At 73.9% G+C, this 56,357-nt stretch carries 54 protein-coding genes (2 of these 54 only partly in view); 32 read left to right on the top strand and 22 right to left on the bottom strand.

Going from position 1 to position 56,357, the window contains the following annotated elements; genetic code table 11:
* Positions 1 to 640, bottom strand: the 5' portion of a protein-coding gene (locus tag ACGFIR_RS22750; RefSeq protein WP_393146973.1) for a M48 family metallopeptidase. Its footprint begins 620 nt before the window's first position; the window shows 640 of its 1,260 coding nt (coding positions 1–640); its start codon is at positions 638 to 640; its stop codon lies off the left edge, out of view.
* 213 nt (positions 641 to 853) lie between these two features.
* On the opposite strand from ACGFIR_RS22750, the gene ACGFIR_RS22745 reads away from it, so the two are divergent.
* From ACGFIR_RS22745 to ACGFIR_RS22730, 4 genes are all read left to right on the top strand, one after another.
* The gene (locus ACGFIR_RS22745) at positions 854 to 1,369 is read left to right on the top strand and encodes a hypothetical protein (protein WP_393002078.1); all 516 of its coding nucleotides are present in this window, start codon (positions 854 to 856) and stop codon (positions 1,367 to 1,369) included.
* A gap of 70 nt (positions 1,370 to 1,439) precedes the next feature.
* Entirely contained in the window at positions 1,440 to 2,285 is an 846-nt protein-coding gene (locus ACGFIR_RS22740) for a DUF4097 domain-containing protein (RefSeq protein WP_393146971.1), read from the top strand.
* A 72-nt stretch (positions 2,286 to 2,357) separates the two neighbouring features.
* Positions 2,358 to 3,317 carry an ATP-binding cassette domain-containing protein gene (locus tag ACGFIR_RS22735; protein ID WP_393146969.1) on the top strand — a complete coding sequence of 320 codons (960 nt, stop codon included), beginning with the start codon at positions 2,358 to 2,360 and terminating at the stop codon, positions 3,315 to 3,317.
* Positions 3,314 to 4,093, top strand: a complete 780-nt coding sequence (locus tag ACGFIR_RS22730; protein WP_393146967.1) for an ABC transporter permease — start codon at positions 3,314 to 3,316, stop codon at positions 4,091 to 4,093. The genes ACGFIR_RS22735 and ACGFIR_RS22730 overlap by 4 nt, the downstream gene beginning before the upstream one ends.
* Positions 4,094 to 4,131: 38 nt before the next feature.
* Here the strand turns inward: ACGFIR_RS22730 and ACGFIR_RS22725 are convergent, their stop codons facing one another.
* Together ACGFIR_RS22725 and ACGFIR_RS22720 are read right to left on the bottom strand one after the other, a co-directional pair.
* Positions 4,132 to 4,344: a hypothetical protein gene (locus tag ACGFIR_RS22725; protein ID WP_393146965.1), complete on the bottom strand. Its 213-nt coding sequence runs from the start codon at positions 4,342 to 4,344 to the stop codon at positions 4,132 to 4,134.
* Positions 4,345 to 4,486: 142 nt separating this feature from the next.
* On the bottom strand, positions 4,487 to 5,896 hold the full coding sequence (locus tag ACGFIR_RS22720) for an NYN domain-containing protein (RefSeq protein WP_393002069.1): 1,410 nt from the start codon (positions 5,894 to 5,896) through the stop codon (positions 4,487 to 4,489).
* Positions 5,897 to 6,023: 127 nt separating this feature from the next.
* Between ACGFIR_RS22720 and ACGFIR_RS22715 the strand changes: the two genes are divergently transcribed.
* The 5 genes from ACGFIR_RS22715 (at position 6,024) to ACGFIR_RS22695 (ending at position 11,522) form a co-directional block, all read left to right on the top strand.
* Positions 6,024 to 7,778, top strand: a complete 1,755-nt coding sequence (locus ACGFIR_RS22715) for a DEDD exonuclease domain-containing protein (protein ID WP_393146963.1) — start codon at positions 6,024 to 6,026, stop codon at positions 7,776 to 7,778.
* Between the two features lie 129 nt (positions 7,779 to 7,907).
* Positions 7,908 to 9,701 carry a RelA/SpoT family protein gene (locus ACGFIR_RS22710; RefSeq protein ID WP_393002899.1) on the top strand — a complete coding sequence of 598 codons (1,794 nt, stop codon included), beginning with the start codon at positions 7,908 to 7,910 and terminating at the stop codon, positions 9,699 to 9,701.
* A 52-nt stretch (positions 9,702 to 9,753) separates the two neighbouring features.
* Positions 9,754 to 10,296 (top strand): NUDIX domain-containing protein, encoded by a 543-nt coding sequence (locus ACGFIR_RS22705; RefSeq protein WP_393002065.1) that lies wholly within the window; start codon positions 9,754 to 9,756, stop codon positions 10,294 to 10,296.
* A complete protein-coding gene (locus tag ACGFIR_RS22700) occupies positions 10,293 to 11,198 on the top strand; it encodes an NDP-sugar synthase (protein WP_393146961.1) in 906 nt (301 codons plus the stop codon). The genes ACGFIR_RS22705 and ACGFIR_RS22700 overlap by 4 nt, the downstream gene beginning before the upstream one ends.
* A gap of 36 nt (positions 11,199 to 11,234) precedes the next feature.
* A complete protein-coding gene (locus ACGFIR_RS22695) occupies positions 11,235 to 11,522 on the top strand; it encodes an Lrp/AsnC family transcriptional regulator (protein ID WP_088999172.1) in 288 nt (95 codons plus the stop codon).
* A gap of 85 nt (positions 11,523 to 11,607) precedes the next feature.
* On the opposite strand, the gene ACGFIR_RS22690 is transcribed toward ACGFIR_RS22695, so the two are convergent.
* The 5 genes from ACGFIR_RS22690 to ACGFIR_RS22670 form a co-directional block, all read right to left on the bottom strand.
* Positions 11,608 to 12,285, bottom strand: coding sequence for a DUF4142 domain-containing protein (locus ACGFIR_RS22690; RefSeq protein WP_393002061.1), 678 nt, complete (start codon positions 12,283 to 12,285; stop codon positions 11,608 to 11,610).
* Positions 12,286 to 12,464: 179 nt separating this feature from the next.
* The gene (locus ACGFIR_RS22685) at positions 12,465 to 14,087 is read right to left on the bottom strand and encodes a cytochrome bc complex cytochrome b subunit (protein WP_393002059.1); all 1,623 of its coding nucleotides are present in this window, start codon (positions 14,085 to 14,087) and stop codon (positions 12,465 to 12,467) included.
* The gene (locus ACGFIR_RS22680; RefSeq protein ID WP_393146959.1) at positions 14,084 to 15,172 is read right to left on the bottom strand and encodes a ubiquinol-cytochrome c reductase iron-sulfur subunit; all 1,089 of its coding nucleotides are present in this window, start codon (positions 15,170 to 15,172) and stop codon (positions 14,084 to 14,086) included. Before ACGFIR_RS22680 ends, ACGFIR_RS22685 begins: the two co-directional genes overlap by 4 nt.
* A 67-nt stretch (positions 15,173 to 15,239) precedes the next feature.
* A complete protein-coding gene (locus tag ACGFIR_RS22675; protein ID WP_393002055.1) occupies positions 15,240 to 16,073 on the bottom strand; it encodes a cytochrome c in 834 nt (277 codons plus the stop codon).
* Between the two features lie 72 nt (positions 16,074 to 16,145).
* Entirely contained in the window at positions 16,146 to 16,745 is a 600-nt protein-coding gene (locus tag ACGFIR_RS22670) for a heme-copper oxidase subunit III (protein WP_393002053.1), read from the bottom strand.
* 108 nt (positions 16,746 to 16,853) lie between these two features.
* Between ACGFIR_RS22670 and ACGFIR_RS22665 the strand changes: the two genes are divergently transcribed.
* The 4 genes from ACGFIR_RS22665 (at position 16,854) to ACGFIR_RS22650 (ending at position 19,855) form a co-directional block, all read left to right on the top strand.
* Entirely contained in the window at positions 16,854 to 17,798 is a 945-nt protein-coding gene (locus tag ACGFIR_RS22665; RefSeq protein ID WP_393002051.1) for a cytochrome c oxidase assembly protein, read from the top strand.
* A gap of 186 nt (positions 17,799 to 17,984) precedes the next feature.
* A complete protein-coding gene (locus ACGFIR_RS22660) occupies positions 17,985 to 18,380 on the top strand; it encodes a hypothetical protein (RefSeq protein ID WP_393002049.1) in 396 nt (131 codons plus the stop codon).
* Between the two features lie 85 nt (positions 18,381 to 18,465).
* Positions 18,466 to 19,512: an anthranilate phosphoribosyltransferase gene (gene trpD, locus ACGFIR_RS22655; RefSeq protein WP_393146957.1), complete on the top strand. Its 1,047-nt coding sequence runs from the start codon at positions 18,466 to 18,468 to the stop codon at positions 19,510 to 19,512.
* A gap of 139 nt (positions 19,513 to 19,651) precedes the next feature.
* Complete coding sequence (locus ACGFIR_RS22650) at positions 19,652 to 19,855, top strand: hypothetical protein (RefSeq protein WP_393002045.1); 204 nt, start codon at positions 19,652 to 19,654, stop codon at positions 19,853 to 19,855.
* A 215-nt stretch (positions 19,856 to 20,070) separates the two neighbouring features.
* Here the strand turns inward: ACGFIR_RS22650 and ACGFIR_RS22645 are convergent, their stop codons facing one another.
* On the bottom strand, positions 20,071 to 20,499 hold the full coding sequence (locus ACGFIR_RS22645) for a cytochrome c oxidase subunit 4 (protein ID WP_393002043.1): 429 nt from the start codon (positions 20,497 to 20,499) through the stop codon (positions 20,071 to 20,073).
* 10 nt (positions 20,500 to 20,509) lie between these two features.
* On the bottom strand, positions 20,510 to 21,481 hold the full coding sequence (gene coxB / locus ACGFIR_RS22640; RefSeq protein ID WP_393002041.1) for a cytochrome c oxidase subunit II: 972 nt from the start codon (positions 21,479 to 21,481) through the stop codon (positions 20,510 to 20,512).
* Between the two features lie 189 nt (positions 21,482 to 21,670).
* Between coxB and ACGFIR_RS22635 the strand changes: the two genes are divergently transcribed.
* A complete protein-coding gene (locus tag ACGFIR_RS22635; RefSeq protein ID WP_393146955.1) occupies positions 21,671 to 22,822 on the top strand; it encodes a cysteine desulfurase family protein in 1,152 nt (383 codons plus the stop codon).
* Entirely contained in the window at positions 22,819 to 23,052 is a 234-nt protein-coding gene (locus ACGFIR_RS22630; protein ID WP_393002037.1) for a sulfurtransferase TusA family protein, read from the top strand. The genes ACGFIR_RS22635 and ACGFIR_RS22630 overlap by 4 nt, the downstream gene beginning before the upstream one ends.
* Positions 23,053 to 23,229: 177 nt before the next feature.
* Here ACGFIR_RS22630 and ACGFIR_RS22625 read toward each other — a convergent pair whose 3' ends face one another.
* From ACGFIR_RS22625 to ACGFIR_RS22615, 3 genes are all read right to left on the bottom strand, one after another.
* Entirely contained in the window at positions 23,230 to 24,207 is a 978-nt protein-coding gene (locus ACGFIR_RS22625; protein WP_393002035.1) for a carbohydrate kinase family protein, read from the bottom strand.
* 170 nt (positions 24,208 to 24,377) lie between these two features.
* Positions 24,378 to 24,746: an iron-sulfur cluster insertion protein ErpA gene (erpA, locus tag ACGFIR_RS22620; RefSeq protein WP_393002033.1), complete on the bottom strand. Its 369-nt coding sequence runs from the start codon at positions 24,744 to 24,746 to the stop codon at positions 24,378 to 24,380.
* 200 nt (positions 24,747 to 24,946) lie between these two features.
* Complete coding sequence (locus tag ACGFIR_RS22615; protein ID WP_393147285.1) at positions 24,947 to 26,086, bottom strand: glycerate kinase; 1,140 nt, start codon at positions 26,084 to 26,086, stop codon at positions 24,947 to 24,949.
* Positions 26,087 to 26,154: 68 nt separating this feature from the next.
* Between ACGFIR_RS22615 and nadA the strand changes: the two genes are divergently transcribed.
* From nadA to ACGFIR_RS22595, 4 genes are all read left to right on the top strand, one after another.
* Positions 26,155 to 27,354, top strand: coding sequence for a quinolinate synthase NadA (nadA, locus tag ACGFIR_RS22610; RefSeq protein WP_393002031.1), 1,200 nt, complete (start codon positions 26,155 to 26,157; stop codon positions 27,352 to 27,354).
* Between the two features lie 78 nt (positions 27,355 to 27,432).
* Positions 27,433 to 27,570 (top strand): hypothetical protein, encoded by a 138-nt coding sequence (locus ACGFIR_RS22605; protein ID WP_393002029.1) that lies wholly within the window; start codon positions 27,433 to 27,435, stop codon positions 27,568 to 27,570.
* The gene (gene murA / locus ACGFIR_RS22600; protein ID WP_393002027.1) at positions 27,567 to 28,922 is read left to right on the top strand and encodes a UDP-N-acetylglucosamine 1-carboxyvinyltransferase; all 1,356 of its coding nucleotides are present in this window, start codon (positions 27,567 to 27,569) and stop codon (positions 28,920 to 28,922) included. Before ACGFIR_RS22605 ends, murA begins: the two co-directional genes overlap by 4 nt.
* Positions 28,923 to 28,995: 73 nt before the next feature.
* Positions 28,996 to 29,604: a DUF3043 domain-containing protein gene (locus tag ACGFIR_RS22595; protein ID WP_393002025.1), complete on the top strand. Its 609-nt coding sequence runs from the start codon at positions 28,996 to 28,998 to the stop codon at positions 29,602 to 29,604.
* Between the two features lie 79 nt (positions 29,605 to 29,683).
* On the opposite strand, the gene ACGFIR_RS22590 is transcribed toward ACGFIR_RS22595, so the two are convergent.
* The 5 genes from ACGFIR_RS22590 to ACGFIR_RS22570 all read right to left on the bottom strand — a co-directional run bounded on the left by ACGFIR_RS22590 (position 29,684) and on the right by ACGFIR_RS22570 (position 36,176).
* Positions 29,684 to 30,646 (bottom strand): ATP-binding cassette domain-containing protein, encoded by a 963-nt coding sequence (locus ACGFIR_RS22590; protein ID WP_393002023.1) that lies wholly within the window; start codon positions 30,644 to 30,646, stop codon positions 29,684 to 29,686.
* Positions 30,643 to 31,458 (bottom strand): ABC transporter permease, encoded by an 816-nt coding sequence (locus ACGFIR_RS22585; RefSeq protein ID WP_393002021.1) that lies wholly within the window; start codon positions 31,456 to 31,458, stop codon positions 30,643 to 30,645. Before ACGFIR_RS22585 ends, ACGFIR_RS22590 begins: the two co-directional genes overlap by 4 nt.
* Positions 31,451 to 32,302 (bottom strand): ABC transporter permease, encoded by an 852-nt coding sequence (locus tag ACGFIR_RS22580; protein ID WP_393146953.1) that lies wholly within the window; start codon positions 32,300 to 32,302, stop codon positions 31,451 to 31,453. Before ACGFIR_RS22580 ends, ACGFIR_RS22585 begins: the two co-directional genes overlap by 8 nt.
* Before the next feature lie 2,953 nt (positions 32,303 to 35,255).
* Positions 35,256 to 35,516: a hypothetical protein gene (locus ACGFIR_RS22575; RefSeq protein WP_393146951.1), complete on the bottom strand. Its 261-nt coding sequence runs from the start codon at positions 35,514 to 35,516 to the stop codon at positions 35,256 to 35,258.
* Between the two features lie 192 nt (positions 35,517 to 35,708).
* Positions 35,709 to 36,176, bottom strand: coding sequence for a hypothetical protein (locus ACGFIR_RS22570; protein ID WP_393146949.1), 468 nt, complete (start codon positions 36,174 to 36,176; stop codon positions 35,709 to 35,711).
* A 763-nt stretch (positions 36,177 to 36,939) separates the two neighbouring features.
* On the opposite strand from ACGFIR_RS22570, the gene ACGFIR_RS22565 reads away from it, so the two are divergent.
* Both ACGFIR_RS22565 and ACGFIR_RS22560 read left to right on the top strand, forming a co-directional pair.
* Positions 36,940 to 38,451, top strand: coding sequence for a WG repeat-containing protein (locus tag ACGFIR_RS22565; RefSeq protein WP_393146947.1), 1,512 nt, complete (start codon positions 36,940 to 36,942; stop codon positions 38,449 to 38,451).
* Positions 38,452 to 38,509: 58 nt separating this feature from the next.
* Positions 38,510 to 39,508 carry an aldo/keto reductase family protein gene (locus ACGFIR_RS22560; protein ID WP_393002013.1) on the top strand — a complete coding sequence of 333 codons (999 nt, stop codon included), beginning with the start codon at positions 38,510 to 38,512 and terminating at the stop codon, positions 39,506 to 39,508.
* Positions 39,509 to 39,668: 160 nt separating this feature from the next.
* On the opposite strand, the gene ACGFIR_RS22555 is transcribed toward ACGFIR_RS22560, so the two are convergent.
* Positions 39,669 to 40,466, bottom strand: coding sequence for a site-2 protease family protein (locus ACGFIR_RS22555; RefSeq protein ID WP_393002011.1), 798 nt, complete (start codon positions 40,464 to 40,466; stop codon positions 39,669 to 39,671).
* Complete coding sequence (locus ACGFIR_RS22550; protein ID WP_393002009.1) at positions 40,466 to 40,666, bottom strand: hypothetical protein; 201 nt, start codon at positions 40,664 to 40,666, stop codon at positions 40,466 to 40,468. Before ACGFIR_RS22550 ends, ACGFIR_RS22555 begins: the two co-directional genes overlap by 1 nt.
* Before the next feature lie 202 nt (positions 40,667 to 40,868).
* Here ACGFIR_RS22550 and ACGFIR_RS22545 point away from each other — a divergent pair, with 202 nt between their 5' ends.
* The 5 genes from ACGFIR_RS22545 (at position 40,869) to ACGFIR_RS22525 (ending at position 47,166) form a co-directional block, all read left to right on the top strand.
* On the top strand, positions 40,869 to 41,069 hold the full coding sequence (locus ACGFIR_RS22545) for a hypothetical protein (protein ID WP_393002007.1): 201 nt from the start codon (positions 40,869 to 40,871) through the stop codon (positions 41,067 to 41,069).
* Between the two features lie 47 nt (positions 41,070 to 41,116).
* A complete protein-coding gene (locus ACGFIR_RS22540) occupies positions 41,117 to 42,937 on the top strand; it encodes a protein kinase (protein WP_393146945.1) in 1,821 nt (606 codons plus the stop codon).
* Positions 42,938 to 43,060: 123 nt separating this feature from the next.
* Complete coding sequence (locus tag ACGFIR_RS22535; RefSeq protein WP_393146943.1) at positions 43,061 to 45,046, top strand: bifunctional adenosylcobinamide kinase/adenosylcobinamide-phosphate guanylyltransferase; 1,986 nt, start codon at positions 43,061 to 43,063, stop codon at positions 45,044 to 45,046.
* Positions 45,036 to 45,809 carry an adenosylcobinamide-GDP ribazoletransferase gene (gene cobS / locus ACGFIR_RS22530; RefSeq protein WP_393146941.1) on the top strand — a complete coding sequence of 258 codons (774 nt, stop codon included), beginning with the start codon at positions 45,036 to 45,038 and terminating at the stop codon, positions 45,807 to 45,809. The genes ACGFIR_RS22535 and cobS overlap by 11 nt, the downstream gene beginning before the upstream one ends.
* A 61-nt stretch (positions 45,810 to 45,870) precedes the next feature.
* Positions 45,871 to 47,166: a DUF2314 domain-containing protein gene (locus ACGFIR_RS22525; protein WP_393001999.1), complete on the top strand. Its 1,296-nt coding sequence runs from the start codon at positions 45,871 to 45,873 to the stop codon at positions 47,164 to 47,166.
* Positions 47,167 to 47,333: 167 nt separating this feature from the next.
* On the opposite strand, the gene gcvT is transcribed toward ACGFIR_RS22525, so the two are convergent.
* Positions 47,334 to 48,458, bottom strand: a complete 1,125-nt coding sequence (gene gcvT, locus ACGFIR_RS22520) for a glycine cleavage system aminomethyltransferase GcvT (RefSeq protein WP_393001997.1) — start codon at positions 48,456 to 48,458, stop codon at positions 47,334 to 47,336.
* A gap of 161 nt (positions 48,459 to 48,619) precedes the next feature.
* Here gcvT and ACGFIR_RS22515 point away from each other — a divergent pair, with 161 nt between their 5' ends.
* On the top strand, positions 48,620 to 50,191 hold the full coding sequence (locus ACGFIR_RS22515; RefSeq protein ID WP_393001995.1) for a leucyl aminopeptidase: 1,572 nt from the start codon (positions 48,620 to 48,622) through the stop codon (positions 50,189 to 50,191).
* A gap of 75 nt (positions 50,192 to 50,266) precedes the next feature.
* Here the strand turns inward: ACGFIR_RS22515 and ACGFIR_RS22510 are convergent, their stop codons facing one another.
* Positions 50,267 to 50,596, bottom strand: a complete 330-nt coding sequence (locus ACGFIR_RS22510) for a hypothetical protein (protein ID WP_393001993.1) — start codon at positions 50,594 to 50,596, stop codon at positions 50,267 to 50,269.
* A 141-nt stretch (positions 50,597 to 50,737) separates the two neighbouring features.
* Between ACGFIR_RS22510 and lpdA the strand changes: the two genes are divergently transcribed.
* From lpdA to ACGFIR_RS22485, 5 genes are all read left to right on the top strand, one after another.
* Entirely contained in the window at positions 50,738 to 52,168 is a 1,431-nt protein-coding gene (gene lpdA / locus ACGFIR_RS22505; RefSeq protein ID WP_393001991.1) for a dihydrolipoyl dehydrogenase, read from the top strand.
* Between the two features lie 66 nt (positions 52,169 to 52,234).
* Positions 52,235 to 54,061 carry a 2-oxoglutarate dehydrogenase, E2 component, dihydrolipoamide succinyltransferase gene (gene sucB, locus ACGFIR_RS22500; RefSeq protein ID WP_393146939.1) on the top strand — a complete coding sequence of 609 codons (1,827 nt, stop codon included), beginning with the start codon at positions 52,235 to 52,237 and terminating at the stop codon, positions 54,059 to 54,061.
* Between the two features lie 241 nt (positions 54,062 to 54,302).
* A complete protein-coding gene (locus tag ACGFIR_RS22495; protein WP_393146937.1) occupies positions 54,303 to 55,634 on the top strand; it encodes a low temperature requirement protein A in 1,332 nt (443 codons plus the stop codon).
* Between the two features lie 73 nt (positions 55,635 to 55,707).
* The gene (locus ACGFIR_RS22490) at positions 55,708 to 55,977 is read left to right on the top strand and encodes a type II toxin-antitoxin system prevent-host-death family antitoxin (RefSeq protein WP_132236089.1); all 270 of its coding nucleotides are present in this window, start codon (positions 55,708 to 55,710) and stop codon (positions 55,975 to 55,977) included.
* Positions 55,967 to 56,357 carry the 5' portion of a type II toxin-antitoxin system VapC family toxin gene (locus tag ACGFIR_RS22485; protein ID WP_393001985.1) on the top strand. It continues 26 nt past the right edge of the window, so only the first 391 of its 417 coding nucleotides appear in the window; its start codon is at positions 55,967 to 55,969; its stop codon lies off the right edge, out of view. Before ACGFIR_RS22490 ends, ACGFIR_RS22485 begins: the two co-directional genes overlap by 11 nt.

Raw genomic sequence — 56,357 nt, 5'->3', positions numbered from 1 at the left:
GCAGCGGGCCCTGCTCCATCGGGGTGAACCTGTTGAACACCGGCTCCACGAGCACCGGCAGCACGAAGGAGAGCAGCACCACCAGGGTCGCCGCGCCGGCCGCGCCGAACGCCCACCACCAGCGCGGCGCGAGCCGGATGACGGTGTAGAAGCCGAGCAGCGCCACCGCGCCGATGACCGCGCTGACCGCGTACGACTTGAGCAGGTCGGCCGTCCAGCCGCCCCAGCCGTTGGTGCTCAGCCCGTAGCGGGTGAGTACGGCCTGCCGCCAGGCGGCGAACGGGAGGGTAACCAGGTCGGCGACGAGCACCACGGCGAGCCCGCCGAGGACCGCCTGGGCGACCCAGTGGCCGCCGAACGGGCGACCGGCCAGCTCGACGAGCCGGCTGCCCAGCGGGGTCAGGCCGAGCAGCAGGGCCACCAGCAGGCCGATCGCGATCGCGGCCCAGCCGGCGGGGCGCAACGCGGAACGGAACTCCCGGCCGCGGGCCACCTGCTCGGCGGGGAGGTCGCCCAGCGCGGCGAGCTGGTCGGCCCGGGGCGCCGGCGGCCGGTGCCACGGGATCAGCACCGCGGCGGCCACCACCAGGGCCGCGGTCAGGCCGAGCAGGGTCAGCACCGCCCAGCCGCGCGGACTCACCGGGGCCCTCCCGGCACCGCGGCGCGGCTCGCGCCGTCGCGTCGTACCCGCGTCATGCCGCTCCCTCCGCCGTGACCGCCCATCCTATTGCCCGCCGCGCACCGGCCCGCCCAGGCCGGCACACGCCATCCCGACGCCACCTGTCGCCAGGATGGCGTCACGACGAAGCCGAATGCAGTTGTGATGGCGTCATGATGGTGCCATAGTGGCGTCATGGACCTGACGTCGTATGTCGAGAACCTCCGGCAGGAGTTGGCCGGCGTCGCCGAACTCGGCGGCGAGGAGTCCCGGGCGCTGGCCGAGCGGCTGGCCGGGCCGCTCGAGTCGGCGCTCCGGCTGGCGCTGCTGGACGCGCTGGCCACGGCGGCGGCGGAGATCACCCGCGAGCTGGCACCCGGCTCGGTCGAGCTGCGCCTGCGCGGACGCGAGCCGAGCTTCGTCGTGACGCCACCGCCGGCCGGCCCCGGCTTCCCGGGCGAGCCGGACGGCACCGCGCCGGCCGTCCCGCCCCCGGCCGACGCCGAGGAGGGCGCCACCTCCCGGATCAGTTTCCGCCTCTCCGAGCACCTCAAGGGCCGCATCGAGGACGCCGCCGCCCGCGACGGCCTCTCGGTCAACGCCTGGCTGGTCCGGGCGGCCAGCGCCGCCGTCGCGACCACCGGCACGGCCAACCAACCGCAGCGGCGCGCCCCCCGGGGCGGGGAGCGCTACACCGGCTGGGCCCGCTGACCGGCCCCCGCCGCACCGCCGCCGACCCGTTCCCGCCCGGGGACGCCCACTCGTCAGAAAGGACCACGTCGTGCCCACCTTCGACACCCCCGCCGCGATCTCGGCCACCGTCGACCTGGTCGTCGGTGACGTCCGCGTCACCGCGACCGACCGCACCGACACCGTCGTCGAGATCCGCCCCAGCAACGCCGCCAGCGAAGCCGACGTACGCGCCGCGGAGCAGACCCGCGTCGAGTACGCCGACGGCCGGCTGACGGTCAGAGCACCGCGCCAGCGCGGCTTCGGCCTGTTCGGCAAGCCCGGCTCGGTCGACGTGACGGTCGACCTGCCGACGGGCTCGCACCTGCACGGCGACGCCTCCGTGGCGACGTTCCACAGCGACGGCCGCCTCGGCAGCTGCCGCCTGCGGACCGCCGCCGGCGACATCGAGCTGGACGGTGCCGCCGACGTCGACCTCGACACCTCCGCCGGCGCCGTCCGGGTGGAGCACGTCGCCGGCAAGGCCCGGATCAGCACCGGCACCGGCCGGATCCAGGTGCAGGAGGTCCAGGGCGACGCGGTGGTCAAGAACAGCAACGGCGACAGCTGGTTGGGCACCGTCACCGGCGAGGCCCGCGTGAAGGCGGCCAACGGCGACATCGCCGTCGACCACGCGCACGCCTCCGTCACCGCCACCACCGCCAACGGCGACGTCCGCATCGGCGAGGTCTCGGCGGGCACGGTGACGGTCCAGACCCAGAGCGGGCGGCTCGAGGTCGGTGTGCGCTCCGGCACCGCCGCCCTGCTCGACCTGCACACCCAGTTCGGCCGGGTGGAGAACCACCTCGAGGCGTACGACCCGCCCGGCGAGCCCGAGGGCGCCGTGCGCGTGAGCGCCCGCACCTCCTTCGGCGACATCGTCATCCGCCGCGGCTGACCCGACGCCACCGCGCCCCGCACCGACAGCGACGCCGGCGGGGGTCGACCTCACGGCACACAAGGAGTAGGCATGCCACCCACCGAGGCCCCACCGGCCATCACGACCACCGCCCTGCGCAAGTCCTTCGGCAACCACGTCGTACTCGACGGGATCGACCTCACCGTGGCCGAGGGCACCGTCTTCGCGCTGCTCGGCCCGAACGGCGCCGGCAAGACCACCACGGTGCGGATCCTGTCCACGCTGATCGGCGCCGACTCCGGCGAGGTGCGGGTCGCCGGGCACGATCCCGCCAGGGAGCCCGACGCCGTACGCGCCGCGATCGGCGTGACCGGCCAGTTCTCCGCTGTCGACGGCCTGCTCACCGGCGAGGAGAACATGCTCCTCATGGCCGACCTGCACCACCTGCCCAGGCGGGAGGGGCGCGACCGGGCGCGACAGCTGCTCGGCACGTTCGACCTGCTGGACGCCGCCGGCAAGCCGGCCGCCAGCTACTCCGGCGGCATGCGTCGGCGGCTGGACCTGGCGATGTGCCTCGTCGGGCGGCCCCGCGTGGTGTTCCTCGACGAGCCCACCACCGGGCTGGACCCGCGCAGCCGGCACGCCATGTGGCAGATCGTGCGGGACCTGGTGGCGGACGGCGTGACCATCTTCCTGACCACCCAGTACCTCGAGGAGGCGGACCAGCTCGCCGACCGGATCGCCGTCCTCGACCACGGCCGGCTGGTCGCGCACGGCACCGCGGCCCAACTCAAGCGACTCGTTCCCGGCGGCCACGTCAGCCTGCACTTCGCCGACTCCGCCGCCTACGACCTGGCGCTGCGCACCCTGGCCGGGTCCACCCGCGAGCCCGACGAATTCACCCTGCACGTGCCGAGCGACGGCAGCGTCGCCTCGCTACGCGCCCTGCTCGACCAGCTCGACCAGCAGTCGATCACCGTCGAGTCGCTGTCGGTGCACTCCCCCGACCTCGACGACGTCTTCCTGGCCCTCACCGGTCAGCCCAAGGAAGCGAGGACCTTCCCGCGATGAGCACGCTCTCCTATGCCGTACGCGACTCGAGCACCATGCTGCGGCGCATGGTGCGCTACCCGTCCCTGACGGTGCTGCTCGCCGGCATGCCCGCGCTGTTCCTGCTGCTGTTCGTCTACGTCTTCGGCGGCACGCTCGGCGCCGGCCTCAACGGCGGCACCGGGGGTCGCGGCGAGTACCTCGACTACGTCACCCCGGGGATCCTGCTGATGGCCGCCGGTCTGGCCGCCACCGGCACGGCGGTGTCGGTGACCATGGACATGACCGAGGGCGTGATCGACCGGTTCCGCACCATGGCGATCGCCCGGGTGTCCGTGCTCACCGGCCACGTGCTCGGAAGCATGATCCAGACCATGCTCAGCCTCGCGGTGGTCATGGGGATCGCGCTGCTCATCGGTTTCCGGCCCACGGCGGACCTGACGGGCTGGCTCGGGGCGGTGGGCGTGCTGGCGATGACCGCCTTCGCTCTCACCTGGCTCTCGGTCGCGCTGGGGCTGGTCACCCGGAGCGTGGAGACGGCGAGCAACCTGCCCACGCCGCTGACCTTCCTGCCCTTCGTCGGCAGCGGTTTCGTGCCGACGGACTCGATGCCGGCCGGGCTGCGGCAGTTCGCCGAGCACCAGCCCTTCACCCCGATCATCGAGACCCTGCGCGCCCTGCTCACCGGAGGCCCGGTCGGCACCAACGCGGCGGTCGCGACAGCCTGGTGCGCGGGTGTCGCGCTGGTCGGCTACCTGTGGGCGAAGAGGCTCTACAACCGCGACAGGTCCCGCTGACCCCGTCGTCGGACGGCCCCGGTGACGCCGCGCGGTCGTCAGGCGGCCCGGTGACGCCGCGCGGGGCGCCGGGCCCGCCCGGGCTCGGGCAGCACCTCCACCTCGAAGCCCGCCCGGGCGAACACCTCGATCGCCCGGACCTCGGCGCCGTCGAGCCCGGCCGCCGGCGACCCCGTGTCGAACAGGGCCGTCACCAGGCAGTCGGCACAGCCGTCGCCCCGGAAACCGCACCCGTCGCAGTCGATCAGCATTTCGCCTCCTGATGGGCTGCGGCAGCGGGCGGGACACCTGCGTCGCCGCCCGACCACCGTCGGTCACCACGACGCTAGGCGCGGGGTACGACAAAAAAGGACAACGGGCAGCGGACGGCTCGAAAGCGATCAAGCGCCCCGATCAGGACCGGGCGAGCCGGCGCAGCAGCGAGTCGGCGCCGAGCGGGTACGCGCCGTGCCGGCGTACGCCGTCGGCGACCTCCCGGTCGGAGGAGACCACCACCACCGGGCGGCCCGACGGCTCGGCGCGGACCAGGCGGCGGATCAGCTCGTCGGCGGTCTCGCCCTTGCGGGAGAAGAGCACCCGCACCCCGCGCGGCGTGGGCGGCAGGCCGTGCATCCGTTCCGCGCCGTCGAAGACCACCGTGACCTCGTCGCCGGTCTGCGCGGCGATCCCGCCCAGGCCGGTGATGAGCCGCTTGCGCTGCTGTTCCAGGGACATCTCCCCGAAGCCGCGCTTGGTCACGTTGTAGCCGTCGACGACCAGGTGCGCCCGGGGCAGGGCGAGCAGTTGGTCGAGGCGGGCCGGGTCGTCGGTGTCCCGGGCCCGGGCGGCGGTGCCGGCCGCGGTGGTGCCGGACTGGTCGGCGAAGGCGTCGGCGACGAAGTCGGCGGGCAGCCTGTCGACCGGGTCGAGCGCCAGCTCGCGGCGCAGCCCCACGGCGGCCTGCCCGATGGTCTCCAGCAGCAGCCAGAGCCGGGCGTCGTCGACCGAGCGGGCCTCCTTGGCGCTGGCCCGCGCGACCCCCGCCGCCGCCTCCGCCTCGGCCAGCCGGGCCCGTACGCGGCGCAGCTCGGCGTCGGCGTCCGCCGCCGCCCGGGACGCCCGGCCCCGCTCGGTGGCGAGCAGCTCGGTGGCCTTGCGCTCGCGGGCCTGGGTCTCGCGCAGCGACCGGTTCAACTGCCGGCTCTCCTCGCGCAACTGGCCGAGCTCCTCGCGGACCCGGGCCAGCTCGTCGCGGAGCTTGTCCGCCTCGACCCGGGCCACCGCCCGGTCGTGCTCGGCGCGGGTGGCGCGCTGCTCGGCCTCCCGGACCAGTTCGGCGACGACCGCGCTGTCGGCCTCGGCGCGGACCGCCGCGCCGCTGGCCTCGATCAGCTCCCGCCAACCCCGGGGCCGGGCCAGATAGGCCAGCGCGGCCACCTCGACCGGGTCGGCGGCGGCCGGCGCGGTGCCCTCCAGCACCGCGGCGCCGAGGTCGCCGGTGTCGGCGAGGACCCGGGCGGTGACCCGCTGCCGGAACAACGGATCCGCCGTGAGCTGGGCGGCGATCGCCGGAGCGCCGAGCCGGGCCCGGCGGTTGGGGGCGAACTTGGCGACCCGGCGCAGCGCCACCGGCACCTCGTCGGCGGGCAGCCCGGGCAGCACCGCCGCGGTGAGCGCCACGATGCGCTGCCGGACCGGCTCGGGCAGGACGGGCTCCGGCTCGGGCGGGACAGTCTCGTCGGGGGCGCCCGCACCGGGGTCACGCACAGCGTCGACCGGATCCTCCTGCCGGAGGTGGTCGTCGTGCGGCTCGGTGAGGGGCATGTGGCAAGTCTCCCACCGCGACCGGGCCCACCGCCCGGTGAGTGAGCCGATCTCTCATCCTAGACCGGTGGTGACGCCTGATGCGGATGGGACGCGAGTGTCGGACCGGACCGCTACGGTGCCGCCGATGGCACAGACCGAGTACGTCCAGGAGCCGCTGGCCGGTTTCGACCCGGGCGCGGGCGGGATCGACCCGGCGTTGCCGCTGTACGCGACGACGTTCGTGGTGGTCGACCTGGAGACCACCGGCGGCGCGCCGGACGGCGGCGGGATCACCGAGATCGGCGCCGTCAAGGTGCGCGGCGGCGAGGAGCTGGGCGTGCTGGCCACCCTGGTCAACCCCGGCGTGCCCATCCCGCCGTTCATCACGGTGCTCACCGGCATCACCCAGGCCATGCTGCTGCCGGCCCCACCGATCGAGCAGGTGCTGCCGAGCTTCCTGGAGTTCGTCGCCGACGCCGTGCTGGTCGCCCACAACGCCCCCTACGACGTGGGCTTCCTCAAGGCCGCCTGCGCGAAGCACGGCTACCGCTGGCCCAACCCGCGGGTGCTCGACACCGCCGCGCTGGCCCGCCGGGTGCTCACCCGCGACGAGGTGCCCAACCGCAAGCTGGGCACCCTCGCGGCCTACTTCCGCACCGCCACCCGGCCGACCCACCGGGCGCTCGACGACGCCAAGGCCACCGTCGACGTGCTGCACGGGCTGATCGCCCGCCTGGCCGGGCACCGGGTCGACACCGTCGGCGACGCCATCGAGTTCGCCCGGGCGGTCACCCCGACCCAGCGCCGCAAGCGGCACCTGGCCGAGGGGCTGCCCAAGGCGCCGGGGGTCTACATCTTCCGGGCCGCCGACGACCGACCGCTCTACGTCGGCACCTCCGGCGACATCGCCACCCGGGTGCGCAGCTACTTCACGGCGGCGGAGAAGCGGGCCCGGATCTCCGAGATGCTCGCCGCGGCGGAGCGGGTGGAGGCGGTCCAGTGCGCCCACTCGCTGGAGGCGGAGGTGCGCGAGCTGCGGCTGATCGCGGCGCACGCCCCGCCGTACAACCGGCGCTCGAAGTTTCCGGAGCGGATGCTCTGGCTGAAGCTGACCGACGGGCCGTACCCGCGGCTGTCGGTGGTGCGGGGCATCTCCCCCGGCGACGCCGCCTACCTCGGGCCGTTCAGCTCCCGCCGGGCGGCGGAGCTGGCCGCCGCCGGCTTCCACGACGCCGTGCCGCTGCGCCAGTGCACCCACCGGCTCTCGCTGCGCACGGTCACGCCGGCCTGCGCGCTGGCCGAGCTGGGTCGCTGCCCGGCGCCCTGCGAGCACCGGATCTCCCCCGAGGAGTACGACGCCCGCGCGGTCGCGCCGTTCCGTACCGCCACCGCCAGCGACCCCCGAGTGGTGGTCGACGCCCTGCTCGCCCGAATCGACGCGCTCTCGAAGGCCCAGCGCTACGAGGAGGCGGCGGTGGCCCGGTCCCGGCTGGCGGCGGTGCTGCGGGCGACCGTACGGATGCAGCGGCTGACGGCGCTGACCGGCATCGCCGAGCTGGCGGCGGCCCGCCCGGCGGCCCGCGGCGGCTGGGAGCTGGCGCTCGTGCGGCACGGCCGGCTGGCCGGGGCCGGTGTCTCGCCCCCCGGTGTCCACCCCCGACCGACGATCGCCGCGATCCGGGCGACCGCCGAGACCGTCCTACCCGGTCACGGCCCGGTCCCGCGCGCCTCCGCCGAGGAGACCGAACGCATCCTGTCCTGGTTGGAACGTCCGGAGACCCGGTTGGTGGAGATGTCCTCCGGCTGGGCGTCCCCGGTTGCCGGCGCGGCCCGCTTCCGTGACCTGCTGGCCAAGGCCGAGAACGCCGCTTCCCACCAAAGCTCGACCGAACGCCCATGACCAAGTGACCGATCGGACTACCTCGACTCCCTTAGTCTGTTAGAGAAGTGCAGTCCTGCCCGTTTCGTGGGCCTGCTCCCCGCTTGCCGGGTGTCGGCGGCGTGGGGCCGGGGTGAGGAGGTGTCCCACGTGGACGTCGACGCCGGACGCGGCGCCGCCCTGGGGGGCGCCCTCCCGACCCAACCGGGCGAGCTGCCGCTGGCCCGCCGGCTGCGCTCGCTGCTGAGCTGGCCCACCGCCGACACCGATCCGGTCGGGCAGCTCGTCCGGACCCACCGGACGATCCACCCCGGCACCGAGCCCTCCGTGCTGCGCCGGGCCTACACCATCGCGGAGAACATGCACCGCGGGCAGTTCCGCAAGAGCGGCGAGCCCTACATCACCCATCCGCTGGCGGTGGCCCAGATCTGCGCCGAGATCGGCATGGACGCCACCACCCTGGTCGCCGCGCTGCTGCACGACACCGTGGAGGACACCCGCTACACCCTCCAGGCGCTCGCCGAGGACTTCGGGCGGGAGGTGGCGCACCTGGTCGACGGGGTGACCAAGTTCGACAAGGCGTTCTACGGCAAGGCCGCCGAGGCCGAGACGATCCGCAAGATGATCATCGCGGCCGGCAAGGACGTCCGGGTCCTGATCATCAAGTTGGCCGACCGGCTGCACAACATGCGTACCCTGGGCGTCCGGTCCGCCGCGTCGCGGGAGCGGATCGCCCGCAAGACGCAGGAGGTCCTGGTCCCGCTCTGCGACCGGCTCGGCATCCAGATGCTCAAGCGCGAGCTCGACGACGTGGTGCTGCTGCACCTGGAGCCCGACGAGCACGCCCGGATCGCCCGGCACGTGCACGACCGGCCGGGCTGGGACGCGTACCTCGACGAGGTGGTCACCCGGGCCAGGTCGGCCCTGCGCCGCAGCCGGGTCGACGCGGTGGTGACCCCCCGCTCCCGGCACCTCTACTCGATCTGGAAGGACACGGTGGCCGGTGGCCACAGCGTCCCCTTCGACCTGCCCCGCATCGCGATCGTGGTGGACGGCCCGCCCACCGACTGCTACGCGGCGCTCGGCGCGATCCACGGCACGTGGCGGCCGGTCCCCGGCCGGTTCAAGGACTTCATCGCCTCCCCCAAGAACAACCTCTACCGCTCGCTGCACACCAGCGTCTGCGGGCCCAAGGACCGCACCGTGGAGGTGCTGATCCGCACCGAGGAGATGCACCGCTCGGCGGAGTACGGCGTCGCCGCCGACTTCCGCTTCCCGCGTTCCGGCGCCGGCACGGCAGCGGCCCGCGCCGAGCAGCTCGACTGGCTGCGCCGGGTGCTCGACTGGGAGCAGGAGACGGCCGATCCGGCCCAGTTCCTCGAATCGCTGCGGTGCGACCTCGCCGAGGCGCAGATCCAGGTCTTCGCCGACGGGCGGCAGGTCGTGCTGCCCGCCGGGGCGACCCCGGTCGACCTCGCGTACGAACTGGGCACCGAGCGGGGCGACCACTGTCTCGCGGTGCGGATCAACGGCCGGCTGGCCCCGCTCTCCTCCGAACTGGACGAGGGCGACGTGGTGGAGATCTTCACCGAGACCGACGCGGCGAACGGCTTCGACGCCGCCGTCGCCCCGCGCGGCCCCCGGCGGGAGTGGCTCGGCTTCGTCAAGTCACCGCAGGCGCAGATGCAGATCAGCCGGTGGTTCGCCGACCACACCGAGCCCGGCATCTCCATCACCGACAAGGTCCGGCTCGGCCGCGCCACCATCGGGCTGGCCCTGCGCAAGCACAACCGGGGCCTCGCCAGCGACCTGCCGCTGCTGCGGCTGTCGGAGGAGTTGGGCTATCCCGACCTGGAGACCCTGCTGGTCGCGGTGTTCGACCGGGTGATCGAACCGGACGCCGTCGTACGCCAGCTCATCGACCTGGTGGACCACCGGCAGTGACGGCTACGGCCCAGGTGCTCCGAACGTTCCTCGCGGCCACTAGCCTGGACGGATGATCTCCCGCTCCCGCGCCACCGGTCGGGCCGTCGCCTACCAGGTCTTCTACCGGCTGCCGTTGCCGGTACGCCGCCGCCTGGTCCGGCTGGCCGTGCCGAAGTACATCGTCGGCGCGGTCACCCTCGTCCGGGACAGCGAGGCCGAGGGGGCGGGTCGGCTGCTGCTGCTGCGCCAGCCACCCGGCAGGGGCTGGGGGCTGCCCGCCGGCCTGTTGCAGAAGGGCGAGGCACCGGTGGTGGGCGCCGCCCGCGAGCTGTACGAGGAGTCGGGCGTCCGGCTCTCGCCCCGGCAGCTGAGCCCCGCCGTGCCGAACGCCGTGGTGCACGCCAAGGGCTGGGTCGACGTCGTGTTCACCGCCGAGGTGCCGGCGTCGAGCACCGAGCTGAAGGTCGACGGCGCGGAGGTCTTCGAGGCCGCCTGGCACCCGCTGGACGACCTGCCCAAGCTGACCTGGCCGACGGCCCGGCTGCTCGCCTACTACGACATCGGGCCGTTGGCCGGGCAGTTCCCGCCACCGGTGCCCGACACGAAGCCGTGACCGCCGGCCCGGCCGATCGGGACCTGCCCGTCGCGGCCCGGGCGGTCTGCGCGGTCGTGCTCGCCGCCGGGGAGGGCACCCGGCTGCGGCCGTTGACCGAGCGGCTGCCCAAGGCGCTCTGCCCGGTGGGCAACGCGCCGCTGCTCGACCGGGCGCTCGACCGGCTGGCCGGGCTCGGCCTGGTCGGGCCCGCCCGGGTCGCCGTCAACGCCTGCTACCTCGGCCAGCAGGTCGTCGACCACGTCGGGGGCCGCGGCCACCTCTCCGTGGAGCCGGGCGACCCTCTCGGCACCGCGGGCGGGGTGGCGAACCTACGGGAGTGGATCGCCGGGCGCGGGGTGCTGGTCGGCAACGCCGACGCCTACCTCGCCGACCCGGCGCGCCCCCCGGGCCCCGACATCGCCGCGCTGCTGGACGGCTGGGACGGCGACTCCGTACGCCTGCTCGGCCAGCCCGCCGCCGACCCGACGGCGCCGGGCACCTTCGACGGGCACGTGTTCACCGGTTTCTCCCTGCTGCCGTGGCGGCTGGTGCGGGAGTTGCCGGTCGAGTTCGGCGACCTCGTCCGGGCCGTCTGGCGGCCGGCGGAGGCAGCCGGCGCGCTGACCGTCGTGCCGTACGCCGGCACCTTCCTCGACACCGGCACCCCGGCCGACTACCTGGCGGCCAACCTGCACGCGGCCGGCGGTGGCAACCTGGTGGACCCGACGGCCACGGTGACGGGCCGCTGCCGCTCGGCGGTGATCGGCGCGGGCGCGGTCGTCCACGGCGACGTGGAGCGCGTGGTCGTCTGGCCCGGTGCCACCGTGGGCCCCGGCGAGCGCCTGCGCGACGCGGTCCGCGCCGGTACCGACCTCACCGTCCCCGGCACACCGCCGTCCCGGCGGCGGGGGAACATCTAGCATGGGCGACGACGCCGACGAACGGAGAAGTGCCCCGTGATCACCGCGATCGTGCTGATCGACTGCGCCACCGACTCGATCCCCGAGGTGGCCGAGAACCTGGCCAACCTGCCCGGCGTCAGCGAGGTCTACTCGGTGGCGGGCCACGTCGACCTGATCGCGATGGTCCGGGTCCGGGAGTTCGAGCAGATCGCCCAGGTGATCGCCGGCAGCATCTCGAAGGTGCCGGGGGTGCTGAACACCGAGTCGCACATCGCCTTCCGGGCGTACTCCCAGCACGATCTGGAGGAGGCGTTCGCGATCGGCCTCGCGAACGCCGACTGACGCGGACCCCCGCCCGAGGCCGCCGGCCCGGATGTGCGACGGCCGGCCCACCGATGGGTGGACCGGCCGTCGTCGTACGCGGACGTCAGCTCTGCTGGGGAACCGGCGTCTCGAAGGTGCCGCCCGGAGCCGGCGACTCGGTGGTGCCGCCCGGAGCCGGGGTCTCGGTGCTGGTGCCGCCCGGAGCCGGCGTCGTGCCACCCGGGCTCGGGGTGCCGCTGGCGCTGGTCTGCGGCACCGGGATGCCCAACTGCTCGGCCAACTGCACCAGCGCGTCGTAGTGCGCCTGGAGCGTCGGCAGGGCAGTCTGGGCCAGCTGGACCACCGACTGTTCGGAGCCCTGCGAGATCTCCGTCTGGGTGGCCTGGATGGCCTGGACGTGGCCGGCCAGCTCGCTGGTCACCCAGAGCCGGTCGAACTCCTCGCCGCTGGCGTTGTTGAGCTGGTCGATGACGGACTGCTGGTCCGCGGTGGGCTCACTCGGCAACTCCACACCGAGCTGGGACGCGGTCTGCTGCACCGTCTGGTCGAGCTCAGTGTGGTCCGTCTTGAGCCGGGCCCCCAGGTCCTTGACCCCCTGGTTCTGGCCCTTCTGCTCGGCCAGGCCACCGGCGGTGATCTCGAACAGGTTGACCTGATGGATGGCCTGCAGGTACTGGGTGTCCTGCTGTGACGGCTGCACCGCGGCCTGCGCCGCGGCAGCCGGCGCGACCCCCACCAGCACCAGCGCGGCCAGTAGGCCGAGGCGTTTGATACCCAACATGCTTCCTCCCCCTTGAGACGTTGGACCGCACGCATACCCGGCTGACCGGGGTTATTCCTGCGATCCCCCGACGAGGGCGGCGACCGGCCGACACGCCCGTGTCGACGCGTCGGCGGGCGGAAACGGACGTGGCGCCCGCCGGAGGACTCCGGTGGGCGCCACGTCGGGGGTGTCGCGGGTCAGCGGCGGCTCTCGCCGCTGCCGATCTCCTCCCGCTCCGGTCGGGGCTCGACCGGCGGGTGCCCCGGCGAGACCGGCGCCTCGGCCGGCTTCTCGATCGGGTAGAAGAAGCCCCGGATGGCCGGGCCGAGGGCACCGAGCCGGTTCATCTTCTTCGGCACGACCCAGCCGGCGTACTCCAGACCGTGGCCGTGGCCGTCGCCCGGGGCGAGCGGCTGGTGCACCTCTTCGAAGCGGCCGTCCGGCAGGCGCCGGATGATGCCGGTCTCGACACCGTGGGCGAGCACCTCACGGTCGTGCTGCTGCAGGCCCAGGCAGATCCGGTAGGTGACGTAGTACGCCAACGGCGGCAGGATCAGCAGACCGATCCGGCCCGCCCAGGTCATCGCGTTCAGGCTGATCTGGAACTTGTCGGCGATGACGTCGTTGGCACCGGAGAGGGTCAGCACGATGAAGAACGCCAGCGCCATGGCGCCCAGGCCGGTACGGGCCGGCACATCCCGGGGCCGCTGGAGCAGGTTGTGGCTCCGGGTGTCCTTGAGGCGCCGGGCCTCGAGGAACGGATAGAGCGTCGACAGGCCGACCAGGATGCCCGGCAGCACGACCGTCGGCCAGAACAGCGGCGGGATCACGTACCCGTCGCCGATCGGGATGTTGATCTCCCAGGCGGGCATCAGACGGGTCGAGCCGTCGAGGAACATGACGTACCAGTCGGGCTGGCTGGCGGCCGAGACCACCCACGCCTCGTACGGGCCGAACAGCCAGATCGGGTTGATCTGGAACAGGCCGCCCAGCAGCGCGATCACGCCGAAGACGACCATGAAGAAGCCGCCCTGCTTGATGGCGTAGCGGGGGAACATCCGCTCGCCGACCACGTTGCCGTTGGTCCGGCCGGGGCCGGGCCACTGGGTGTGCTTCTGCTTGAAGACCAGGCCCAGGTGGGCGCCGATCAGCGCGAGCAGCAGGCCCGGGACGAGCAGCACGTGGGCGATGTAGAACCGGCTGATGATGATCGTGCCCGGGAACTCCCCGCCGAACACCGACGAGGTGACCCAGGAGCCGATCACCGGGATGGAGAGCATGATCGCCGAGGCGATCCGCAGACCGGTGCCGGAGAGGCCGTCGTCCGGCAGCGAGTAGCCGGTGAAGCCGGCGAGGAAGCCGACCCAGAACAGCAGCGAGCCGATGATCCAGTTGGTCTCACGCGGCTTGCGGAACGCGCCGGTGAAGAAGACCCGGAGCATGTGCACCACGATGGCCGCCATGAACAGCAGCGCCGACCAGTGGTGCATCTGCCGCATGATCAGGCCACCGCGGACGTCGAACGAGATGTCCAGGCTGGAGGCGTACGCGGCCGACATCGGCGTGCCCCGCAGCGGGGCGTAGCTGCCGTTGTAGACCACCTCGGTCATCGCCGGCTCGAAGAAGAAGGTCAGGAAGACCCCGGTCAGCAGCAGGACGATGAACGAGAACAGCGCGATCTCGCCGAGCAGGAAGGACCAGTGGTCCGGGAAGACCTTGTTCAGCAGCCGGCGCAGCGGGGTGGCCACCTGGAAGCGGTCGTCCACTCCCCGGGCGGCGTTGCCCGGCACAGCTGCCATGTCGAACTTGCGCCGCTTCACGGCCGCTCCCAGAAGTCGGGCCCGACGGTCTCGGTGTAGTCGGACTTGGCCACGAAGTAGCCCTCGGCGTCCACCTCGATCGGCAACTGCGGCAGCCGTCGGCTGGCCGGGCCGAAGATGGGCCGGGCGTTGTCGGTGATCAGGAACTGCGACTGGTGGCACGGGCAGAGCAGGCGGTTGGTCTGCTGCTCGTACAGGCTCGCCGGGCAACCGGCGTGCGTGCAGATCTTGGAGAACGCGGCGTAGTTGCCCCACATGTAGCCGCCGTGCTGCTCCCGCTCGTTGGCCTGACGCGACTTCTCCGCGTCGAAGTCGCGCAGGTGGATCAGCAGGGTCGGCGAGTCCGCGTGCAGGTTGCTCACGCCGTGCGGGATGCCGGGGAAGACCGTGATCTGGCCGCCCGCGCTGACGTCCGCCGGACGCACCGGACGGCCGTCCTCGCGGACCAGGCGGACCTTCTGGCCGTTCTCGGCCGGGGCGAACCCGGTCGTGAACATCTGGTTGTTCTTGTGCGGCTGGGAGATCAGGCCGCCGACCAGGGGCGCCGCGGCGACCGCGCCGACCGGCGCGAGACCGGCCAGCAGCGAGATGCCGAGCAGCGGCCGGCGCTTCACGCCCAGCTCGTCGGCCATGTAGAGCATGGTCTGGCCGGTGATGATCCGGTCGTCGGAGGCCACGGCACCCTCGTGCCGGTCCTGGATCGAGACCTCCTTCGGCAGCAGCTTCTTGCCCCAGGTCAGGATGCCGAAGCCGATGCCGAGCAGGGCCACGCCCAGGGTGACGCCGAGCAGCGGGGTGTACCACTTGTCGCCGCCGCTGCCCGGGGTGTACTCCCACGGCCACCAGATGTAGATGACCAGGAAGGCGGTCGCCGCCAGGCCGGTCAGCAGGAAGAACGAGGCGACCGTACGGGTCAGCCGGCGCTCGGCCTTGCTGCCCGGCGCGACCTGCGGCTCGTAGTGGACGATCTCGATGTCGTCCCGGCGCGCGCCCTCCCGGACGATGTCGAACTGGCTGAGCCCGGGGGTGTTCACGTCGAGCGGCTCCCGGCCCTGCTGAGCCTGGTGCTCGGTGTGCGTGGTCATGCCGTCACCTCGCTACGCGCGATGCCGGCCTGCGGCACCACGGCACTGAATCGGATGAGCCGCCCGGTCACGACTTGCCCGCAATCCACAGGCTCGCGAAGACGAGCGCGACGATGCCCACCAGGAAGATGACCACGCCCTCGGTGGACGGCCCGTACCGACCGAGGTTGAAGCCGCCCGGGTCACGGTCGTGCTTCAGGGTCTCCTGGATGTAGGCGATGAGGTCCGCCTTCTGGTCCGGAGTGATCTGGTTGTCACCGAAGACCGGCATGTTCTGCGGGCCGCTCAGCATGGCGGCGTAGATCTGCCGGTCGGTGGCCGGGCGCAGGCTCGGCGCGTACTTGCCGGAGGACAGGGCGCCACCGCCACCGCCGAAGGCGTGGCACTGCGCGCAGTTGATCCGGAACAGCTCGCCACCGGCCGCGACGTTGCCGTCGGCGTGCAGGTTGTCGCCGTCGGGCACGACCGGTCCGCCACCGAGCTCCTGGATGTACTGGGCGAGCTGGCGGACCTCCTCGTCGGTGAAGAGCTCCGGCTTGCGCTGGGCCTGGGCTTCCTGCCGGGCCATGGGCATGCGGCCGGAGCTGACCTGGAACTCCACCGAGGCACCGCCGACGCCGATCAGGCTCGGCCCGCGCCCCTCGACGCCCTGGGCGTTGCGACCGTGACAGGTCACACAGCTCACGTCGAACAGCGCCTTGCCCTCGGCGGCGGCACCGGTGAGCGGGGTGTCCTGCGCCTGCGCGCCGGGGGCGAAGACGGTGTAGGCGCCGCCGGCCAGCATCAGCGCGGCGAGCAGCCGGACCGCGGCGCCCAGCCGGCGGCGGCCCCTGCTGCGCGCCGCGGGCCGCTCGCGCAGCCGCGCGAGCAGACCGCGTCGGCGGTCGTTGTCAGAAGTCATGACCTGTGTCCTTAACCGGTTGGACCTTGTGTCAGGGGACGGAGCAGCGGCGCGGTTCGTGACGCGCCAAGATCACTGAAGCCAGTAGATCATCGCGTAGAGCCCGATCCACACGACGTCGACGAAGTGCCAGTAGTAGGACACGACGATCGCCGACGTCGCCTGGGCCGGCGTGAACCGGCCCATGGTGGTGCGGATCATGAAGATGACGAAGGCGACGAGACCGCCGGCGACGTGCAGGCCGTGGAAGCCGGTGGTCAGGTAGAACATCGACCCGTAACCGTCTTCGTTGATCTTGATGCCCGCGTGCACCAGCTCGCGGTACTCGTTGAGCTGGCCGAGCACGAAGATCAGGCCCATCACGAAGGTGATCGTGAACCAGCGCCGGAGCGCGTGCACGTCACCCCTCTCGGCGGCGAACACACCGATCTGACAGGTCACCGACGACGCCACCAGGATCAGCGTGAAGGTGGTCGCGTACGGGATGTTCAGGTGCTCGGTGTGCTTCGCCCACTGCTCCGGCGCCGCCGCGCGGATGGAGAAGTACATCGCGAACAGCGCCGCGAAGAACATGAGTTCGCTGGAGAGCCACACGATCGTCCCGACGCTGACCATGTTGGGTCGTGTCAGGGAGTGGATCCGGCTCTTGTCAATGGCTGGGGCCGCAGTCACGCGGTCATTATTGCCCTTGACCGGGGCAGGCGATCAGCGGGGGGCCAAACCCGTGGCATCCACAGCCCGATCGGGGCAGTCCGGTTCGCCTGACCTAGGCTGAAAAGCGTGCTGCACGCCGATCCGATCTCCGCCGCAGCCGCCCTCGCCGCGCCGGCGGCGACCGCGGCCACCCCACCGCCGTTCACCGTGACGTCGGTGTTCACCGAGACGAAGCTGGACAGCTGGCTCGCCGTCGGGCTGGTACTGGCCGCCGGCGTCTACCTCTACGGGGTGCACCGGCTGCGGGTCCGGGGCGACCGGTGGCCCGTCGCCAGGACGGTCTTCTTCCTCGGCCCCGGCCTCGGCGGCATCGCGGCGGTCACCGTCAGCGGCCTGCACGCGTACGACACGGCGCTGCTGTCGGTGCACATGGTCCAGCACATGGTGCTCTCCATGATCTCGCCGATCTTCCTCGCGCTGGGCGCGCCGGTGACGCTGGCCCTGCGCACCCTGCCGCCGCGACCGCGCAAGCGGCTGCTGGCGGTCGTGCACAGCCGCGTCGCGCGGATCTACAGCTTCCCGCTGGTGGCGTTCGCCATCTTCGTGGTGAACCCGTTCGCGCTCTACTTCACCGACCTGTACCGCTACACGCTGGAGCACGCGTGGGCGCACGAGGTCGTGCACGCGCACTTCATCATGACCGGCTGCGTGTTCTTCTGGCCGCTGCTCGGGCTCGACCCGCTGCCGGGCCGCTGGCCGTACCCGGCCCGGGCGCTGCTGATGCTGCTCTCCGTGCCGTTCCACACCGTGCTCGGCCTCACCATCATGCAGAGCAGCACGCTGTTCGGCGGCGACTGGTACCCGTCGCTCGGGCTGACCTGGTCGGACCCGTGGCAGGACCAGGTGGTCGCCGGCGGCATCCTCTGGGCCGGCGGCGAGTTCGTCAGCGTGACCATGCTGGCCGTGCTGGTCGTGCAGTGGATGCGCCACGCCGAGCGGGAGGCCCGCCGGGTCGACCGCGACCTGGACCGCCAGGAGGCCCGTCAGCGCGCCGCGGAGGCCAGCGCCTGAGCCGCCCCGGCGGGGTACGCCCCGACGCCGTACCGGCCGGACGTCGCCCATCTCACCCCGACCGGTACGATCAGCGGGCAGCCACGAGGTGGGAGCCACTCCACCGACGAGCGCACGCAGCGAACGAATCATCAGGCTCAGTGTGTTGGTGCCGCACGACGGCACGGAGCGAAGCGGAGTGTCGGCATGAGCGATCGTCTTTGCACCGTCCTGCTCTACAGCGACGACCCGGCGGTCCGTGACCGGATGCGCCTCGCCGTCGGGCCGCGCCCCGCGCCCGGTCTGCGGATCGAGTTCGTCGAGGCGTCGACCTACGCCGAGTGCGTCCGGCTCGTCGACGACTACGAGATCGACCTGCTGGTGCTCGACGGCGAGGCGAGCCCGGGCGGCGGCATCGGCATCGCCCGGCAGATCAAGGACGACCGGGACGACGCTCCCCCGACCTGCGTGGTGATCGCCCGCGCCGCCGACCGGTGGCTCGCGGCCTACGCCGAGGTCGACGCCACCCTGGTGCACCCGCTCGACCCCGTGACCACCGGCACGACGGTGGCCGAGCTGCTGCGGGCGCACGCACCCGCCTGACGTCCCCGCGCCGGCTGCCAGGGCGCCCGGCCGTACCGGTGCCGGTTCCATCCCACCCGCATCTCGCACGCTCGGGAGACCCACCATGGGCGAACGGTCCTGGCCGCACCTGCTCAACGCGCTGCTGCGCGGCGAGGAACTCGCCACGGCCGACACCGCCTGGGCGATGGGCGAGATCATGGCGGGCTCGGCGGCCCCGGCGCAGATGGCGGGCTTCGTCGTCGCGCTGCGCGCCAAGGGTGAGACCTCGGTCGAACTGGCCGGCCTGGTGGAGGCGATGCTCGGCCGGGCGGTCCCGGTCGAGCTGCCCGACGAGATGCGCGCCACCGCCCTCGACGTGGTCGGCACCGGCGGTGACCTTGCGCACACGGTCAACATCTCGACGATGGCCTCCCTGGTGGTGGCGGGCGCGGGCGTCCGCGTGGTGAAGCACGGCAACCGGGCGGCCTCCTCCTCGTGCGGCACCGCCGACGTGCTGGAGTTCCTCGGCGTGCCGCTCGACCTGGGCCCCGAGGGGGTGGCCCGGTGCGTCGCCGAGGCGGGCATGGGCTTCTGCTTCGCGGCCCGGTTCCACCCCGGGATGCGGCACACCGGCCCGGTACGCCGCGAGCTGGGCGTGCCCACCGTGTTCAACTTCCTCGGCCCGCTGACCAACCCGGCGCGGCCCCGCGCCGGCGCGGTCGGCTGCTTCGACGCCCGGATGGCCCCGGTGATGGCCGGTGTCTTCGCCGCCCGTGGTGACTCCGTGCTGGTGATGCGCGGCGAGGACGGGCTCGACGAGTTCACGACCGCCGCGCCCACCCGCGTCTGGGCGGCCCAGGGCGGGGTCGTCAGGGAGTCGCTGCTGGACGCGGCCGACCTCGGGGTACCCCGGGCCACCCTGGCCGATCTGCGGGGCGGTGACGCGGCCTTCAACGCCGACGTGGTCCGCCGGTTGCTGGCCGGCGAGACCGGTCCGGTGCGCGACGCCGTCCTGGTCAACGCGGCGGCGGCGCTGGCCACGCAGGGCCCGCTCGACGGCGACCTCACCGGGGCGCTGCGGGCCGGGATGGACCGGGCCGCCGAGTCCGTCGACTCCGGGGCCGCCGCCCGCGTCCTCGACCGCTGGATCGAGGTCGCGCGCTCCGTCTGAGGCCGGGTGCCGCCGGAGGTTGTCGGACCCCCGTGGGAAACTACAGCTGAGTAGTTCCCACCACCGTCCTGCGTCGGGCGCGGCAGTTCCCGCCGGCGCGTACGACACCCACGCGGGACCGGAGCGAGAGGAGACGCCCGTGTCGGAGCGCGAGCTCTACTGCGACACCTGTGAGGGCGTCGAGCCGTTCGAGGCGCCACCGTGCGCCGACGGCCACGGCGCCGACTGCCCCGAACTGCTCTGCACCGGCTGCGGCACGGCCGTGCTGATCGGCACCGGCGTCCTCGAGTTGGCGCGCCTGACCGCCCGGCGCCGCCCACCGGTCCACCGCCGCGCCGCCTGACCGGCCCACCGCCGGCACCACCGCGGTCGCGGCGTCGGGCACCGGGGCGCCTGGGGCTCCTCCCGCCCGCACAGGCCGGAGCGGGTTGAGCGCGCTGCCGCTCCAGCCCCACGACGGCGTTCCCGCGACCCGCACACCGATCCGACGACCGAAGGCCCGCCTCCGTGAGGGAGGCGGGCCTTCGTGACGTACGTGGGTCGGGTACGACCGGCGGATCAGTGCTCGGCGGTGCGCCGGGTGCCGCTGTAGTACTCGAACAGCAGGCCGCAGACGGAGAACGTGACCGCCAGCAGGCCCAACCCGAGCAGCCAGAACTGCCAGAACGCGAGGCCGAACCCGGCGATCCCGACGGCGATCGCCAGACCCAGCGGCCAGTAGCTGCCGGGGCTGAAGAAGCCGATCTCGCCCGCGCCGTCGGCGATCTCACCGTCCGGCCGGTCCTCCGGCCGCAGGTCGATGCGGCGGGACACGAACCAGAAGAAGCCACCGCACATGGTGCAGAGCAGGAAGCTCAGCAGCAGGGCGACCGTGCCGATCCACTCGACGTGACCGCCGGAGTCGGCGGCCGTCCACCCGCCGTAGAGGACGGTGGCGAAGAGCAGGAACCCGGCGATGACCAGGAAGATGCGCCACTCGGTCTTCATGCCCGATCCCTCAGCTTCCCGCGCCGGCCGGCGCGTCGTCCGGGTTGAAGTTGGCCTCGGTGCGGCGGGTCTCGAACGGCCGCGTGGTCTTCGCGTACGGGTCCTCGCCGATGGCCGTCAGCGCCTCCTGCGTGGACCTGCCGTCGCGCTTGGCCGCCAGGAACTGCTCGTACTTCTCCGGGGAGACGACCCGCAGCTCGAAGTTCATGAAGGCGTGGTAGCTGCCGCAGAGTTCGGCGCAGCGGCCGACGTAGGCGCCCTCGGACTCCAGCTTCGAGACCTCGAAGACGTTGCGGATCTTGCCCGGCATGACGTCGCGCTTGAACAGCAGCTCCGGCACCCAGAAGGAGTGGATGACGTCGCGGCTGGTCTCCTCGAACCGGATGGACCGGTCGGTCGGCAGCACCAGGATCGGGATGACCTCGCTGGTGCCGAGCACGGAGGCGACGGTGTTGGCGTCCTGCCCCTGGCCGTCGCGGTAGTTGAACTGCCAGTTCCACTTGAACGCGACCACCTCGACCGTGACGTCGGGGTTCTTGGTCGTCCGCACCACGTCGGTCTGCACGACCGCCGTGTAGTAGAAGAGCACGGAGACGATCAGGATCGGCGCGATGGTGTAGAGGAACTCCATCGGCATGTTGTAACGGGTCTGCACCGGCAGCTCGTTGCCCCGCTTGCGGTAGCGCACGACGCACCAGAAGATCAGGCCCCACACGAAGACGCCGACCGCGAGCGCCGCGATGCACGAGGCGATCCACAGGTCGTACATCCGGTGCGACTCGGGCGTGATGCCGCCCTGCGGCCAGCCGAACCCGCCGAACGCCGCGCCGACGTCACAGCCCGTGAGCAGGACCAGCAGCGCCGCTCCACCGAGACCGAGCCCGGCGATCCGACCGGCACCACGTCCCCGGCGCCCACCGGCTCCTGGGGCAGCGCTGTGCCGTACGGCCGACGGCCGTACCTCCGAACTCCTTGCGACCACCTGGTCCTGCCTCCCTAGCGCGCCGCGGTGTCTTGTCCCTGCCCTCCGCCTGCGGAGCGACAGCACCAGCGGCAAAGGCGTCACCGACGGTCGCAGATTACTCGACCATGAGGAACTCGACCGTGTTGGGGTCGCTGTCGGCCCCCATCGGGGGGATCTTGGGCATACCGGCGCGATACGTTGGCTTGCGTGAGCGCATCCCCGGTCTACCTGGACGCGGCCACCGCCGCGCCGCCGCACCCGGTCGCCCGGCAGGCGCTGCTGGCCGCCCTCGAGGACGGCTGGGCGGACCCCGGCCGGCTCTACTCGCAGGCGCGCCGCGCCCGGCAGCTCCTCGACGCCGCCCGCGAGGCCTGCGCGCAGACGCTCGGCGTCCGCGCCGACGAACTCTCCTTCACCCCCAGCGGTACGACGGCCGCGCACTCCGCCGTGCTGGGGGGCCTGGCCGGGCGCCGGCGGGTCGGCCCCGCCCTGGTGCACTCCGCGATCGAACACTCGGCGGTGCTGCACGCCGCCGAGCGGCACCTCGCGGCGGGCGGCACGGCCACGTCCGTGCCGGTGGACCGGCTGGGCCGGCTCGACCTGGAGCGTTGGGCGGCGGCGGTCCGGGCGCCGGGGGTGGCGCTGGCCGCGCTGATCGCCGCCAGCCACGAGGTCGGCACGCTCCAGCCGGTGGCCGAGGCCGCGCGGGACTGCGCCGAGGCGGGAGTGCCGCTGTACGTGGACGCTGCCCAGGTGGTGGGCCGGGCCCCGGTGCCGACGGGCTGGTCGGTGCTGACCGCCAGCGCGCACAAGTGGGGCGGGCCGCCCGGCGTGGGGCTGCTGGTCGTACGCAAGGGCACCCGCTGGGAGTCGCCCTGGCCGGCCGACGAGCGGGAGGCCGGGCGTACGCCGGGGGTGCTGAATCTGCCGGCGGTGGTGGCGGCGGCGGCGAGCCTGCGCGCGGCGACGGCCGACGCGGCGGCCGAGGCGGCCCGGCTGACGCCCCTGGTGGACCGGATCCGGGCCCGGGTGGCGGCGGAGGTGCCCGACGTGGAGGTGGTGGGTGATCCCGACCACCGCCTCCCGCACCTGGTGACGTTCTCCTGCCTCTACGTCGACGGCGAGGCCCTGCTGCACGCGCTCGACCGGCGCGGGTTCGCCGTCTCCTCGGGCTCCTCGTGCACGTCGTCGACGCTGCGTCCCTCGCACGTGCTGGAGGCGATGGGGGTGCTCTCGCACGGCAACGTACGGGTCTCGCTGCACCGGGAGACGACGGAGGCCGACGTGGAGCGCTTCCTCACCGAACTTCCCGGCATCGTGGCGGGGCTGCGCGCCGAGGCCGGGGTGGTGGGGCTGTGACGGCGCCGGCGGAGATCCTCGACTGCCGGGGCCAGCGCTGCCCCCTGCCCGTGATCGCGGCGGCCCGGCGGCTGCCCGAGCTGCCCGTCGGCACGGTGGTACGGGTGCTCGCCGACGATCCGGCGGCGGCGGTGGACATCCCGGCCTGGTGCCGGATGCGCGGCCAGGAGTTCCTCGGCACGATCACCGGCCCCGACGGCCCCGCCTACGACGTCCGCCGCCGGCACTGACCCTGGCCTCGGACCTTTCCCCGCAGGGTCGGCGGACGCGGAGCGGCGGGCCGCCACCGGCGGGCGCAGCGCGGAGCGGCGGGCCGCCACCGGCGGTGCGGGGCGCCGCGCCGGCCCGGGCAACCGGGGTGTTCTCGCCCACGCCCGGCAGCCCGGCCGACGCGGCCCGCGCCGACGTCAGGGCAGCAGGTGCGGACGGACGTCCTCGGCGGCGGCGTCGCCGTACGACTCGGCGAGACGCTTGACGAACAGGTCGCGGCGGACCTCGTACTCCTGCGTGCCCACGGTCTCCAGCACCAGGGTGGCGAGCAGCGAACCGACCTGGGCGGCCCGCTCCAGCCCGAGGCCCCAGGAGAGCGCCGTGAAGAAGCCGGCCCGGAAGCCGTCGCCGACGCCGGTCGGGTCGACCGCCCGGGTCTCCCGCGCGATCGGCACGTGGATCGGGTCGAAGTCGCGCCCTGCGATCTCCACGCCGTGCTTGCCCAGCGTGGTGACCCGCACCTTCACCCGGTCGAGCAGCTGCGCGTCGGTCAGCCCGGCCTTGCTCTGCAGCAGCGACTTCTCGTAGTCGTTGGTCATCAGGTACTCGGCGCCGTCGATCAGCCCGACGACGTCCTCGCCGTCCATGCGGGCGAGCTGCTGGGACGGGTCGGCGGCGAACCGGTAGCCCCGGTCCCGGCACTCCGCGGAGTGCCGCAGCATCGCCTCCGGGTCGTTGGCGCCCACCAGGACCAGGTCCAGCCCGTCGAGACGGCGGGCCACCGGCGCCAGCTCGATGTTGCGGGCCTCGCTCATCGCCCCGGCGTAGAACGAGGCGATCTGGCACATCTCGGTGTCCGTGGTGCAGACGAACCGGGCGGTGTGTGCCACCTCGCTGACGTGCACCGAGTCGCAGTCGACGCCGTGGCGCTCCAGCCAGGAGCGGTAGTCGGCGAAGTCCGCGCCGACCGCGCCGACCAGGACCGGGCGCAGGCCGAGCTGCCCCATGCCGAAGGAGATGTTGGCCGCCACCCCGCCGCGCCGGAGCACCAGGTCGTCCACCAGGAAGGAGAGCGAGACCTTGTGCAGCTGGTCGGCGATGAACTGGTCGGCGAAGCGACCGGGGAAGCTCATCAGATGGTCGGTGGCGATCGAGCCGGTCACGGCGATCTTCATGTCAACCTCGGGGTCGGGAGCAGGGCGCCGGTCAGCCTACCGGCCCGGCCCCCTCAGGATGACCTGTCGGTCGGCCCCGGGTCACCTTCCCGGCGGCCCCGTCCCGAAGCGGAAGACGACGGCGGGGCCGTCCCGTGGGACGGCCCCGCCGTGGTCAGCGAAGGTGCGGCTCAGCTGAACGAGTCGCCGCAGGCGCAGGAGTTGCCCGCGTTGGGGTTGTCGATGGTGAAGCCCTGGGCGTCGATCCGGTCGGCGAAGTCGATGGTGGCGCCGGCCAGGTAGGGGGCGCTCATCCGGTCGACGACGACCTCGACACCGTCGTAGTCGGTGACGACGTCACCGTCGAGCGAGCGCTCGTCGAAGAAGAGCTGGTAACGCAGGCCGGAGCAGCCACCCGGCTGCACGGCGACCCGGAGCCGCAGGTCGTCGCGGCCCTCCTGCTCGATCAGGGCCTTGACCTTCTGCGCCGCGACGTCGGTGAGGACGACGGACGTGGGGGCCTTGGCCTCGGTCGAGTCGGTCTGCGCTGGCGTGGTCACGTGAAATCTCCCTGCGCGGTTGGGTCCGGACGAACTGGCCAACATCTCCTGTCGCCCAGCCATTCCCGGTGTGGTCCAGATCCGATGGTACGCCGCCACGGCCGACCCCACCCGTCCGGCGTGACCTGCGCCGCCGTCCGGTGCGCGGGCGTACGGGGCGGGTGCGGGTGGGAGGAATGGCGGCCCGTGGACGTGGGCGGTCAGCGGCTCCACTGCCGGGCCAGCCGGGCGCCGAGCGCCCGCAGCCCCTCGGCCGGGCGCTCCATCGCGGCGGCCAGCCCGCCGCGCTCCTCGCCCCCGAAGTGCTCCACCAGGCTGTACGCGTCGGTGACCCCGGCCGCCCCGGCCTCCCGCCGGCCGGTGCTCACCCGCCCGGCGACGACCACGCAGGGCACGCCCCGGTCCCGGGCGGCGCCGGCCACCCCGGCCACCACCTTGCCGCGCAGCGACTGGTGGTCGAACGAGCCCTCCCCGGTGATCACCAGGTCGACGGTGTCGAGCGTGGCGTCCAGCCCGATCGCCCGGGTGACCAGGCCGATGCCGGACTCGCAGTGCCCGCCCAGCGCCAGGACGGCCGCGCCCAGTCCGCCGGCCGCGCCGCCGCCGGGGAGCGCGCCCAGCCCATCGGGGCAGCCGGGCAGGTCCCGTTCCAGCACGGTGGCGAAGCGCTCCAGCGCGGCGTCGAGCAGCAGCACGTCGGCCCGGTCGGCGCCCTTCTGCGGGCCGAACACGTTGCTGGCCCCGTGCAGCCCGAGCAGCGGGTTGTCCACGTCGGTGGCGGCCACCAGGCGGGCGTCACGCAGCCGGAGGACGCCGTCGAGGGCGTCCACGGCGCCGAGTGCGGCCCCGCCGTACGGCAGGGCCTGGCCGGTGGCGTCCAGCGGGGTCACGCCGAGCGCGGTGAGCATGCCCGCGCCGCCGTCGTTGGTGCCCGACCCGCCCAGCCCGATCACGATCGTGCGGGCGCCGGTCTCCACGGCGGCGGCGACCAGCACCCCCAGCCCGTACGAGGAGGTTCTCTTCGGGTCCCGCTCGTCCGCGTCGAGCAGGTGCAGCCCGCACGCCTGGGCGCACTCCAGCCAGGCCGTCGCGCCCCCGTCGGTGAGCAGGATCTCACCGGCCGCCGGGCGGCCGAGCGGGTCGACGGTCGGCACCGGGACCCGGCGCCCGCCCAGGGCGTCGGCGAGTACGTCGAGGAAGCCCGGACCCCCGTCCGACAGGGGCCGGACGAGCAGGTCGTCGCCGGGGGCGACCTCCCGCCAGCCGGTGGCCACGGCATCGGCGACCTGCGGGGCCGGCAGCGTACCGGCGAACTTGTCCGGACAGAGCAGCACGCGCATGCCGAGCAGTGTGGCAGCACACACCTCGGGAGGCTGCGGTACGGCCGCACTGTGGGACCATGGGGCACGTGACTTCGACCTGGGTGGAACCCTCCAACACCGCGACGGCACTGCTGCTGCTCGGCCGGGGCAGCGACCCCGCCACGGAGCGCGGCGTCGAGTGTCCGGGCGACCTGCCGGCGCCCAGCGACCCGGACCTGGTGGCCCGGGCGACGGCGGCGAAGGCGGCGCTGGGCAGCAAGGTCTTCGTGCTGGGGCACCACTACCAGCGCGACGAGGTCATCCAGTTCGCCGACGTGACGGGTGACTCGTTCAAGCTGGCCCGCGAGGCGGCGGCCCGGCCCGACGCGGAGTACATCGTCTTCTGCGGTGTGCACTTCATGGCCGAGAGCGCCGACATCCTCACCTCGGACGCGCAGAAGGTCATCCTGCCCGACCTGGCCGCCGGCTGCTCGATGGCGGACATGGCGGTGCTGTCGCAGGTCGAGACCGCCTGGGACGTGCTCACCGACCTGGGCGTCGCGGCCGACACCGTCCCGGTGACCTACATGAACTCGTCGGCGGACATCAAGGGCTTCGTCGGCCGTAACGGCGGCGTGGTCTGCACCTCCTCGAACGCGAAGCGCGCGCTGGAGTGGGCGTACCAGCAGGGCTCGAAGGTCTTCTTCTTCCCCGACCAGCACCTGGGCCGCAACACGGCGGTGCTGGAGATGGGCTTCTCGCTGGACGACTGCGTCCTCTACGACCCGCACAAGCCGAACGGCGGGCTCACCCCGCAGCAGCTGCGCGACGCGCGGATGATCCTGTGGCGCGGGCACTGCTCGGTGCACGGCCGCTTCACCCTCGACAGCGTCGACGACGTACGGCGGCGGGTGCCGGGGGTGAACGTGCTGGTCCACCCGGAGTGCCGGCACGAGGTGGTCACCGCCGCCGACTTCGTCGGTTCGACGGAATACATCATCAAGACCATCGAGGCGGCCCCGGCCGGCTCGGCCTGGGCGGTGGGCACCGAGCTGAACCTGGTGCGCCGGCTCGCGCTGGCCCACCCGGACAAGCAGATCATGTTCCTGGACAAGGCCGTCTGCTACTGCTCGACCATGAACCGGATCGACCTGCCGCACCTGGTCTGGACGCTGGAGGAGCTGGTGGCCGGGCGGCTGGTCAACCAGATCACCGTCGACGCGGACACCGCGCACCACGCCCGGGTGGCGCTGGAGAAGATGCTCGCCCTGCCCGGCGCCGACATTCCGCCCCCGACAGCGGGCTGATCACTGTCCGTAGCGTCATTGGCACGGAAAAGGGTCCGATCACCGATAAATGCCCTCAGGGGCGATCTGACCGGGTCCATGTTCGTCACCGAGGGCTATGCTGCCGGTGCGACGACTCACGCGGGCCGTTTCGACATGGCCGCGTTCCGGGTAGCGATGAACATCGCGAGCCCCACCATCAACACGGCAGCACCGACGCGCTGGAGGTTGCGTTGACCGACGACGTCCTGGTCGTACACGGAGGTACTCCGCTCGAAGGGCGGATCCGCGTGCGCGGCGCGAAGAACCTGGTCTCGAAGGCGATGGTCGCGGCGCTGCTGGGTGACAGCCCGAGCCGGCTGTTCGACGTGCCGAAGATCCGCGACGTCGAGGTGGTCCGGGGCCTGCTCGGCCTGCACGGCGTGAAGGTCACCGACGGCGGCGAGGACGGCGAGCTCGTCTTCGACCCGGCGAACGTGGAGAGCGCCAGCACGGACCAGATCAACGTGCACGCCGGCTCCAGCCGGATCCCGATCCTGTTCTGCGGGCCGCTGCTGCACCGCCTCGGCCACGCGTTCATCCCCGACCTGGGCGGCTGCCACATCGGGCCGCGCCCGATCGACTTCCACCTGCAGGCCCTGCGGGAGTTCGGCGCGACGGTCGAGAAGACCCCGGAGGGGCTGCACCTGTCGGCGCCGAACGGGCTGCACGGCACCAAGTTCGCCCTGCCGTACCCGAGCGTCGGCGCGACCGAGCAGGTGCTGCTGACGGCCGTGATGGCCGAGGGCGTCACCGAGCTGCGCAACGCGGCGGTGGAACCGGAGATCATCGACCTGATCTGCATCCTGCAGAAGATGGGCGCGATCATCAAGGTGCACACCGACCGGGTCATCGAGATCCAGGGCGTGCCGAGGCTGCACGGCTACACGCACCGGCCCATCCCCGACCGGATCGAGGCGGCGAGCTGGGCGGCGGCGGCGCTGGCCACCCGGGGCCACGTCGAGGTGCTCGGCGCGCAGCAGGCCGACATGATGACCTTCCTGAACATCTTCCGCTCCGTCGGCGGCGAGTACGAGGTCACCGACGCCCGACCGCCGAAGCTGGGCGACCCGGGCCAGGAGGGCGGCATCCGGTTCTGGCACCCGGGCGGCGAGCTGCGGTCGGTGGCCCTGGAGACCGACGTGCACCCGGGCTTCATGACCGACTGGCAGCAGCCGCTGGTGGTGGCGCTCACCCAGGCCCGGGGCCTGTCGATCGTCCACGAGACGGTCTACGAGCAGCGGCTGGGCTACACCGAGGCGCTCAACTCGATGGGTGCCAACATCCAGGTCTACCGGGACTGCCTGGGCGGCACCCCGTGCCGCTTCGGCCGGCGCAACTTCAAGCACTCGGCGGTGATAGCGGGGCCGAGCAAGCTGCACGCCGCCGACCTGGTCATCCCCGACCTGCGGGCCGGTTTCAGCCACCTGATCGCCGCGCTGGCCGCCGAGGGCACCTCCCGCGTGTACGGCGTCGACCTGATCAACCGGGGCTACGAGGACTTCGAGGCGAAGCTCGCCGACCTGGGCGCGCACGTCGAGCGCCCGTAACGTCCACCACTCCCGTACGCGCCCGGTGCACCGCGATGTGCACCGGGCGCCGTCGTTTGGCTACCCTTTCCGCGTGCCGTCGCTGTTTCGCCGCAAGTCCTCCGACCTCGTCGACGAGGCCGTCACCCCGGTGACCCCCGACGAGGAGTCCACGACCGCCCAGCCCCGGGGCTACACCCCGAGCAAGAAGGAGCTGGGCAAGGTCACCCCGAAGCGGCCGACCGCGGGCCGCCGGCCGGCCGGCGCCACCAAGCCGTTGACCAAGGAGGAGCAGCGGGAGCGCAAGCGCCAGCTGCGCGCCGAGGCGGCGGCGGAGTTCCGCCGGGAGGGCGGCCCCCGCGACCGCGGCCCGGAACGGCTGCTGGCCCGCAACGTGGTCGACTCCCGGCGTACGGTGGGCACCTGGTTCTTCGGTGGCGCCCTGATCGTGCTGATCGGCTCGAACGCCGCGATGCCGCCGGTCGTCCGCCTGGTCTCCAACATCCTCTGGGGCGCCCTCGCCCTGGGCGTGGTGATCGACTCGGTGCTGATCTCGCGCAAGATCCGCAAGCTGGTCCGGGAGCGTTTCCCGAACACCGGGCAGCGGATGGGCTCGCTCTACCTCTACGCCATCATGCGGTCGATCACGTTCCGCCGGATGCGCGCCCCCGAGCCCCAGGTCAACATCGGCGACCCGGTCTGAGCCTGCCGCACCGGCGCGCTCTCCCCCATCCCGACGAGGCCGCGCCGGCGACACCTCGCCGACCACCGCTCCGGCGGCGTCAGCGGCTGCCGTAGAGCCGGGCCACCACGTCCTCGATGTCCGGCTCGACGATCGAGACGTCCCGCACCGCGCCGAGCCGGGCCAGGGCCGCCACCACCTCGGCCACCCCCGCCGACTCCAGCACGAAGACCAGCCGGTGCCCGTCGGCCTCCTGCCGCAGCAGCGGCGCGCCGGGCAACACCGGCGGCGCGGGCAGCGGGTCGTCCAGGTCGGCCACGAGCAGGCGACGCGACCCGTACCGCACGTGCAGCGCCGCGATCGACCCGTCGTGCACCACCCGCCCGTGGTCGACCACCACCAGACGCCGGCAGAGCCGCTCGATGTCGGCCAGGTCGTGCGTGGTGAGCACCAGCGTCGTGTCCCCGGCCCGGCCCAGCTCGCCGAGGAAGCCGCGGACCGCCTGCTTGCTGACCACGTCGAGCCCGATGGTGGGCTCGTCGAGGAAGAGCACCTCCGGGCCGTGCAGCAGCGCGGCGGTCAACTCGCCGCGCATCCGCTGCCCGAGGGAGAGCTGCCGGACCGGGGTGTCCAGGAAAGGGTCCAGGTCGAGCAGGCTCCGGCAGCGGCGCAGCCGGGCGGCGTGCGCGGCGGCCGGCACGCGGTAGACGTGTCGCAGCAGCGCGAACGAGTCGCCCAGCGGCAGGTCCCACCAGAGCTGCGAGCGCTGGCCGAACACCACGCCGACCCGCAGCGCGAGCCGGGTGCGCTGGGCCACCGGGCGCAGGCCGCAGACGCGTACCTCGCCCGCGGAGGGCGTCAGCACGCCGGTGAACATCTTGAGCGTCGTCGACTTGCCGGCGCCGTTGGGCCCGATGTAGCCGAGCATCTCGCCCCGGGCCACCCGCAGGTCGATGCCGTCGACGGCGGTGACCCGCCGCTTCTCCCGCCGCAGCCGGCCGGCCCGCACCCGGACGGTGAACTCCTTGCGCAGCCCGTCGGCCACGATCACGTCGTCGCTCATGACCCCGTACTCCGGTAGTGGCGGATCCCGGTGCGCCAGGCCGCCGCCGCCCCGCCGGCCGCGACCAGCGCGACGGCCGGCGCGGTCCAGCCGACCCACGCCGGCAGGCCGAGCGGGTCGGCGCGGCCGAGCAGCGCCAGCGCCGGGTGGTAGCTCACGAAGGCGAAGCCCAGGCCGTACGCGAACATGCCGCGGAACCAGCCCTCGAAGACGGTGACGGGGTACGAGGTGAAGTCCCGGCCGCCGTAGGTGACCGAGTTGGCCAGCTCGCCGGAGTCGACCCACCAGAACGAGACGGTGGCGGTCGCCACGAAGACCGAGCCGAAGAAGACCACACCGGCCAACGGGGCGACGACCACCAGCAACGCCCGCGCCGGGGTCCACTCGACGCCGGCCGAGCCGACCGCGACGACCAGCACGGCGAGCCCGAAGACCGCCCGGGACACCTTGCGCAGCGGCAGGTCCATCAGCAGCAGCTGGGGCAGGGCCCCGAGCGGGCGGACCAGCACGGCGTCGAAGAGCCCGCTGCGCACGTACCGGGGCAGCCGCTCGATGTTGCCCACCAGCATGTCGGCGACGGCGAACGCGCAGGCCGAGAGGCCGACGATCACCAGCGTCTCGCGCAGCGTGAAGCCGCCCAGCTCCCGGGTTACCCCGAAGATCACCAAGACGGTGAGCACGTCGAGCAGGGTGGCACCGACGTTGACGACCAGGTCGATCACGAACGAGGTCCGGTACGCCGTCTGGGCGCGTGCCTGCGCGCCGAGCAGCGCCCGGTACGCGGCCAGCGCCCCGCCCGACGCGTCAGCCACCCTGCACCACCAGGCGGCGCTCCGCGCGGCGCTGCACCAGCCGGCAGGCGGCCAGGGCCAGCGCCGCCCAGGCGAGCTGGAGCCCGACCAGCCCTACCTGCACGCCGGTCGGATCGCGCTCGACCAGCACGTCCAGCGGGGTCTGCAGCAGGCTCGGGAAGGGGGTGCCCAGCCACAGGGCGAGCTGGAGCCACTCCGGCAGGAAGCGCAGCGGGAAGTAGAGCCCGGCGAGCACGCCCGAGGCGAGGATCCAGAGGACCAGCGGCCCCCGGACGTCCTGGAGCCAGTACGCCGTCGCGTTGACCAGGAACCGGCAACCGAAGCAGAGGACCACGGCAGCCACGGCGGAGATCGCGAAGAGCGGCAGGGTGGACCAGCGGCGGGGCAGGTGGACGTCGAAGAAGAGCGGCCCGAGCAGCACCGGCGGGAGGAAGCGGACCAGCGCGGCATGGCCGGCACGACCCAGGTCGGCGGCGAGATGGCTGGTCACGGGGTGCACGGGCCGCAGCAGGTCGCTGACGACGTCGCCGGTGCGGATCCGGTCGGCCAGCTCCGTCCAGCTCCCGAGGAGGACGACCGCCAGCAGGCCCTGACCGACCCAGACGAAGGTGGCGAGCTGCCCCCGGTCGTACCCGGCCACCGTGCCGGCGGCACCGGCGACCGCGAGCAGGACGTAGCACCGCAGGAAGCCGAAGACCGTGTTGGTCACGACGCCCGCCACCGACGCCTGCCGGTACGTGGCGTAACGTCGGAAGCCTGATCCGGTTATAGCCTTAAATGTCCGGAACCATAGGATAACGTTTGAGGCGGTGGGCGGTGCCACAGTGGCGGTGAGCGAGCCCACGCCGCTACCCTCCTTCCGCAGCCACGCCGTACCGGAGGGGGCGACTCTACCGGCACGTGGAGCGCCCAGCGCGACAATTTCCAACGAGGTGACATCGCCGTGAGCGAGCGGACGCGAGCCGGCCACCGGGGCGCCGCCGTGAGCGGACCGGCGCCGACCGGGCAGCCGGGCGTACCCGCTCACCGACGGCTGACCATCGGCGTGACGCCTACCCTCCGTGGTGATGGGGCGGCCGGATGAGCCGCTACTACGACCACTGGCACGACTCCAACGAGCCGGCCTGGATGATCGAGCCGACCACCGAGTGGCACCCGCAGTTCCCGGGCCAGCGCTACGCGGGCGACATCGGCGTCGAACACGCCCCGCCCGCCCCCCGCAGCCGGTCGGCCGTCGGCCGGGCCGAGGTGCCCCCGCTCGCGCCGACCCGACCCGACGGCACCTACATCGGACGGTCGTGGGACGACCTTCCCGAGGGACGGCCCGGCCGGCAGGACGCGTGGAACGGCCGGCCCGACGGCCTCGACGCACGCCGGCACGGCGACGAGTCGTACCGCCCCCCGCACGCCGGGCCGCGCGGGCCGGAGGACCGGCAGTGGCCGCCCCGGCAGGAGCAACCGCACCGCAACGACCGGGGCGGATTCGACGCCCCGGGCCGGCCCGTCGACTCGCCCCGGCCGCGCGAGCACGCCGGCCCCGACCGCTACGACACCCGCCCTCCACGGCACGAGCCGGCCGGGCGGGACCGCCCCGTCTCCCCCGCCGGCAGGGCCGAGCCGGGTTGGCTCCCGGAGCCCAACGAGGATTCGACGTCCCGCCGCCCACCCGCGTACAGACCCATGGAGACCGGCCACGACCGCCGACCCGAGCCGGGCCACGACCGCCGGGGCGGGCACGGTCCCGACCGGCCGGCGACGCCCGGATTCGACCGTCGGCCGGAGACCGCCGACGACCGCCAGGCAGGCGCCCGGCCCCGCTACCAGTGGGGCGCCCCGGGCAGCCCGGAGTCCCGCCCCTCCGACCGGGCCCCCGAGCCCCGCCCCTCCGACAGCCAGTGGGAGCGTTCCTCCGCCCGCTGGGAGCAGCGCCCGTCCGACCGGCAGTGGGAGCGCCCGGCGGACCCCCAACGGGAGCGCCCGGCGGACCCACGGTGGGAGCGCCCGTCCGACCCGCAACGGGAGCATGGAGCGGGCGGGCGGGACCGCGAGCCCGGCGTACCCGCCGACGGTCGGCCACGCCCCGACCGGGCCTCCCCCGGGCAGCACCCCCGTTCCGACGGGCAGCGTCCGCAGCAGGAGCCGGACCAACACCGGCGGGCGTACGAGGCGGCGCGTGCCGAGACGTACCCGGAGCGCGGTGCGCGGCCGACCAGCCGACCCGACGCCCGCCGGGAGGCCGAGGCGTACCGGGAGTCCCGGGGGCACCCGCAGCCGGACGGCGGCCTGCCCTGGCCCTCCCCCGGCCCCGTACGACCCGGTTTCGACCACCGGGACGCGGCGCGGCGGGGCGAGCCGCACCCCGAGCACCGGCGACCGGTAGACCGGCCCGGCCCCGAACACGCCGCGACTCCACCGCCTCCGCCCGGGTACGACCACCGCCGATCCGCCCCGACCTCCGGTGCCCCGACCTCCGGACCGACGGCTGCCGGACCGACGGCTTTTCGGGCCCCGGCCGGGGACGGTCCGGTACCGCCCCGCCCCGTCTCCCCCGCGCCGGCCCGCGACCTGCCGCGCCCCGACGCGGCCGTACCGACGCATGTCCGGCCGGTCTCACCCGCCGGTCACCCCGCCTCGCCTGTCTCGCCCGCGGGCCCCCCGGACCGACTGGCCGGCCGCCCGGTGTCGCCGGCCGGCCCCGCGGACCGGGTGGACACCCGTCCGGTGTCGCCAGCCGGCCCCCCTGACTGGGCGGGCACCCGCCCTGCGTCGCCAGCCGGACCCGCGAACCCGATGAGCGCCCGTCCGGTGTCGCCAGCCAGCCCCCCGGACTGGGCGGGCACCCGCCCCGTGCCGCCAGCCGGACCCACGAACCTGGAGGGCGCCCGCCCGGTATCGCCGGCCGGACCCCCGGGCCCGGAGGGCATGCGCCCGGTGTCCCCAGCCGGGCCGGCGCCCAGCCGCCCGACAGTGCCGGGCTCCGCCGGCACCGGCCACACGTCCCGCCCGGCTCCGGCGGACGACGCCACGCCGATCTCGGGGCCGCCCGCCGACCGGCTGCGCCTGGAGTTCCTGCCGGCCCCGGAGGCGACCGCAAGCAGGGTGGCCCGTCCGGCAGGCGAGGCGACCGGAGACCCCGCCGGTCCGAACCCCCAGGCGGCATCCGACACGGCGTCCGGCAGCAGGCAGGAAGCTCCGGCACCGCAGCTGCCCATCGCGCCCGACAGGCCCAAGCGGTACGTCCCGCCACCGCCCAGCGACCCGCCCGCACCAGCCGCTCCGCCGTCTCCGTCGCAGCCGCAGCCGCAGCCGACGAGCGGGCCGGACGCCTGGTTCCGGCCGTCCCGGTCCGCGACACCTTCGGCCGTGCCCGACGAGACACGGCCCACCAGCCCTGCTCCCCCGAGCCCCACGCCGGTCCCGAGCGACACGACGGCCGCAAGCCCCATGTCGGTTCCAGCCGACACGACGGCCGCAAGCCCCATGTCGGTTCCAGCCGACACGACGGCGGCCAGCGACACGTCGGCTCCGAGCACCACGACGGCGGCGAGCTTCACGACGGCTGCAAGCGGCACGACGACGACCGGCGACACGACGGTTACCAGCGACACGACGGTTACCGGCGGGACGACGGCCTCTGGAACGACGACCGACGGAACGACACCTTCTAGCGGAACGACGCCGGCAGGCGACAGGACAGCTCCGGACGGCGCGGCGGGCCTGGACGCCGTCCCGGTCCCGGGATTCGGCACGTCGACCACGAGTCCCGCCGGCGACGGTGTCACGTCGCCAGCGCCGGCTCACGACCACACCGGGCCGCTGACCCAGGCAGCCGCGGGCGCACCCGCCCCGGTCTCGGGGGCCACCCCGCCGGCATCCGCCCCACCACTGCCCGGCCGACCGGTGTCCAGCCCGCCGGTGTCCAGCCCGCCGGTATCCGGCCCGCCGGTATCCGGCCCGCCGGTATCCAGCCCGCCGGTATCCGCCCCACCGGTATCCAGCCCGCCGGTATCCAGCCCGCCGGTGTCCGGCGCACCGCCCGTGTCGGCATCACCGCCCACGTCCTCCCTCTCCGAGTTGGCGGCAGGTAAGCCCGCTGGACAGGCACCGCCCGCGCCTCTCCCGGTGTCCGGCCCGCCCGCCGAGCCAGCCGCCGCGCCTGCGCCGACGGGTTGGCTGTCCTCCGGCCCGATCGCTCCGGCCGTTCCGGATTCGCCTCCGGCGCGCCCGGCGCCGGTCACCACACCGCCGGATCAGCCGCTCTCCGCAGCGCCCGTCGCCGCGTCATCCGCGCCGTCCGCGCCGCTCACCGCCGCCGCGCCCACCGCCGCACCGTCCGACCAGGACGCCGCCCCACGCTCCGTGCCGCCCACCGCCGCAACGCCCGCGCCGCCCGCCCCCGTACCGTCCGAGCCACCCACCGCCGCTGCGGCCATGGCCGCACCGCCCGAGCAGGCCGTCACCGCGCCCGTCGAGCAGGCCGTCGTCGCACCGTCCGTGCCGCTCACCGCCGCACCGTCCGTGCCGCTCACCGCCGCAGCGCCTATGGCCGCGCCATCCGAGCAGGACGTCACCGGACCCTCCACGCAGGCCGTCACCGCACCGCCCGTGCCGCCCACGGCTGCACCGTCCACGATGCCTGTCGCCGCATCGTCCATACAGGCCGGCACCGCTATCGCGATGCCTGCGCAGACGGACTCCGAAGCGGTCGCGGCGCCCATCGTCGTACCTTCCGCAGGGACCGACTCCACAGTGTCCGCGCCCGCCAGCCAGCCTGGGCTGGTCCCGCCGACGCAGGCACCACTCGCTCGCCCGGTGTCAGGCCCGCCTGCGGAAGCAGTTCGAGCAGAGGCGGAACCATCCGCCCCTGCGGCGGCTGAAACCGTTGCGATGGCTGGGGAACGGCCCGAATTCGCGCCACCAGCCCTGGGTACTCCAGCCCCGCCCGAGCCCACGCACGACGCCCCCGGCCCGTACGTCGAGGGTCCCCGTACTCAGGCCCTTCCCGAGCCCCACACGGGCGCTCCGGCTCCGCGCGTCGACACGGAGGCCTCCGGTCCAGACATGGCCCGTACGGAGGTCTCCGAGCCCTTTACGACCGACGCGGACACTCCGGTCACCCGCCCGGACGGGCACTCCACTACTCCCTTCCCCCGCGACCCGGCCGAACAGGTGCCGAACGTCCCGGCTGAGCCCACCGGTGGAACACCATGGTTGTCACCGAAGGTCTTTGACACCCATGGTGTTCCACCCGTCGCGGACACTCCGCCTCTGGCGGCGGCGCCGGCCAGCGCCGGGGACGCGGCGCTGCCCGCCAGCGCCCGGGATGCGGGACTCCCCGCCAGTGCCGGGGATGCGGCACCGTCGTCTGCCCACGCACCCGCCACGGACACCGTGGCGGTGCAGCCGGTGGGCGCGCCGGACGTGCTGTCGCCTCCGGTACAGGTCGCTGCCACGCCGGTCGTGGACGTGCCGGCCCCTCCGATGTCCGCACCACCCGCCGCACTGAGCGCCACGGAGCCCCGCACCGCCGCACCATCCGCCGCCGCGACGAACGCAACCGAAGCCAGCACCGCCGCGACGAGCGCAGCCGAGCCCCGCACCGCCGTGCCGAGCGCAGCCGAGCCCCGCACAGGCGAGGCCGGTGTCGTCGAGCGGGTTCCTGCCGGGGCGCGGGACGCCGGGCGCCAGGGCGCGGAGCAGGGTGACCCGGAGCAGGTGCTGGCGAGCTACCGCTGGCAGCTCGATCCGGCGACCCTGCGGGAGATCGTGCGGGAACCGGACGAGTTCCGGATCATCCGGCGGCGGCTGACCGAGAAGCTGGGCGCGGCCGTGGACAACAGGTCGCGCGCCCGGCTGCTCAGCCTGCGGGCGGTGGTGTCTCGGATTCTCGGTGAGCTGGACGACGCCCTCGCGGACGGTCGGCTCGCGCTCACGTACGCCGAGGCCACCGGGGAGCTGCGGCGTACGGCGGTGGCGCAGGCGCGGCTGGCGCACGTGCTGCGCTGGCGCGGCGAGTTCGTCGAGGCCGACCGGCTCTTCGCCGAGGCCAACTCCACGGAGTTGCCGGAGCGGCTGCGCGCGGTGCTGCACGAGCACGCCGGGCGGTCCTGCTACGACCAGGGCCGGCTGATGGAGGCCTGTCACCACTTCGAGCGGGCGCTGGACCTGCGCGGCACCGAGGATCCCGAGTTGCAGGCCCGGATCCGGTTGAGCCTGGACGCGGTGGCGGAGCGGGTCGCGGAGACGGGCTTCGGGCCGTACCCCCGCAGCCGCGAGGAGGTGCTGGAGCGGGACCGGCCCCCGGTGCCGGCCCGCGACGGCGACCTGTGGGGTTTCTCCGACCCAAACGGCGACATGGTGATCGCCGCCGAGTACGCGGAGGCGCAGCCGTTCCGCGACGGGCTGGCCTGGGTGCGGCGCCCCGGGGCCGAGCGGTGGTCGCTGCTCGACCGCGCCGGCGCCACGGTGCTCGAACCGGCGTACCCGGTGGTGCGCTCGTTCTCCGACGGGCTGGCCTGGGTCTCCGACGGCGGCGACGCCGGCTGGGTGGCGATCGACGCCACCGGCGAGGTGGTCGTGCCGCACGGCTTCGCGGACGTACGCCCGTTCCAGCGCGGCGTGGCCGTCGTCCGCCGGGACGGCTGGGGCGCGGTCGACCGCAACGGCCGGATCGTGGTGCCCACCCGGCACCACGGGTTCCCCACCGTCCTGGCCGACGGCCGGTACGTGGAGGGCTTCACCGAGGAGGGACTGGCCGTGGTGGACGTGGCCGGCCGGCGCGGCGTGGTGAACCGGGCCGGGAAGATGCTGGTCCCGCCCACCCATCCGGCACTGGTCATCCACCCCGTCGCGTTCCTGGTCGGTGACGGCACGGGCCGCTGGGGCGCGCTCGACCGCCGGGGCGAGCCGCTGATCGAGCCGGTGCACCGCGACCGCGACGAGGTCGTCGCCGAGATCGAGCGGCTGCTCGTCGACACCAGCCCCGTGCTCTGACCGACACCGCGTCCCGCCGCGAGGGGTGACCGTCATCCGAACGGGCTAGGGTCGACGCATGGAATTCCGTCACCTGGGCCGTTCCGGCCTGATGGTCAGTGAGATCTCGTACGGCAACTGGATCACCCACGGCTCGCAGGTCGAGGAGGACGCGGCGTTCGCCTGCGTCCGAGCCGCCCTGGACGCCGGCATCACCACCTTCGACACGGCCGACGTGTACGCGGGCACCCGCGCCGAGGACGTGCTGGGCCGCGCCCTGGAGGGCGAGCGGCGCGAAGGGCTGGAGATCTTCACGAAGGTGTTCTGGCCCACGGGTCCGGGCCGCAACGACCGGGGCCTGTCCCGCAAGCACATCATGGAGTCGATCGACGGCTCGCTGCGCCGGCTGCGCACCGACTATGTGGACCTCTACCAGGCCCACCGGTACGACTACAGCACGCCGCTCGAGGAGACGATGGAGGCGTTCGCCGACGTCGTGCACTCCGGCAAGGCGCACTACATCGGCGTCTCCGAGTGGAAGGCGTCGGAGATCCGCGAGGCCCACCAGCTCGCCCGTGAGCTGCGCATTCCGCTGGTCTCCAACCAGCCGCAGTACTCGATGCTCTGGCGGGTCATCGAGGCCGAGGTCGTCCCGACCAGCGAGGAGCTGGGCGTCGGCCAGATCGTCTGGTCGCCGATCGCGCAGGGCGTCCTGTCGGGCAAGTACCTGCCGGGCCAGCCGCCGCCCGCCGGTTCCCGGGCCACCGACGAGAAGTCGGGCGCGGGCTTCATCTCCCGGTTCATGACCGACGACGTCCTGACCCGCGTGCAGCGGCTCAAGCCGCTGGCCGAGCAGGCCGGGCTGAGCATGGCGCAGCTCGCTGTCGCCTGGGTGCTGCAGAATCCGAACGTCTCCTCGGCGATCATCGGCGCCTCCCGCCCCGAGCAGGTGCAGGACAACGTCAAGGCGGCCGGCGTGACGCTCGACGCCGAGCTGCTCAAGGCGATCGACGAGATCCTCGACCCGATCGTCGAGCGCGACCCGGCCCGCACGGAGTCTCCCGCCGAGCGTCCGTGACGCGTCCCGGCCCGGTCGCCCACGCGGGCGGCCGGGCCGGACAGTGCGGTCGCCACAGTGGGCGGCCGGGGCCGGACAGGGCGGTCGCCATCGCGAGTGACCGGGCCGGACAGGGCGGTCGCCATCGCGGTTGGCCGGACCGGAGACGCCACGGCGGCGGTCAGCCCTGCCAGAAGCGGATCAGCTCCAGGCCGCGCGCGTAGAGCCACGGCGGCAGGCCGAGGAGGTCGCAGACGGCGAAGACCCCGTCGAAGAACCAGCCGCCGATGCGCGGGTTCCACAGCAGCGCGAACAGCAGGATGAAGCCGAACGGGGCGAACAGGTCGTACATCCTGCGCCACTGCGGGTTCAGCCACGGCTGGATCATGTTGCCGCCGTCCAGTCCGGGCACCGGGAGCAGGTTGAGCACGCTCGCGGTGAGCTGGAGGAACGCGAGCAGCGCCACGGCCGCCCAGAACTCGACCGGCCCGCCGCCGGGCGCCCCGAGGCGTACGGCGAGCACCAGGACCAGCGTGAACAGCACGTTGGTGGCCGGTCCGGCGAGGCTGACCAGGGTGTGCCGCAGCCGCCCCGGGATGGCGTGCCGGTCCACCCAGACCGCCCCGCCGGGCAGGCCGATGCCGCCGAGCAGCACGACCACCACCGGCAGCGCGATCGACAGCAGCGGGTGGCTGTACTTCAGCGGGTTGAGCGTCAGGTAGCCCCGGTGGGCGACGCTGCGGTCGCCGGCCCGGAACGCGACGACGGCGTGGGCGTACTCGTGCAGGCAGAGCGAGACCAGCCAGCCGGAGACGACGAAGAGGAACACGTCGAGCCGGACGTTGCCGAACCCGTGCCAGGTGAGCACCCCGCTCGTCACGAAGAGCGCGAGCAGGGCGAGGAAGACCGGGCTGGGCCGGAACGCCGCCCGGGGTACGCCGAGCACCAGCGGCTCGCCCCCCGGACGGTCGCCGGCCATCACTCCGCCGGAGGCAGCAGGCTCATGCGGTACTCCACCCGGTCGTCCTCCACGAGCGCGACCGAGGTGACGCCGGACGCCGCGAGCTCCCGCCAGGCCTGACCGATCCACGATTCGGCGTCCGCCTGGCTGCTGAACGACTCCGCCGGCCCCTCGACCGACTCACCGTTCGTGCCCTCGTACCGCCAGCTCCACGCCATGCCGCGTCTCCCCTCGCCGCTGATGTCCCGTGGGACGAACCCCCGCCAGCGTAGTCGGCCGCGCGCGGGGCGGCCCGACATCCGTACGGCGGGAGCGCAGCCGGCCAGGCCGCGCAGGGTTTTCCGGCCCCTGTCCGGGTATGGGCATCCTCGACGCGCGACGGGGCGGTCACGGACCGCCGACGGCCCGGAGGGGGCGACGATGGACGGACCGCTGCACGACAAGGACACCGAGACGCTGCGGAGGATGGCGGTACGCGGCGGCATCGAGGGGGCCGCGCACATGGAACGGGAGGACCTGCTGGACGCCCTCGTCGCCCGGCCCGGCGAGGGCGCCTGGCAGGAGGACCCGAAGCCGGCGGCGGTCAACCCCAACGACTTCCAGTACCAGGCGCCCCGGTAGCCCGTCGGGCGCTCCACCGCGTCCCATCGGGCCGGTAGGGTGTCGCGGTGCTTACGCGAGGAGTGGTGCTCAGCGACCGGTACCGCCTGGACGACCGGGTGGCCACCGGCGGCATGGGCGCGGTCTGGCGGTGCACCGACCTCATGCTCGAACGCACGGTGGCCGTGAAGGTGCTGCTGCCGGCGTTGAGCGCGGATCCCGAGTTCGCGGCCCGGTTCCGGGCGGAGGCGCGGATGCTGGCGGCGCTGCGCCACCCGGGCGTGGTCGCCGTGCACGACGTCGGCCGGTCCGTCCTCGCCGACGACAGCCAGGTCGACTACCTGGTGATGGAGTACGTCGACGGCCAGCAGCTGAGTTCCTGGCTGCGGCGCGCGAGGCGGCTCGACCCGGCCTCGACCATGTCGGTGGTGACGCAGGCCGCCGAGGCGCTGCACACGGCCCACCTCGCCGGCATCGTGCACCGCGACGTGAAGCCGGGCAACCTGCTGGTGAGGGCCGACGGCCGGGCGGTGCTGGTCGACTTCGGCATCGCCCGCTCCGGCACGACGGCGGGCATCACCGCCGCCAACGTGATGCTCGGCACCGCCGCGTACATGTCGCCCGAGCAGGCCGCCAACCAGCCGGTCTCCCCGGCGACGGACATCTACGCGCTCGGCGCGGTGGCGTACTTCTGCCTGACCGGTCAGCCGCCGTTCGACGGGGACAGCCCGCTCCAGGTGGCGCTGCGGCACCTCCAGGAGGAACCGCCGCCGCTGCCGCCCGACGTACCGCCTGGGGTGGCCGCGCTGGTGCGGCAGGCGATGGCGAGGCAGCCCGACGACCGGTTTCCCGACGCGGCGGCGATGGCCGACGCCGCGGCCGGGGCACGCGACGCGACCCTGACGGTGGTGCCGACGTCCGCCCGACCGCCGTGGGCCCTCGCCGGCCCGACCGCCCCGGCGCAGGCCGTCGCGGCAACGGACCCGGGCGCTGTCGCCACGGCCGGCACCGCCGGATCGGTCGTACCGTCGGATCCGTGGGCGCCGCTGCCGCCGGTGGCTCCCGCCCTGGCGCACGCGGGGCCGGGCACCCCGAGCGACGCCTGGGGAGCGGTCCCGCCCACCCGGGAGGACCCGGTCGCGCCACCGCCGGCCGCCGCCCCACCTGCCCCGCAGGGCGACCCCGCGGCGGCGCGGCGGCGTCGGGCCGTGCTGCTCGGGGCGGCGGCCACCGCGTTCGTGGTGCTGGCCGGGCTGGTGGCGATCGCCGTCCTCCCCGACGACGGTTCCACCGCCGCGAACGTGCCGGCGGCGCTGGGCGGCGAGCCCGCGGTGGTGGGCTCGCCGGGCGCGGCGTCCGACGGCGGCACGGGCCGTCTCCGCGTCGAGCCCACCCCCGGCGTCACCCGCGCGGCGGCCCCGTCGGTCTCCGTCACGCCTTCGGCGTCGCCGGTCGGCCCCTCCCCGGTCCCGACGCCGGGCGACGGCGGGCCGACCGGGACCGCTCCGACCCGGCCCGGCTCGGAGCCGACGGCCGGCCGACCGGCGAAGCCGAACCCGTACACGCCCGTCGAGGCGTGCGGCAGCGGCTACACGGTGATCGACTCGGCCACGCTGAGCACCTCGGGCAGCCGGACGGGCCGGGTCTACCTGCTCTACCACCCCGGTAGCGGCAACAACTGCGTGGTCACGATGAAGGAGACCGCGGTGGGCACGGCGACGGCCGCCTCGGCGTGGCTGGAGGTACGGGGCCGGGCGCGCAGCACCGACAGCGGGTCGTTCTCGTACTACGCCGGCCCGGTGAAGGCCAAGGCCGCCGGAGTGTGCGTGAAGTGGGGCGGATCCACCGGCGGGGCCAGCTACGCCAGCGGATTCGAGCACTGCGGCTGAGCGTGGACCCGGGGTCCTCCTGCCCTCGGCGGCGGCCTGCCGGCCGCTCGCGGGGTGCGGGCCGGACCGTGACCCCCGCACCTCCGGGCGGCCCCATCCGGGCGCTGGCTCTAAAGTACGGGCATGTCCGTTGACGGGTGGAACACGATCCTGGTGCTCGGCGGTATCCGGTCCGGAAAGTCCGAGTTCGCCGAGGCGCTGGTCGCCGACGCGCCGACGGTCCGCTACGTGGCCACCGCCGCCGACGCCCCGACCGACGACGCGGAGTGGGCGGCCCGCCTGGCGACGCACCGCGCGCGTCGACCGGAGACCTGGACGACCGAGGAGACCGCGGACGACCCGCGCCGCCTCGCGGACGTGATCGCCGCCGCCGGGCCCAACGAGACGCTGCTCGTCGACGACCTCGGCGGCTGGGCGACCGTGCTGCTCGACCCTGCGCACCAACCGGCCGATGACACCGCCACCATCGCCGAACTGGCGGCGGCGGTCCGCTCCTGCGCGGCCCGGCTGGTGCTGGTCAGCCCCGAGGTCGGGCTCTCCCTGGTGCCCACCACCCCGCTCGGGCGGGCCTTCACCGACGCCCTGGGCGCGGCGAACCGGGCGGTCGCCGACGCCTGCGACGCGGTGGTCCTCGTGGTCGCCGGCCAGGCCGCCTGGCTGAAGCCGGGCGCCCCGCAGCCGGTCGCCGTACCCGCACAGGCCGCTCCCGCGCAGGCCGAACCGGCGCAGGCGCGCGCCGCCGCCGTGGCTACCGTCGCCACCGGCCAGCCGGTGGCCGCCCCGCAGCCCTCCCCGGAGGTGCTCACCCCCGGCACGTCGCCGGCACCGGTCACCCCCGCGGCTTCAGGCGGCACCGGCTGGGCCGCCCCGACCGTGGCGCTGCCGATGGTCGCCACGGGCCTGGTCATCCAGCCCGGCATGGAACTGCCCATGCCCGACGAGTACACCGGTCCGCAGGCCATCGAGCGGCTCGCCACCCTGGACGTGCCCGGGGCGGGGCTGGGCGTGCTGGAGCAGGTGGTCGGGTTCGCCGCCGCCACCCAGGGCACCGCCACGCCGGCCCCGTGGGACTCGGTGCGGGTGCTGCTGCTGCACGGCGACCACCTCGGCGGCGCCGCCGCCGGCAACGCCGAGGGCGAGTCGGCGCGCCGGGCCCGCCAGGCCCGCGCCGGCCAGGGGGCGCTGGCCCGGCTCGCCGCCGAGAGCCGCGCCGAGCTCCAGGTGGTGGAGGTCCCGACGTCCGCGCCCATGGAGGTCGAGCAGGCGCTGGCGGGAGAGCAGGTCGAGGTCGCCCTGCGGTACGGCTGGCGGCTCGCCGAGGAGGCCGCCGACGCGGGCGTACGGCTGCTGGTGCTCGGGGCGTGTGGTGCCGGCACCGAGGCCGCCGCGGCGGCGGTGCTGGTGGCGACGGCGGGCGCCGAGGCGCCGGCGGTGCTCCGGCGGGTGGTCACCGACTCGGGTGAGATCGACGACGCGGCCTGGATGAGGCGGTGCGCGGCGGTGCGGGACGCCCTGCACCGGACCCGGCTCTCGCCGCGCAGCGCCAAGGACGTGCTGGCGGAGCTGGGCGGCGGGGACGTCGCCGTGGCCACCGGTGTGCTGCTCGGCGCCACCGCCCGCCGGCTGCCGGTCATGCTCGACGGGCCGGTCGGGGTGGCCGCCGCCCTGGTCAGCCGCGACCTCGCCGGGCAGGCCCGGCACTGGTGCCTGCTGGCCGACCACGGCGGGCACCCCGCCGTGCGGCTCGCCGCCGACGTGCTCGGCCTGACGCCGCTGTTCGACCTGCGGCTCGACCTGGGCGAGGGCGCCAACGCGCTGGCGGCGCTGCCGCTGCTGCGCTCGGTGCTGACGCTGGCCGCCGCGCTGCCGGCGCACCCGTCGCTGGGCGGCGGCGGGGCCGCCGGGCCGGACACCGACGAGCCCGACTTCCACGAACCGGAACCGGCCGGCCCTGGACCGACCAGCACCGACGGGCCCGACTTCCGAGAGCCGGCCGGACCCGGCCCGGACGAGCCCGACTTCCGGGAGCCCGAGCCGGCCGGGCCGGGACCGGTCAGCACCGGGCCGGAGACGGAGGCGGTGGATCCGTCCGGCCGGCGTGCCGGCTGAGTCGCGGTTCGCCGACGGGGCGCGGCTGGCGCTGACCACCTTCACCACCCTGCCGGTACGCGCCGGTCGCATCGACCGCTCGGTGGCGGGTACGGCGATGGCGCTCGCCCCTGCCGTCGGCGCGCTGCTCGGCGTCGTCCTCGGCGGGATCCTGCTGCTCCCGGGCGCGCTCGCGCCCCCGCTGGTCGCGGCGGCGGTGACCGTCGGGGCCGGGGCGCTGCTCACCCGGGGGCTGCACCTGGACGGGCTGGCCGACACCGTGGACGCGCTGGGGTCGTACCGGCGGGGAACGGCCGCACTGGAGATCATGAAGAAGCCGGACGTGGGCCCGTTCGGGGTGGTCGCGCTGGTGGTCGTACTCCTGGTGCAGACGGCGGCCCTCGCGGAGGTGGCGGGGCGGTCGTGGCCGGCGGCGCTCGCGGCCGTGGTGACGGCGACCGCCGCCGGGCGGCTCGGCGTGGCGGTGGCCTGCCGGCGCGGGGTGCCGGCCGCCCGCCCGGAGGGGCTCGGCGCGCTGGTCGCGGGCACCGTCGGGCCGGTCGCCCTGGCCGCCGGGGCGGTGGCCGTCGCGCTGCCGGCGCTCGCGGCCGTGCCGGGCCGCCCGTGGCAGGGGCCGCTGGCCGTCGCCGCCGCCCTCGCCGTCGCCGTGGGGCTGCTGCGACACGTGGTACGCCGGCTCGGCGGCGTCACCGGCGACGTGCTCGGCGCGACCGTGGAGGTCGTCACCACGCTGGTCTACCTGGGAGTGGTGCTGTCCGGCTGAGCGGGGCACACCCCGGCGGGTAGCGTTCTCCCACGACAGCACCCGCCGACCGGGGGACGACATGCTCATCACGGACGACTTCCTGCCCGTACCGGTTCCGGAATCGCTGAGCGCGACCTACCTGGTGCCCATGACGGGGCTACCGAAGGTGAGCACGAAGTCCGCCGTGGCGCAGCTGACCGGCCGGCTGGCCGAGCCCGTGCACGGGCTGGCGCGGCAGATGCTCGAGAGCCCGCTGATGAGCGTGGACACCCGGCCGATCGCCGAGTTCCCGGAGCTGCCGCCGGACCTGCTCACCGCCTTCGGCGCCACCGAGGCGCAACTGGCCCGGCTGGCCGCCGCGAGCCACCTGGTCGTGGTGCAGGCCGAGTACCGACCCGGTTGGCCGCCGGCCCACGAGTGGGCGGCCCGTGCCGTGGCCGCCGCCGTCGCCGAGACCGTCGAGGGCGACGTGGTGGACGTCTTCGGCCTCCAGTTCCTCGACCCGGCGACGGCGCTGCGCTCGCTGCCCGACGCCCAGGGGCGGATCCGGCTGGTCGACTGGGTGCTGGTGCCCTACTCGTCCGACGCCGAGGGACTCTGGTTCACCACGAAGGGGCTGCGCCGCTTCGGGCTGCTGGAGTTGCAGACCCAGGGCGTACCGGACCACCTGACCCGGGCCTGGGGCGCGGTGATGACCGGTGCCGCGCGGCGGCTGCTGCGGGACTGGACCGACGGGCTCTCCGGTGAGGAGGTGCCCGCGTTCGTGCAGCTGCCGGTGCTGGCCACCGTGACCGGACACGACATCGCGGTGGCGTACGGCAATCCGGAGCAGCACGGTGCGACGGCGCCGGTGCTGCTGCGGCTGGAGCTGGACCCGGCCACCGATCCCGACGCCGACTCGTTCCTCAGCCTGCGCCCGCCCGCCGGGTACGCGGGACCGGACGGCCGCTACTTCGCCACCGCCTGCGCCACCCTCTTCACCGGCATCCAGCCGGACGTGCGCTACGCCCGGCCGGGCGACGCGATGAGCCGGGCGGTCGCCACCGCCCGGGCCGGGCTGGGCGACATCCGGGCCCGGTTCCGCGCCGGCCAGCTCCCGCCGGAGACGCAGCTCGTGGTCAAGTACGGCCTGCCCGGCGACGACGGCCCGGAACTCGTCTGGGCGGGGGTGACCTCGTGGGACGACCCGGAGCGAATCGAGGCGGCCAGCGCCAGTGACGCCGACACCGACCCGACCGTGCGCATCGGCTCCCCGGTCGTGGTGGAGGCCGCCGACGTGGTCGACTGGGCCGTGCTGGACGGCACCGGCGTCATCGAGGGCGGCTGGACCCAGGCCGTCCTGGACGCCGGCGAACGCCCCCACCCCCCACTCTGACCCTCCCTCCCCACCTCCCACTCCCACCCACTCCCGCCCTCCCCGCCCGCACCGTCGCGTTGATCATGAAGTTGTTGCCGGGACACGCCGATCCGGGCGACAACAACTTCATGATCAACAGGGCGAGGCGGAGGGTGGGGTGGGTGGGGTGCGGTGGGGTGGGTGGGTCAGCGGACCGAGGGGGTCACGAACGGGGGGCGGGTCACGCGCATCTGGGCGCGGCGGCCGCGGATGTCCACCTCGACCAGGTCGCCGTCGGCCAGCTTCGCCCCGGTGTCGAGCAGCGCGAGGGCGACGCCCTGCTTCTTCGTGGGCGAGAACGTGCCGCTGGTGATCGTGCCGACCTGCGCGTCGCCGACGTACACCGTCATGCCGGGGCGCGGGATCGCCCGGTCGACCGCCTCCAGGCCGCGCAGCGTACGCCTCGGGCCGGCGGCCTTCTCCGCGAGCAGCGCGTCGCGGCCCCAGAAGGCCGGCTTGTCCCAGCCCACCGCCCAGCCGGAGCGGGCCTGCACCGGGGTGATCTCCGGCGACAGGTCCTGGCCGTGCAACGGGTACCCCATCTCGGTGCGCAGGGTGTCCCGGGCGGCCAGCCCGCAGGCGCGCAGCTCGGGATCCGCCGCGAAGAGCGCGTCCCACACCGCGACCGCGTCGGCCGCCGGCACCACCAGCTCGTAGCCGAGCTCCCCGGTGTAGCCGGTGCGGCACACCGTCAGCTCGACCCCGTCGAGCGTCGCCGTGGAGAAGCTCATGTAGTCGTGGTCGGTCGGCAGGCCCAGCGCGTCGAGCAGCTCGGCCGAGCGCGGCCCCTGCACGGCGAGGACGGCGTACGCCTCGTGCTCGTCGGTGACCGTGACCGACGGCGGCGCGGCGGCGCGCAGCCGGCGCACCACCTCGGCGGTGTTCGCGGCGTTCGGGATGAGGAAGACGTGCTCGTCGTCGTGCAGGTACGCGATGATGTCGTCCACCACGCCGCCGGTGGCGTCGTCGCAGCAGAGGGTGTACTGCGCCCGGCCCGGCCCGATGCGGCCCAGGTCGTTGCTGAGGCAGGCGTTGACGAACTCCGCCGCGCCCGCCCCCGTGACCCGCGCCTTGCCCAGGTGCGAGACGTCGAAGACGCCCACCCCGGTCCGCACCGCGGTGTGCTCCTTCAGCACCCCGCCCCCGGCGTACTCCAGCGGCATCTCCCAGCCACCGAACGGGGCGAACTTGGCGCCGCGAGCGGTGTGCCGCTCGTGCAGCGGGGAACGGCGCAGCCGGGTCGCGGCGGCGTCGGAGGTCACGTCGGTCATGGGTGGGAACTTACCGGGAGCTGGACGGCTGGTTAGCATCGGCGGGACCCGTCGGAGCCGTCGGCGGGACAGCCCCGACCTCCGGCGGGTACGTTCCGCCGGAGACCTCCATCGCCGGTACGCGACGACGCGACCGGCCCGGCCCGCCCGGAGTAGCTTCAGTGACATCGCCCAGCACCACCCTGAGCCTGGTCGACACCGACCCCGCCGAGCTAGCCGTCGACGCGATCGTGATCGGCGTGCACAGCCAGACCGGAGAGCAGGCCGCCACCAGCGGCCTGGCCGGGACCCTGCTGCTGGCCAGCGGAGCGGAGAGCATCGCCGCCGCCTTCGACGGCAGGCTGACCGAGACGCTGGCCCTGCTCGGCGCGACCGGTGGCCCCGGCGAGGTGATCAAGCTGGCCACGCTGGGCACCGTGACCGCCCCGGTGGTCGCCGCCGTCGGGCTCGGCCCGGAGCCGACGGGTGCCGCCCCGGCCCCGGAAACCCTGCGCCGGGCCGCCGGTGCGGCCGTACGGGCGCTCGCGGGCGCGCCGCGGGTGGCGCTCGCACTGCCGCTGCCGGACGACGCCGACGCGCCGGCGGCGCTGCGCGCGGTCGCGGAGGGCGCCCTGCTCGGCGGCTACCGCTTCGCCGGCTACAAGACCCGGCCCCAGCCGGCCCGGCGCGAGCCGGTCGCCGAGGTGCTCATCGCCGTGCCGGACGCCGCCGACGCCGGCGCCCAGGCCGAGATCGCCCGCGCCCAGGTGGTCGGCGGCGCGGTGCGGCGCAGCCGCGACTGGGTCAACACCGCCCCGAACGAGCTGCGCCCGCCGTCGTTCGCCGACTCGGTGGCCGACGCCGCCCGGGAGGCCGGCCTGACCGTCGAGGTGCTCGACGAGGCGGCCCTGGCCGAGGGCGGGTACGGCGGCATCGTCGCCGTCGGACAGGGCTCCGAGGCCCCGCCGCGGCTGGTCAAGCTGAGCTACACCCCGGCCGGCGGCGGCAACGGCAAGCGGGTGGCGCTGGTCGGCAAGGGCATCACCTTCGACACCGGCGGCATCTCGATCAAGCCGGCGCAGGGCATGTGGGAGATGAAGTCCGACATGGGTGGCGCCGCCGCGGTGGCCGCGACCATGCTGGCGATCGCCGCGCTCAAGCCGTCGGTGGCCGTGACGGCGTACCTGCCGATGGCGGAGAACATGCCGTCCGGGCGGTCGTACCGGCCGGGTGACGTGATCAGCATGTACAACGGCAAGAAGGTGGAGGTGCTCAACACCGACGCCGAGGGCCGGATGATCCTGGCCGACGCCATGGCGCGGGCCTGCGAGGACGGCTGCGACTACCTCTTCGAGACCTCCACCCTGACGGGCGGGCAGGTCGTCGCGCTGGGCAAGCGGATCGCCGGCGTGATGGGCACCCCCGAGCTGTGCGAGCGGGTCCGGGACGCCGGCGACGCGGTCGGCGAGCCGGCCTGGCCGATGCCGCTGCCGGACGACGTACGCAAGGGCATGGATTCCGACGTGGCGGACATCTCCCAGGTCAACGCCGGCATGGATCGGGCCGGGCACATGCTCCAGGGCGGGGTGTTCCTGCGGGAGTTCGTCAGCTCCGACGTCGCCTGGGCGCACATCGACATCGCCGGACCGAGCTACCACTCGGGCGAGCCGACCGGCTACTGGACCAAGGGCGGCACGGGCGTGCCGGTGCGCACGCTGGTCCACCTCGTGGAGGACGTCGCCGCCAACGGCTGACGGGTGCGGAAAGGGCCCTTCACCGACGCGACGCGTCAGGTGAGGGGCCCTCCCCGCATCTGCCGGAGGCGGGGGTCAGAACAGCTCGGGGCGGCGCTTGCGGCGCTCGTTGAAGTCGCGCATCCGCTGCGGGTAGCCCATCAGCCGCACGTCGTAGACCGGGATGCCCATCCGGTACGCGAAGCGGCGCGCGCCGTCGGGGCCGTCGATGCGCCGGCGGGTCCACTCCCCGTCGTCGGCGATCAGCATGACGGTGGTCTCGGTGACGGTGGTGCGTGGCTCGATGTACGCCTCGACCCCGCGCCGGCTGCGGACGAAGCCCTCCAGGTGCTCCAGGTCGGCGCGGTCGGCGGCCCGGTCCAGGCTGACCGCCCGCGTCTTCTTTCGTCGCCGGAACAGTCCCACCGAGCGTCTCCCCCTCCGGTCCGTCATGCGAGCCAGTGCCAAGGGTACGTGCCACGGACGTGTCGTTGGGCACCTCGGTACGCGGGCGGCGGGCGGTGGTGACAAGATGACCGAGGTGGGGTGTGCCCGTCTTACCCCGCCATGACCCCCCGAAGCAGTGACGCGACCTGGGAGTTGGACGTGAGCGAGCCGAACGACGCAACCTTCGACATCGTCATCCTCGGAGGTGGCAGCGGCGGCTACGCGACCGCCCTGCGCGCCGTCCAGCTGGGCCTGAAGGTCGCGCTGGTCGAGAAGGGCAAGCTCGGCGGCACCTGTCTGCACAACGGCTGCATCCCGACCAAGGCGCTGCTGCACGCGGCCGAGATCGCCGACCAGACCCGCGAGTCGGAGCAGTTCGGCGTGAAGACCGAGCTGGTCGGCATCGACATGGCGGGGGTCAACTCGTACAAGGACGGCGTGATCTCCCGGCTCTACAAGGGCCTCCAGGGCATGCTGAAGGGCAACAAGGCGATCACCATCGTCGAGGGGCACGGCAAGCTGGTGGGCAAGAACGTCGTCGAGGTCGACGGCAAGCGCTACACCGGCCGCAACGTCGTGCTGGCCTCCGGGTCGTACGCCAAGAGCCTGCCCGGCCTGGAGGTCGACGGCGAGCGGGTCATCACCAGCGACCACGCGCTCACCCTCGACCGGGTCCCGGCCTCGGCGATCGTGCTCGGCGGCGGCGTGATCGGCGTCGAGTTCGCCAGCGTGTGGAAGTCCTTCGGGGTGGACGTCACGATCATCGAGGCGCTCCCCCGGCTGGTCGCGGCCGAGGACGAGGAGTCCTCGAAGGCGCTGGAGCGGGCGTTCCGCAAGCGGAAGATCAACTTCAAGGTCGGCAAGCCGTTCGAGAAGGTCGAGAAGACCGACAAGGGCGTCAAGGTCACCATCGCCGGCGGTGACACCGTCGAGGCGGAGCTGCTGCTGGTCGCCGTCGGGCGCGGCCCGAACACCGCCGACCTCGGCTACGAGGAGCAGGGCGTCAAGATGGACCGCGGCTACGTGCTGACCGACGAGCGGCTGCGCACCAGCGTGCCGAACGTCTACGCCGTCGGCGACATCGTCCCCGGCCTCCAGCTCGCCCACCGTGGCTTCCAGCAGGGCATATTCGTCGCCGAGGAGATCGCCGGCCAGAACCCGGCCGTCATCGACGAGGCCGGCATCCCGCGGGTCACCTACTGCGACCCGGAGCTGGCGTCGGTCGGCCTGACCGAGGCGAAGGCCAAGGAGCAGTACGGCGCCGACAAGGTCAAGACCTACAACTACAACCTGGGCGGCAACGGCAAGAGCCAGATCCTCAAGACGGCCGGCTTCGTCAAGCTCGTCCGGGTGGAGGACGGCCCCGTGGTCGGTGTGCACATGGTCGGCGCCCGGGTCGGCGAGATGGTCGGCGAGGCGCAGCTCATCTACAACTGGGAGGCGTACCCGGCCGAGGTGGCGCAGCTCGTGCACGCCCACCCGACGCAGAACGAGGCCCTGGGCGAGGCGCACCTGGCGCTCGCCGGCAAGCCGCTGCACGCACACGCCTGATCACGACAACCGCGGCGTCCGGCGACGGGCGATGATCCCACCAGGGGAATGAAGGAGTCTTAGAAGATGCCGGTATCGGTCACCATGCCCCGGCTCGGCGAGAGCGTCACCGAGGGCACCGTCACGCGCTGGCTCAAGCAGGAGGGCGACACCGTCGAGGTCGACGAGCCCCTGCTCGAGGTGTCGACCGACAAGGTCGACACCGAGATCCCGTCCCCGGCGGCGGGTGTGCTGAGCCGGATCGTGGTCGGCGAGGACGAGACCGCCGAGGTCGGCAGCGAGCTGGCCGTGATCGCGGGCGAGGGCGAGTCCACCGGCGGCGGCGAGTCCGCCGGGCAGCAGGAGGAGCCGGCCGAGGAGGCCGAGGAGGCAGCCGAGGAGCCGCAGGCCGAGGCGGAGCAGCCGGCCGTCGAGGAGCCGCCGGCGCAGGCCGAGCAGGCGCCGTCGGGCGAGGGCACCCCGGTCAAGATGCCGGCCCTGGGCGAGAGCGTCACCGAGGGTACGGTCACCCGCTGGCTCAAGCAGGTCGGCGAGACCGTCGAGGTGGACGAGCCGCTGCTGGAGGTCTCCACCGACAAGGTCGACACCGAGATCCCGTCGCCGGTGGCCGGCACGGTCCTGGAGATCAAGGTCGCCGAGGACGAGACGGCCGCCGTCGGCGCCGACCTGGCCGTGATCGGTGCCGCCGGAGCGCAGGCGAAGCCGGAGCCCAAGGCCGAGCCGAAGCCCGAGCCCAAGGCGGAGGCCAAGCCCGAGCCCAAGCCGGAGCCGAAGGCGGAGGCCAAGCCCGAGCCCAAGGCGGAGGAGCCGACCCCGGGCCTGTCGTACAACGAGCCGTCGGCGGAGGCCGAGACCTCGGCGCAGCCCGCGCAGGCCGAGCAGAAGGCCGTCCCGTCGGCCCCGGCCGCGCAGCGCCCGTCGGCGCCCGCGCAGGGTGGCGGCGAGGAGGCCGCCGGCTACGTGACCCCGCTGGTGCGCAAGCTGGCCAGCGAGCACGGCGTCGACCTCTCCTCGGTCAACGGCACCGGCGTCGGTGGCCGGATCCGCAAGCAGGACGTGCTGGAGGCGGCGGAGAAGGCCAAGGCCGCCAAGGCCGCGCCGGCCCCGGCGCAGCAGCCCGCCGCGGCGGCGGCCCCGGCCAAGCCGGCCGCCAAGCCGCAGCCGAGCGCCAAGCGCGGCACGACCGAGAAGCTCCCCCGGATCCGGGCGACGATCGCCAAGCGGATGCAGCAGTCGCTGCACGAGATGGCGCAGCTCACCACCGTGGTCGAGGTGGACGTCACCAAGGTCGCCAAGCTGCGGGCGCAGGCCAAGGAGTCGTTCCAGCAGCGGCACGGCGTGAAGCTGTCGTTCCTGCCGTTCTTCGCCCTCGCGGCGGTCGAGGCGCTCCAGGCGTACCCGATCGTCAACGGCAGCATGGACCTCGACGCCGGCACGATCACCTACCCGGACTCGGAGAACCTCGGCATCGCCGTGGACACCGAGCGGGGCCTGATGGTGCCGGTGATCCACGGCGCGGGCGACCTCAACCTGGGCGGCATCGCCAAGCGGATCGCCGACCTGGCCGAGCGCACCCGCACCAACAAGATCAGCCCGGACGAGATCGCCGGGGCGACCTTCACGCTGACCAACACCGGCAGCCGCGGCGCCCTCTTCGACACCCCGATCGTGCCGTCGCCGCAGTCGGCGATGCTCGGCACGGGTGCCGTGGTCAAGCGTCCGGTCGTGGTCAACGACCCGGAGCTGGGCGAGGTCATCGCCGTCCGGTCGATGGTCTACCTGGCCATGTCGTACGACCACCGGCTGATCGACGGCGCGGACGCCGCCCGCTTCCTGGTCGCGGTCAAGGAGCGCCTGGAGGCCGGCAACTTCGAGGCCGAGCTCGGCCTGTAGTTCCCGCACGACGACGAAGGGCGCCCCGGTCACCGACCGGGGCGCCCTTCGCCGTTCCGCCGCCCGAGCCACGGCGGTTGCCGACCCGCCGCCCCCACCGACCCGCCGCCCCCCGCCGCCCCCGCCGTCGCGCCGTCGCGCCGTCGCGCCGAGCTTCCCGGAGCGCCGTCCGGCCGCCGTCCGGCCGCCGGACTGGTGCGATTCGGTCCCGGTGAGGACAGGGCGCTGCCAGAGTGACGGGGTGGGTGGCATCCGGTGGAGCGAGCGGCTGGGACCGGCCGTCTCGATCGCCCCCGGCGCCCGGGTCGACCGGTTCGAGGTGTTCTTCGACCTGGTCTTCGTCTTCTCGTTCTTCATCATCACCAGGACCACCGCCGCCCACATCTCCGGTTGGCAGATCGCGCACGCCATGCTCGTGCTCGCCGTGCTCTGGTGGTGCTGGGTGGTGCACTGCGTGGTCGCCACCCGGGTACGACTCGGCGAGGGCTTCGTCCCGGTGCTGATGGTCCTCGGCATGGCCGCGCTGTTCAGCTTCGCGCTGTCCCTCCCCCAGGCGTTCAGCGACACGAAGGACGTGGCCGCCGGCCCGGTGGTGGTCGCGCTCAGCTACCTGGTGATCCGGGGCGTGCACCTGTCGCTGTACTGGCACATCGCGCGGGAGAAGCCCGGCGAACGCCGGCTGCTGCTCAAGTACTCCCCGGAGATGGCGGTCAGCACCCTGCTGCTCATGGCCGCCGCGCTGATCCCGCCGCAGATCGAGGACACGGAGCGGGCCGGGATGCTGCGCAACGGGCTCTGGGTCGGCGTCGTGCTGCTCCAGTACGGCGGAGGTCTGGTCGCCGGCGCCTGGGGCTGGACGGTGACCTCCGCCGAGCACTGGACCGAGCGGTACGACCTCATCCTGATCATCGCCCTGGGCGAGTCGGTCATCTCCGTCGGCGTCGGCAGCAACCTGCTCGGTCAGCCCCCGACGTGGCCGGCGGTCGCCGCGGCGGTGCTCGGCATCTTCTTCACGGCCGCGCTGTGGTGGGCGCACTACGACGTGATCGCACCGGCCGCCCGGATCGCCCTGCACGCGGCCCAGGGCCGGCCCCGGGTCGCGATGGCCCGGGACGCGTACGCCTACTTCCACCTGCCGATGATCGCCGGAGTCATCCTGTTCGCCCTGGGTGCCGAGGAGATCGTGCACCAGGTCGCGGAGCCGGAGACGCCGATCGGGGACCCGACGCGTGGTCCCGGCGTCCTGCTGCTGTTCGGCGGAGTGATCTGCTACCTGTGCGCCAACATGCTGTTCCAGGCCCGTACCCTGCGCACCGTCTCCTGGACGCGGGTCGGCACGGTGCTCGTGCTCGCCGCCGCCATCCCCGTCGGCCAGCGGTTGCCGGGGTTGGCCGCCCTCGCCCTGCTCACCGCGATCTGCATCGGGCTGGTGGCCGTCGAGGCGGTGGTCATGGCGGACTCCCGGCGCGCCCTGCGCGAGCTGGTCTTCGAGGAGAAGACCAGCCACGAGGCGCACGAGGCCGCCTGGCGCGCCCGCTGGCGCGAGCCCACCCCGGACGAGCCCTCGACCTGACACTCGGGCCCGGAGCACACCCCCCTCCCGCAGGGCCGTAGCACTCCGTAGCACCCTGGATTAGGATCGTGTCGTGGCAGAGCACGCTCATCGGGAGATAACGCAGCGGGAGCTGCGCAACGACTCGGGCGCGATCATGCGGCACGTCGAGTCCGGCGAGTCCTTCGTCATCACGCGCAACGGCACCCCCGTCGGAAAGCTCATCCCGCTGCGCCGGCGCACGTTCGTCCCCCGGGCGGAGGTGCTCGCCGCCTTCGCGACGGCCCCCGTACTCGACGACGAGAGGTTCCGCGCGGACATCGATTCGTCGGTCGAGCAGGACCCGTTCAGCCGTGAGTGGTGAGGCGCCGGTCCGTGGCCTGATCGACACGAACGTCGTGATCCACCTCGGCGCCCTCGGCCCGGAGGACCTGCCCGAGCAGATGGTGATCAGCGCCGTAACGCTCGCGGAGCTCTCCGCCGGCCCGCACCACACCGACGACCGCGCCGAGCGGGCCCGGCGGACCAGCGTCCTCCAGCATGCCGAGGCCGTGTTCGAGCCGCTGCCCTTCGACGCCGAGGCCGCGCGGGCCTTCGGCCTGGTCACCAGTGCGGTCCTGGCCACGGGCCGCACCACCCGCCGCCGGCTGGCAGACCTGATGATCGCCTCCATCGCGTACGCGAACGGGCTGTCGCTCTACACCACCAACCCGGCCGACTTCGTCGGGCTGGAGGAGCTGGTCT

Source organism: Micromonospora sp. NPDC049051 (genome assembly GCF_043197575.1).
Classification (GTDB): Bacteria; Actinomycetota; Actinomycetes; order Mycobacteriales; family Micromonosporaceae; genus Micromonospora.
This window is presented reverse-complemented; position numbering and strand designations above follow the sequence as displayed.

Excerpts from the sequence above, each read along its gene's own strand:
- ACGFIR_RS22535 (WP_393146943.1), top strand. The coding sequence starts at position 43,061 with ATGTCCGTTGACGGGTGGAACACGATCCTGGTGCTCGGCGGTATCCGG.
- ACGFIR_RS22560 (WP_393002013.1), top strand. The coding sequence starts at position 38,510 with ATGGAATTCCGTCACCTGGGCCGTTCCGGCCTGATGGTCAGTGAGATC.
- ACGFIR_RS22660 (WP_393002049.1), top strand. The coding sequence starts at position 17,985 with ATGAGCGATCGTCTTTGCACCGTCCTGCTCTACAGCGACGACCCGGCG.
- ACGFIR_RS22720 (WP_393002069.1), bottom strand. The coding sequence starts at position 5,896 with ATGCCCCTCACCGAGCCGCACGACGACCACCTCCGGCAGGAGGATCCG.
- trpD (WP_393146957.1), top strand. The coding sequence starts at position 18,466 with ATGGGCGAACGGTCCTGGCCGCACCTGCTCAACGCGCTGCTGCGCGGC.
- ACGFIR_RS22625 (WP_393002035.1), bottom strand. The coding sequence starts at position 24,207 with ATGAAGATCGCCGTGACCGGCTCGATCGCCACCGACCATCTGATGAGC.
- ACGFIR_RS22680 (WP_393146959.1), bottom strand. The coding sequence starts at position 15,172 with ATGACCACGCACACCGAGCACCAGGCTCAGCAGGGCCGGGAGCCGCTC.
- ACGFIR_RS22730 (WP_393146967.1), top strand. The coding sequence starts at position 3,314 with ATGAGCACGCTCTCCTATGCCGTACGCGACTCGAGCACCATGCTGCGG.
- ACGFIR_RS22705 (WP_393002065.1), top strand. The coding sequence starts at position 9,754 with ATGATCTCCCGCTCCCGCGCCACCGGTCGGGCCGTCGCCTACCAGGTC.
- lpdA (WP_393001991.1), top strand. The coding sequence starts at position 50,738 with ATGACCCCCCGAAGCAGTGACGCGACCTGGGAGTTGGACGTGAGCGAG.
- ACGFIR_RS22745 (WP_393002078.1), top strand. The coding sequence starts at position 854 with ATGGACCTGACGTCGTATGTCGAGAACCTCCGGCAGGAGTTGGCCGGC.
- gcvT (WP_393001997.1), bottom strand. The coding sequence starts at position 48,458 with ATGACCGACGTGACCTCCGACGCCGCCGCGACCCGGCTGCGCCGTTCC.
- ACGFIR_RS22605 (WP_393002029.1), top strand. The coding sequence starts at position 27,433 with ATGTTCGTCACCGAGGGCTATGCTGCCGGTGCGACGACTCACGCGGGC.
- ACGFIR_RS22615 (WP_393147285.1), bottom strand. The coding sequence starts at position 26,086 with ATGCGCGTGCTGCTCTGTCCGGACAAGTTCGCCGGTACGCTGCCGGCC.
- ACGFIR_RS22590 (WP_393002023.1), bottom strand. The coding sequence starts at position 30,646 with ATGAGCGACGACGTGATCGTGGCCGACGGGCTGCGCAAGGAGTTCACC.
- ACGFIR_RS22525 (WP_393001999.1), top strand. The coding sequence starts at position 45,871 with ATGCTCATCACGGACGACTTCCTGCCCGTACCGGTTCCGGAATCGCTG.
- ACGFIR_RS22565 (WP_393146947.1), top strand. The coding sequence starts at position 36,940 with ATGTCCGCACCACCCGCCGCACTGAGCGCCACGGAGCCCCGCACCGCC.
- ACGFIR_RS22690 (WP_393002061.1), bottom strand. The coding sequence starts at position 12,285 with ATGTTGGGTATCAAACGCCTCGGCCTACTGGCCGCGCTGGTGCTGGTG.
- ACGFIR_RS22570 (WP_393146949.1), bottom strand. The coding sequence starts at position 36,176 with ATGGGCGCCGCGACCGCTTCGGAGTCCGTCTGCGCAGGCATCGCGATA.
- ACGFIR_RS22735 (WP_393146969.1), top strand. The coding sequence starts at position 2,358 with ATGCCACCCACCGAGGCCCCACCGGCCATCACGACCACCGCCCTGCGC.
- ACGFIR_RS22545 (WP_393002007.1), top strand. The coding sequence starts at position 40,869 with ATGGACGGACCGCTGCACGACAAGGACACCGAGACGCTGCGGAGGATG.
- ACGFIR_RS22675 (WP_393002055.1), bottom strand. The coding sequence starts at position 16,073 with ATGACTTCTGACAACGACCGCCGACGCGGTCTGCTCGCGCGGCTGCGC.
- ACGFIR_RS22555 (WP_393002011.1), bottom strand. The coding sequence starts at position 40,466 with ATGGCCGGCGACCGTCCGGGGGGCGAGCCGCTGGTGCTCGGCGTACCC.
- ACGFIR_RS22715 (WP_393146963.1), top strand. The coding sequence starts at position 6,024 with ATGGCACAGACCGAGTACGTCCAGGAGCCGCTGGCCGGTTTCGACCCG.
- ACGFIR_RS22645 (WP_393002043.1), bottom strand. The coding sequence starts at position 20,499 with ATGAAGACCGAGTGGCGCATCTTCCTGGTCATCGCCGGGTTCCTGCTC.
- ACGFIR_RS22725 (WP_393146965.1), bottom strand. The coding sequence starts at position 4,344 with ATGCTGATCGACTGCGACGGGTGCGGTTTCCGGGGCGACGGCTGTGCC.
- ACGFIR_RS22550 (WP_393002009.1), bottom strand. The coding sequence starts at position 40,666 with ATGGCGTGGAGCTGGCGGTACGAGGGCACGAACGGTGAGTCGGTCGAG.
- sucB (WP_393146939.1), top strand. The coding sequence starts at position 52,235 with ATGCCGGTATCGGTCACCATGCCCCGGCTCGGCGAGAGCGTCACCGAG.